Raw genomic sequence first — 54,404 nt, 5'->3', positions numbered from 1 at the left:
TACCGGCGGGTCCCGTCGCGGCCGCCGCCGCTCCGGCCGATCCGCTGGTCGTGAACGAGATCACGCCGGAGGTCCTCCGCGACGCCGTCGCCCCCGTGACGATCTCGGGCACCGTCGCCGGCACACCGGGTTCCTACGTGAAGGTCATGGTGCGCTACTCGCCGAACCGGCCGCTCGCCTCGCGGAACGAGATGGCGGCCTACCTGTCCGAGCAGGGATACGCCCCCTCCAACTACAACACCAAGGTCCAGGCCACGCCGCTCGACCAGGCGGGCAAGCTGCCCTTCCGGTTCACCGTGACGCCCCAGGACCTGAGGATGTCCCAGGCGGGCGTCTATCCCTTCGCGGTCGAGGTGACCGACGCGGCGACCGGTCAGCGGATCGCGATCGAGCGCACCTTCCTGACGTACGCCCCGAAGGGCGAGCAGATCCCCAAGGTGAAGCTGGCGCTCGCCCTCCCCCTGGTGGACCGGCCGCACCGCGCCGACGACGCGACGTTCATGGACGACGACCTGTCCCCGTCGCTCGCGTCCGGCCGCCTGGCGGCGCTGCTCCAGACCGCCCAGGACACCGGGGACAAGGTCACCTGGTTCGTCGACCCCGCCCTGCTCGACGACGTCCGCGTCCTGTCCGCCGGCGCGCGGAGCGTGCGCGGCGTGCGCAAGGAGGCCGACCCGGCCGCGGGCCAGTGGCTGAACGGCCTGCGCGGCGCGCTGACCGGCAAGCCCGTCGTGGCCACGCCGTACGCCGATCCGGACATGACCGCGCTGGTCCACTTCGGCCTCGACAAGCAGGCCGCGGCGTCGGTGCAGCGCGGGGCCGCGCTCGCGAGCGAGGTGCTCGGCCGGGAGATCCACGGCAGCACGGCCTGGCCGGCCGGCGGCCGGATCGACCGGGACACCCTGGACGAACTGGCGATCTCGGGCGTGACGTCCGTGCTGCTGTCCGGGGACTCGCTGCCGGTCAGGGCCCCGGCGCCGGACGACCCGGCGGCGTTCACGTCCACTCCGGTCACCCCCGACGGCGCGGCCACGCTCTACTCCGTGGCGGACAAGCCGCTGACCGCGCTGCTCGCCGACCCCACGCTCAGCGCCGTCCTCGGCGGGAACGTCTCGGCCCCCGGCGCGGCGATGCTGGCCCGGCAGCGGTTCCTCGCCGAGACCGCGATGATCGCCTTCGAGCGCGCGAACGCGCAGCCGGGCCTGCCGGACCGGTCGGCCCAACCAAACCAGTCAACACAGGGCGGGCCGGGCGGATCGACCGGATCGGCGAAGACGTCGTCGCCCACCGTGATCGCGGTGCCCGGCTCGCATCTGTGGACGCCCGACCCCGCGTTCGTCTCCGGCCTCCTCCAGGCCGCCTCGGCCGCCCCCTGGCTGCGCATGACCTCACTCGACTCGGTGACGCCGGGGCGGGGCGAGGCGCCGCGGGACGACCTGGCCTACACCGAGCGCGACCGCCAGTCGGAGCTGAGCCGCTCCCATCTCGCGACCGTACGGAAGCTGGAGCGCAAGGCGGAGGCCGCCGCCACCGTCACGGTGGAGCACACCGACCTCTTCCACGCCGCGATACTCCGGCTGGCCTCGGCGTCCTTCCGGGGTGACGCCAAGCGGGCCGCCTCCTTCGCGCAGCGGGTGAAGGAGACGATCGACCAGCGCATCACCGGCGTGTCCGTGCTCGACAGCCCGCGCTCGGTGGCGGGGAGCAACGGCCAGGTGCCGGTCAGCGTGGCCAACAACCTGGACGAGGACATCGAGATCAGGATCCGGGTCACCTCGGGGAACAAGTCCCGCCTCGCGATCGACGCGCCCGACGGGACCTACCGGACCCAGCCGACCAGGGTCCTCGCCGGCCGGAGCCAGCTCGTCAACGTGCCGGTGATCGTACGCGGCGGGGGCGGCGAGGCGAGCATCTCGGTGCAGCTCCTCACCGACGGCGACGTGGCGTACGGCAACGCCGTGCGGGTCGTCGTGCGCGCGACGGGCTACACCGGCATCGCCGTCGTCATCGTCGGGGCGGCCCTGGTCATCATGCTCGCCGCCGTGGTGATGCGCGTCCTGCGCCGCAGGTCGAGGAGGGCGTTCCCGTTCGACGGCACCACCGCCGGCGGGGGCCCGCCGGAGGACCGGCCGGACGCCGTCCCGGCCGAGCGGACGCAGTCACCGTAGGCGGACCCCTGGTCCGGCCCACCCCGAGTGAGGCGGCCGTGCGAGCGCGGCCGTCGTGACCCGAAGGACATCCATGAGCAGGATGCTGCGAGCCAGCGCGATCATGGCGGCCGGGACGATGGTCTCGCGGCTCACCGGCTTCGTCCGGACGGCGATGCTCGCCGCGGCCATCGGCACCTTCGCCCTCGGCGACGCCTACAACGCGGCCTACATGATTCCCTACATCCTGCTCGACCTGTTGCTCCAGGGCGTGTTGAGCAGCGTGGTCGTGCCGGTGATCGTCCGGGCGCAGCACCGTGACCCGGACGGGGGCCAGGCGTTCGAGCAGCGGCTGATGACGCTGGCGGTGGTGGTGCTGACGGCCGTCGCGCTGCTCGGCGTGCTGCTGGCCAAGCCGATCATGGAGCTCTACACCGCCTCGAACTGGACCGAGGACAAGGTGGAGGTCGCCGCCACGCTGGCCAGGTTCATGCTGCCGCAGATCGCGTTCTTCGGGGTCGGCTCGCTGGCGGGGGCGATCCTCAACACGCGGGACAGGTTCGCCGCCCCGATGTGGGCGCCGGTGCTGAACAACATCGTGGTCATGGGCGTCCTGGCCGCCTACTACGCCGTCGGGTCGTCCGACATCGAGAAGGTGAGCGAGCGCGACCTCACGCTCCTCGGCCTCGGCACCACCGCGGGCATCGTGGCCCAGGCGATCGTGCTGGTGATCGCGTTGCACCGGGCCGGGTTCCGGTTCCGGCCCCGCTTCGGGCTGCGCGGCACCGGGCTCGGAGAGGCGGCCAGGGCCGCCGTGTGGACGTTCGGCTACACCGGCATCACCCAGATCGGGTTCTGGGTCACCACCAAGCTCGCCACCGGTGCGGGCGACCGGGCGCCGGGCGCCGGCAACAGCGCCTGGGCGTACGCGTTCCAGCTCTTCCAGCTCCCGTACGGGATCATCGCGGTGTCGGTGATCACCGCGATGCTGCCGCGGATGAGCCGGTCCGTCGCCGAGGGCAGGCTGGACGAGGTGCGCACGGAGTTCGCCTCGGCGGTGCGGCTGGTCTCGTCCGTCATCGTCCCGGCGAGCCTGCTGCTGATGGTGCTCGGCCCGGCGGTCACCACGCTGATCTTCTCGTGGGGCCACATGACGACGGCGAACGCGATCTACATCGGCCACGTCCTCCAGGTGTTCGGCCTGGCCCTGGTGCCGTTCTCGGTCTTCCAGCTCCTGCTGCGGGTCTTCTACAGCTTCGGCGACACCCGCACGCCCGCGATCATGGCGGCGGTGAACGTGGCCATCAACGCGACGCTCAGCCTGGTCGCGTACTTCACGCTGCCCGACCGATACGTCGTCATCGGCATGGCCTTCGCCTACCTGGCCACGTACGTCGTGCTCTGCGGCGTCGCGTGGGTGCTGGCGAGCCGGAAGATCGGCGGCCTCTCCGGCCGGGAGGTCACCGCCGGCCTGGGCCGGATGTACGCGGCGGCGATCCCGGCCGCCGCGCTCGCGCTGGCGGTGCTGTGGCTGGCCCGGGAGCTCACCGCGATCACGCCGGTGAGCTCGGCCGTCGTGCTCGCCGTCGGCGGCGGGGCCGGACTGATGCTCTACATGCTGGCCGCGCACCGGCTGCGGGTTCCCGAGGTCCGTTCCATCATTGGACTCGTGGCGGGCAGGGTAGGACGGTAGGAGTTCTCACGACCAAGCGGCAACTCGAAGGTAACCCAGAAGTCCGGTTCGGACGTCTTCAATCGGGAAGGCGGGCACAAGCGGCACGGCACTAGCATGGTGCGCCAGGGAGTGTTGATGAAGCGGCGTCCGTTGCGAGCGGGAATCCGGTGGGATTCGGCGCGGCAGGGCATCACTTTTGATACACCTTCCAGCGAAACGTCCCGCGGATCTTGCCCTACCGGAGACATCCGGCCCGGCGGTGCTCCGTCCGGTGCCGCGGCAGGCACGAGATCCCGGGGGCGCGACCTGGAGTCAGGATCGGCGAGCGGAAGCGGGAAGGCGTGGGCGGAACCACCCGGCATCGGCTGATGCATGCCGACAGGCCGCGGAGCGGGGCGGCCGCATGAGCATGTCCACGGTCGAACCGGGGACCCGGCTGGCGGACCGGTTCCGCCTGGAGGACCGGGTCCACGAGTCCGCGGGCGCGACCCTGTGGAAGGCGCTGGACGAGATCCTCGCCCGGCCGGTCGCCGTCCACACGTTCGCGCCGGACTTCCCGCGGGTCACCGAGGTCGTCACGGCCGCCCGGGTGGCGAGCCGGCTGACCGACCCGCGTCTCACCCAGGTCTTCGACGCGGCCGACGAGGACGGCACGGCGTACGTCGTGAGCGAGTGGGTCAGCGGTGATTCGCTGCTCGACCTGCTGGAGAGCGGGCCGGTCGACCCCGAGCGTGGCGCCGCCCTGGTGGCCGAGGCCGCCGAGGCGCTGGCGCACGCCCACGCGGCGGGCCTCACCCATCTCCATCTCACCCCCGGCCGCCTGGTCTGGACGAGCGGCGGGACGGTCAAGCTCCTCGGGCTCGCCGTCGACGCCGCGATCCTCGACCTCCGCAGCGAGGAACCCGCCCGCGAGGACGCCGAGGGGCTGGGCCGCCTGCTGTACGCCGCGCTGACCGGACACTGGCCGGGCGAGTCCGACTGCGGCCTGCCCTCCGCGCCCCTCGACGACGGCAAGGTCTGCACGCCCCGGCAGGTCACCGCCGGTGTGCCGGGTTATCTCGACGCCATCACCTGCCGGGCCCTGCTGCAGGAGCCGAGGCGGGGCCAGCCTCCGCTGACGACCCCGGCCGAGGTGGCCGAGGCCCTCGCCGAGGTGCCGCGTCCGACGCCGGTCCCGGTCAACACCGCCCCGCCCGCGCTGAACCTGCGCTCCGAGGCGCCCGACGGCATGGGCATGGGCGTGACCACGATGCCGCCGCAGAGGCCGATGCAGCATCAGCATCAGCATCAGCATCCGCAGCCGCCGCGTCCGCAGACCGGCGCGGCGAGCAGGATCCTGCTGACCGTCATCGTGCTGCTCGTGATGGCGGCCGTCGGGGTCGGCGCCTGGACGGTGGGCAAGAACCTCGGCAACACCCCGCGGGTCACGCAGCCGGACGTCGCCGAGTCGCCTTCCCCCACGGCCAAGCCGGTCGCCGTCAAGCCGGTGAGCGCGACCGGGTTCGACCCCCTGGGCGACGGCGCGGAGAAGCCGGAGATCGCCGGCCTCGCCGTCGACGGCAAGCCGTCCACCGAGTGGCACACCGACAGCTACCTCGGCGCGGACCTGGGCGGGCTCAAGGACGGGGTCGGGCTCATCCTCGACATGGGCAAGCCGGTCCCGATCGCCGACGTGGCCGTCTCCCTGGGCGACTCCGCCGGCGCGACCGTGCAGCTCAAGGTGGGCGACGCGGCGGATCTCGGCTCGCTCAAGACCGTCGCGGAGGCGAAGGGCGCCTCGGGCACGGTCACGCTCACCCCGAGCAAGGCCACCACGGGTCAGTACGTTTTGATCTGGTTCACCCGGCTTCCGCCCTATCTCGGGAAGTATCGTGGCACCATCTACGAAGTAACGGTGCACTCCCCCGGATCGGCATAGCAGGGACCTGTGAACTCCCCACCAGACACACCCCCGACGGCTGAGCACGCGCGGCACGCCGTGTCCGACGCTGTGTCCGACGCCGATCTGCTGACCCGCCATCTCGGCGGCGATCCCCACGCGTTCAGCGAGATCGTCCGGCGGCACCGCGACCGGATGTGGGCGGTCGCCCTGCGTACGCTGGGCGATCCCGACGAGGCCGCCGACGCGGTGCAGGACGCGTTCGTCTCGGCGTACCGCAAGGCGGACAGCTTCCGCGGCGAGGCGGCGGTCACGACGTGGCTGCACCGCATCGTGGTGAACGCCTGCCTCGACCGGATGCGCCGCAAGTCGGTGCGGCCCGTCGCCGACGACGAGCTCATCGAGGCCGCCGAGCGGGAGGCTCCGGCAACCGACCAGTCGAGCGAGCGGGAGGTCTCCCTGGAGGTGACGGCGGCCCTAAAGCTGCTGCCGCCCGACCAGCGGGCCGCGCTCGTGCTCGTCGACATGATGGGCTACGCGGTGGACGACGCCGCCGCGGTCCTGGGCGTTCCGCCCGGCACGGTGAAAAGCCGCTGCGCGCGGGGCCGCGCCAAACTGGCCCCGATTCTTTCTCACCTACGGAACCGATCAGACCTCACTCGCGTCTCATCCGGGAAGGGAGCAGAACTTCGTGACGGGTGACACGCACTACGACCTGGAGATTCTCGCCGAACTTGCGGAGGGTCTCCTCGACGAAACCACGGCACGGCGGGTCCGCGAGCACCTCGCGGTCTGCGACCCCTGCGGGGAGAGCCTCGCCGACCTGGCCGCGGTCCGCGAGGTCCTGGCGGCCGTGCCGGTGCCGGCGATGCCTCTGGGCGTCGCCAAGCGCATCGACCAGGCGCTGGCCGCCGAGGCCCCGGACTGGGACCGCGTCATGCGCGACTCCCCCTGGGAGAACGCGCCGTGGGAGACCGTCGAGACTCCGGTCGAATCCATCGTCCCTGCCGGGGCGCCGCGGCCGGAGCTCGTACCCGAGCCTGCGCCGGAGCCCGAGCTCGCGCCGGTCGCCGCGGCGACCGGGCCGCTGGGCGTCGTGTCCGGCGACGGGACGATCACACCGGCCGGGCGCCGGACGCGTACGGGGGGCCGTAGGCCCGCCAGACGGCGCGCGTGGGCGATGCCCGCGGTGGCCGCCGCGGCGGCGGCGGTCGTCGTGGCCGGGGGCGGGGTCGCCGCCACCGGCCTGCTCTGGTCCGGCGGCGGCACGCAGGCGCAGTCCGCGCTGAGCCAGGGTGACGCGAGCCAGAGCCCGGAGAAGACCCGCGCGCAGGCGCTGACCTACTCGACGTACGCCAGCGGCCACAACTACACCAGCCGGGAGCTGCGCGGGCCGCTGCTGGGCTACTTCGGCGTCGGCCCCGGCGTGGACGGCGCGTCCTCGAGCGACGAGGGTCTCGACAGCTGCGTCAAGCAGTTCTCCACCGAGCTCGACCGCACGCCGATCGGGGTCGACAAGGCCCTGTACAACGGCAACGAGGCCACGATCATGGCGTTCTGGGAGGACAAGAACATCAACGCCGTACGCGTGGTCGTCGTGGACTCCGAGTGCCGCCGCCTGCGGCCGGAGGGCCTGGCCAGCTGGAGGTGACCCGGCGCCGCTCCGGGCCTCACCCGGCGGCGCACGGCGTACGGCGCGAGCCGTACCATCGGCAGTGACGAAGCCCCCCGCGACCTCCGGGGGGCTTCGCGTATGAAGGGCTCCCTGTGCTTCGCGTGCCGGGGGTCGGCCGCGGGAATCGCCGGGGCCTAGGATCTGTTGACGCGACTGCACATCACACCGGGATCGGAAGGCGAGTCCGTTGAGCGACGTCCGTAACGTGATCATCATCGGATCGGGCCCCGCCGGCTACACGGCTGCCGTGTATGCCGCGCGGGCGGACCTGCGGCCGCTCGTCTTCGAGGGCTCGGTCACCGCGGGTGGTGCGTTGATGAACACCACCGACGTGGAGAACTTCCCCGGGTTCCCGGACGGGATCATGGGTCCTGACCTGATGGACAACTTCCGCAAGCAGGCCGAGCGCTTCGGCGCCGAACTGGTGGCGGACGACGTCGTGGAGGTCGACCTGAAGGCCGACCCCAAGGTCGTCAAGACGTACACCGACACCTACCTGGCCAAGTCCGTGATCATCGCCACCGGCTCGCGCTACCGCGAGCTCGGCCTGGAGAACGAGAAGCGGCTGTCCGGCCGGGGTGTGTCGTGGTGCGCGACCTGTGACGGGTTCTTCTTCCGCGACCAGGAGATCGTGGTCGTCGGCGGCGGTGACACGGCGATGGAGGAGGCCATCTTCCTGACCCGGTTCGCCCGTACCGTCACCGTGATCCACCGTAGGGACACGCTGCGCGCCAGCAAGATCATGCAGGACCGTGCGTTCGCCAACGACAAGATCCGCTTCGTCTGGGACAGCGAGGTCGTCGATGTGCTCGGCGAGGACCGGATCTCCGGCGTGCGCGTGCGCAACCTCAAGAGCGGTGAGGAGACCGACCTGCCGGTCGGGGGGCTGTTCATCGCCATCGGCCACGAGCCGCGTACGGAACTGCTGAAGGGCCAGATCGATCTCGACGACGAGGGGTACGTCCTCGTGGAGTCGCCGACGACCCGGACCAACATCGACGGTGTGTTCGCGGCGGGCGACGTCGTCGACCACATCTACCGCCAGGCGATCACGGCCTCCGGGACCGGATGCTCCGCGGCGCTCGACGCCGAGCGCTGGCTGACGCTGAACGCCTGAGACCGTTTCCGGGCGGCCGCGGGAGGTTCCGGGTGACCGCGGGAATGCGGTGACCGTTCCCGCGGTTGCACCCACCACACCAGACACAAGGGGAGAGTTACCTTGGGCGCCATCAAGAGCGTGACGGACGCGAGCTTCGAGGCCGAGGTCCTCAAGAGCGACAAGCCGGTTCTCGTCGACTTCTGGGCCGAGTGGTGCGGTCCGTGCCGCCAGGTCGGGCCCATCCTCGAGGAGATCGCCGCCGAGAACGCGGACAGGCTGACCATCGTCAAGCTGAACATCGACGAGAACCCGGCCACGCCGCGCGACTACGGCGTGCTGCAGATCCCGACGATGAACGTCTACAAGGGCGGCGAGGTCGTCAAGCAGATCATCGGCGCCAAGCCGAAGGCCATGCTGCTGCGCGAGCTGGAGGGCGTCCTCTGACGCGCCCCGGGCGAAGCCTGGCAGGAGCCCCCCGCGCCTTGCGCTGGGGGCTCCGTCTTGTCCTGGGTCATTTGGGATGCCCGGTCCGGGCCTGAGATCGTCTCAGACGGGCCGCAGCGCCCGCTCCGGGGACATCGAGCCGAGTAGGCGCTCCAGGGCCACCTCGACGTCCTCACGCCACGAGACGGCGGTCTTGAGCTCCAGACGGAGCCGGGGGAAGCGCAGGTGCGGGCGGACGGTCTTGAACCCGACCGAGAGCAGATAGTCCGCCGGGAGCAGGCAGCCGGGCTGCTCCCACTTGAGGTCGCCGAAGGCCTCTATCGCGCGTACGCCGCGGCGGGTCAGGTCCTTCGCGACGCCCTGCACGAGCATCCGGCCGAGTCCGCCGCCGGAGAACTCCGGCACGATGTGCGCGGTCATCAGCAGCACCGCGTCGGAGCTGACCGGAGAGGTCGGGAACGCCACCGATCGGGGGACGTACAGCGGCGGCGCGTAGAGCACGAAGCCGGCCGCCACGCCGTCGACGTAGGCGATCTTGCCGCAGCTCCCCCATTCGAGGAGGGTCGCGGAGATCCACGCCTCCTTCTCCAGGCCCGGGTCGCCCGCCTCCACCGCGCGCTCCCCGCTGACGGGGTCGAGCTCCCAGAACACGCATCGCCGGCACCGGCGCGGCAGGTCATCGAGGTTGTCGAGGGTGACATTGACCAGCCGACGCGACACGTGATGCCCCAATCCCCGCTAGCGGTCCCGCCAGAAAAGCGCGCGAATACGGCGTCTACTGCACGCATCGTAACTCAGCGGCAGGGCGGGAGCGCGTACGCCACAAGAGCCACAGCTGACCGTTTACTTCCGTCCTCAGGGTGAAACCAGTGAGGCAGGAATGCAGGAAAAGAGGTCTGTGATGGTCAATACCCTGTTGTGAGCAGCGTGGCGCGTTACCGTACTCTGGATTTCTCGGCTATGTGATCGGAGGTGGACCGTGACGCATGAGCTTGATCACGGTCGGACGAACGCGGCTCACGGGTCGCGCATTGACGCCTACGTCGACAGGTACGCCGCCCGCGCCGCCGGGATGGTCGCCTCCGAGATCCGAGCTCTCTTCGCCGTCGCCTCGAGGCCCGAGGTGGTCTCGCTCGGCAGCGGCATGCCCTACATCACGGCCCTTCCCCTCGACGTGGTGGGCGATCTCGTCGCCGATCTGGTCGCCACCCGCGGTTCCGTCGCCCTGCAGTACGGCGGCGGCCAGGGCGACCCCGCCCTGCGGGAGCAGATCTGCGAGGTCATGCGCCTCGAGGGCATCGAAGCCGGTGCCGACGACATCATGGTCACCGTCGGCTCCCAGCAGGCGCTCGACCTCATCACCCGCATCTTCATCGACCCCGGTGACGTCGTGCTCGCCGAAGGGCCGTCCTACGCCGGGGCCCTCGGCACGTTCGCGGCCTACCAGGCGAAGGTCGTCCACATCGCGATGGACGACCAGGGCCTGATTCCCGAGGCGCTCGCGCAGACCATCTACGCCCTCCAGGCGGCGGGCAACCGGATCAAGTTCCTCTACACGATCCCGACCTTCCAGAACCCGGCCGGCGTGACGCTCAACGAGGTGCGCCGCCGCCAGGTGCTGGAGATCTGCCGCCGGGCCGGCGTGCTCGTCGTCGAGGACAACCCGTACGGCCTGCTCGGGTTCGACGGAGAGCCGATGCGGGCGTTGCGGGCCGACGATCCCGATGGTGTCGTCTACCTCGGCTCGTTCTCCAAGACCCTGGCCCCGGGCTTCCGCGTCGGCTGGGCCGTCGCCCCTCACGCGATCCGCGACAAGCTGGTCCTCGCCATGGAGTCGGCGGTGTTGTCGCACTCGACGTTCACCCAGCTCGCCGTGGGACAGTACCTCACGACCCAGCCGTGGCGGGAGCAGATCAAGACGTTCCGGGAGCTGTACCGGGAGCGGCGTGACGCGATGCTGAGCGCACTTGAGGTGTTCATGCCGCCCGGCTGCACGTGGACCCGCCCGGCCGGCGGCTTCTTCGTCTGGATGACGCTGCCCGAGGGGCTCAATTCGAAGGCTCTCCTCCCCCGGGCCATCGCCGAACGGGTCGCCTTCGTGCCCGGCACCGGGTTCTACTCCGACGGCGGCGGCACGCGGAACATGCGGCTGTCCTTCTGCTACCCGGAGCCGGACCGCATCAAGGAAGGCGTACGCCGCCTCGCCGGCGTCATCGAGCAGGAGCTCAGGATGCGGGACACGTTCGGCACCGGTTCCATCCCGCGGCAGGGGGGCGTGGACACCCCCGGCCCGGACCTCGCCTAGGAAGCGCCCGGCCTGTCTCGCTCAGGCGCGGTACGGCCCGCGCCTGAACCGGCGTAGCCTCTCCTACTGGGACGTCGTCGCCTTCGGCCCCTCCCGTCGTGGTCGGGCCCGGGCGGCGACCGCCAGGAGGGCACTAGCCTGTTCAGGCTGGCCGTACCGACTCCTCGACGCGAGAAAGGCCCTCTTCGTGAGCGAGCGAACGATGACCGCAGGATCACCCCCCGCACATCCGCGGAGGGAAACGCGCCCCGGGCCGGGCAACGCCGATCACCGGCGGATCGGGGGTCGTGCCTCCGAGAGCCGCGCGGCGTCTCCCGGCCTGCGTGCGCGTGCGTTGCGGGATGACCTGATCCAGACTGGCGGCGTGTTCGCCCGCATCGGTGGTGAGGCGGCATGAGCGATCTGGGTCACGTGCTCGTCCTCGCCGGAGGGCTCTCCTACGAGCGTGAGGTCTCCCTGCGCTCCGGCCGCCGGGTGGCGGAGGTGCTGCGGGCGGCCGGTGTGGACGTGGAGACGCGCGACACCGACGCCACCCTCGTGCCCGCCGTGTTGTCGGACCCGCCGGACGCGGTGTTCGTCACCCTGCACGGCGGCGCCGGGGAGGACGGGGCCATCCGGTCCGTCCTGGAACTGCTCGACGTGCCCTATGTCGGCGCGACGCCGGACGCCTGCCGGGTCGCCTTCGACAAGCCCACGGCCAAGGCGGTCGTCCGATCCTGGGGGCTCAACACCCCTGACTCGGTGGCTCTGCCCAAGGAGACGTTCCACGACCTCGGCGCGACCGCGGTGCTCGCCCGCATCGTCGACCGCCTCGGACTGCCTCTGTTCGTGAAACCCTCACGTGGAGGATCCGCGCTCGGCGCGTCGATCGTCCGCAGCGCCGAGGAGTTGCCCGCCGCGATGGTCGGCTGCTTCGCCTACGGGGACACCGCGTTGATCGAGCAGTACGTGCAGGGCGTGGAGGTCGCCGTCTCCGTGGTGGATCTCGGCGACGGCCCGGTCGCCCTGCCTCCGGTGGAGATCGTGCCCGACCGCGGCGTCTACGACTACGCCGCCCGCTACACGGCCGGCCAGACGGAGTTCTTCGCGCCTGCCCGGCTCTCCCCCGAGGCCACCGAGGCGTGCGCGGGGATGGCCGTGGCCGCGCACGCGGCGCTGGGTCTGCGTGACGTCTCCCGCACCGACATCATCGTCGACGCCACCGGCAAACCGTACTTCCTTGAGGTGAACGTCGCCCCCGGCATGACGGAGACCTCCCTGCTGCCGATGGCCGCCGAAGCGGCCCATCGGGACCTGGGAACCCTGTGCAAGGGGCTCCTGGAGCTTGCCGCGGCTCGCCGCTGAGTCGTGTTTCACGTGAAACACACGACAGAGCGTCCGCCCCATGCGTGTCTACAGGCACGCATGGGGCGGCCGAGGCGATGGGGTCAGCCGAACCAGCCGTCGTAAGCGCTACCCAAGCTGTCGTGGGGCGGATCCGGAAGCACCTGGAAGAACTTCCACGCGTAACCGTACGGATCGACGACCTCGGCGTACCGTTCCCCCCACGGGGCGTCTACGGGGTCGGTGGCGATCTCACAACCGGCCGATCGGCAGTAGTCCACGACCGCTCCCACGTCGTCCACCGCGACGCCGATGACCACGCCCAAGCCTCGTGGACCGGCCAGGGTGCCTCGTTCACGCTCGCTGTCGGGAAACGGCATGCCCGTCAGGGCATCGACGAGCACCTGGAGATCGCCGCGCCGCAGGATCGCCATGATTGTCCGGCCGTCGGGGCTGGACAGCGTCCCGGTCTGCTCGAATCCCAGCCCTTCGTATAACGCGGCCGCCGCACTCACGTCCTCGACTCGAAGCCCTACCCGGAAGGGAGCCTCACCGGTCATCCCGCCTCCACGGTTCGTCGTCGCCCGCCCCTGAGCACATCGAGGGCGGTTCGCGCGTCGGCAGTGGCGCTGTTTCACGTGAAACAGCGGCTACTCGGTGGCTATTCGGGGGCGATGCCCGCGCCCCGCATCGCGTTGGCGGCCTCGGGGGCCATCGTGTCGATGATGCGCTCCAGATCGTCGATGGTGGAGAACTCGACCACGATGCGGCCCTTCCGGCTGCCGAGATCGACCTTCACCTTAGTCTCGAAGTGGTCGGAGAGCCGGTCGGCCAGATCCCGCAGAGCCGGAGCCGTCGGCTTCTTCTCCCGCGGCTTGCGGGGAGCCGGGCCCGCGGTCGCCTCCCCCAGCGCCACGATCTCCTCGACGGTCCGGACCGACAGCCCTTCCGCCACGATCCGGCTCGCCAGGCGCTCCTGGGCGGCCGGGTCGCTGAGCGTCAGCAGTGCACGCGCGTGCCCGGCGCTGATGACCCCCGCCGCCAGCCTGCGCTGCACCTCCGGCGGGAGGTTCAGCAGTCGCAGGGTGTTGCTGATGTGCGAGCGGGACCTCCCCACCTTCCTGGCGAGCACCTCATGAGTGGCGCCAAAGTCGTCCAGAAGTTGCTGGTAGGCCGCCGCCTCCTCCAGCGCGTTCAGTTGCTCGCGCTGGAGGTTCTCGATGAGCGCCTCACGGAGCATCTCGTCGTCCTGCGTGCTGCGGACGATCGCGGGGATGTGGTCGAGGCCGGCGAGCTGGGACGCGCGCCACCTCCGCTCCCCCATGATGAGCTCGAAGCGGCCGTCCGGCACCGCCCGTACGACGACCGGCTGCAGCAGGCCGACCTCCTTGATGGAGGCGGACAGTTCGTCGAGACGGTCCTCGTCGAACACCTCTCGCGGCTGGCGGGGGTTGGGAGAAATCGACCCGACCTCGATCTCCTGGAAGTACGCGCCCTCCACCGGCCGCAGGCCCGTTTCGCCGACACCTGTCATCCCACCGTTTGTCATGCCGGCACCCGAAGTGGGTGACGGCAGACCGGCAGTGGACGGCACGCTCGCCACAGGCGACGGATCGACGATCGGTCCCGTGGGGATCAGTGCCCCAAGACCCTTGCCAAGTCCCCGACGCTGCTGGCTCACCGCTGCTCCTTCATACCCACACCCGCAAAGAAGGCGGTGCCCAGCGACTCGGGGTCACTGGGCACCGGCACGCACACACCAGGAGAGAGTACCGCTGCGACGCCTCCGCACGAGTCCTCAGACATGGAGCTGTGCACAACCCGCGATCGGGCCGCCGCCCATGCCCCGGAAAGAGACCGCCGGCCGCCGGATGTCCTCTCAACCCGGACTCTCCGACCTCGGCTGTCAGGCGTCGGCGAGGGCCGCCGCACGATAGGCGATCTCCTTGGCGGCTCCCATGTACGCGAGCGCGCCGCTGGATCCCGGGTCGTACGTCATGACCGACTGGCCATAGCTGGGCGCCTCGGAGACGCGGACGCTCCTGGGGATGACCGCGTCGAGCACCGTGTCGCCGAAGTGGGACCGCACCTCTTCCGCCACCTGAGACGCCAGGCGCGTACGGCCGTCGTACATGGTGAGGAGGATGGTCGAGACCGCGAGCGTCTGGTTCAGGTGCGCACGCACCAGTTCGACGTTCTGCATGAGCTGGGTGAGACCCTCCAGGGCGTAGTACTCGCACTGGATGGGGATCAGCACCTCCTGCGCCGCCGTCATGGCGTTCACCGTCAGCAGGCCCAGCGACGGCGGGCAGTCGATGAGGATGTAGTCGAACTCCATGGCGTCGAAGGCCGCCAGCGCCCTCCGCAGCCGGGTCTCACGGCCGACCATGGGGACAAGCTCAATCTCCGCACCCGCGAGGTCGAGGGTGGCGGGGGCGCAGTAGAGATTCGGCATGTCGGGAACGGGGTTCACGATCTGCGACAGCGGCATGTCGTCCACCAGGACCTGGTAAACCGACGGCATCCCCGACCGGTGCTCGGTCGCGAGCGCGGTCGACGCGTTTCCCTGCGGGTCCAGGTCCATCACGAGAACGCGCTGATCGTGCATGGACAGTGCCGCCGCCAGGTTGACGGCCGTGGTGGTCTTGCCCACGCCACCCTTCTGGTTGGCCACCGTCATCACCCGGCAGCGAGGAGGCCGGGGCCAGCTCCCCTCGTCACGCGTCGAGTAACCGACGGAAGGCGCAGCCGCCTGCGGGGGCGCGGCTGTTTCACGTGAAACCACAGAACTCAGTGCCTCTCGTACCAGCGGCGAATCGCCAGGGCTAAGGGGGCTCGGGGATACGGTCGTCGTCCTTTCGACCGGCGAAGCAGGGAGACGAGGCCAGCCAACCCCGGAGGACCGGCCTGCTGTCGCGATCTCCCAGCGTAGGGGGAGCCGGGTCTCCGGCCAACCCAGTCCCGCTTTCACATCGCCTGATCCGGCGTCCGCCACGCGGCTCACCTCTTCCGTCGCCTCCGCGTGTCCGCTCGCGGGGGTCGTCCTGCGACGACGCGAACAAGGGTCGCGGGCGGCTCGACCCTACCGTGCCCCACTGTCACGAGTTCGACGTGCCTCACTCCGTACGACTGGAGGTGGGGACGGGCGGCCTCCAGTTCCTCCTGCGCCCGCTCCCCCTTCATCGCCAGAAGTTCGCCGCCTTCCCGTAGCAGCGGCATCGACCATGAGAGCAGACGGTCGAGCGGCGCCACCGCCCGTGCGGTCGCGACATCGAAGACCCTCTTGTGTGCGATTTCCTCTGCGCGTCCGCGCAACACCTCCACGTTGTCGAGCTTGAGCGCCTCGACACACTCGGAGAGGAAGACCGTGCGGCGGAGCAGTGGTTCCAGCAACGTCACGGTCACGTCGGGCCGGACGATCGCGAGCACCAGGCCGGGCAGGCCGGCGCCGGAGCCGATGTCGACGACGGTCGAGTCCGGCGGAACCGCCTCCTCGACCACGGCGCAGTTGAGCAGATGGCGGTCCCAGATCCGGGGCACCTCTCTCGGCCCCAGCAGCCCTCGCACCACTCCGGGACCGGCGAGTAACTCGGCGAAGACCCGGGCCCTCTCAAGCGCCTCACCGGTGAAGATCTCACGCGCCACCGGGGGCGCCTCGGGCAGGTCGTTGCTCTCCGTCATCACTCACTCATCCAGGAACGCTCTGGGGCCAAGGGTAGTCGTCATTCCCCGGCCGGGGATGGTCAGCCGCGGATACATGCGGCGGGGTCCGCCCGCCCCGGCCGTGCAGGGCGGCGAGTCACTTCATCCGCGGCGTGGCAGGACGCCGGGACGGGAAAAGCCGCCGGCCCCGAAGATCGGGACCGACGGCTTCCCACGTCGGAGCTTGCGACCCGTACGTCCCGGATCCGTACGAACTCGAAACCGTGCGGACGTGGAACCGCGCGGGACCGGAGTCGTGCGGAGTCGGAACCGGGAGGAACGATCAGGCGGGCAGAACCACCACGAAACGGCGGGGCTCCTCACCCTCCGACTCGCTGCGCAGGCCCGCCGCCGCGACGGCGTCGTGCACGATCTTCCGCTCGAAGGGCGTCATCGGGGTGAGCGCCTTCGGCTCGCCCGTACGCTTGACGTCCTCGGCCGCCGAGGAGCCCACCTTCGTCAGCTCGGCGCGGCGCCGTTCCCGGTAACCGCCCACGTCGAGCATCAGCCGGGAACGCTCCCCCGTCTGGCGGTGCACGGCGAGACGCGTCAGCTCCTGCAGCGCCTCCAGCACCTCTCCGCCGGAGCCCACGAGATCGTCGCCCTTGATCCCGACGATCGACACCATGGCGCGGTCCCCCTCCACGTCCATGTCGATGTCGCCGTCCAGGTCGGCGATGTCGAGCAGGCCCTCCAGGTAGTCGGCCGCGATCTCGCCCTCCTGTTCCAGGGCGTCGACGTCGGGAGCGGGCTTGAGGGTCTCCCCAGCTTCGGTCACGTCCGGACTCTCCTTCTCCTACGGCTTCTTGCTGCCGGTGCGCTTGCTGCGGGGCTGGCGCGTCGGCTGCTGGCGGACGATCTTGGGGGCGGGCTCGGGCTCGGCCTCGGGAGCCGCGGTGGTCTTGGGCTTACCTATCAGCCTCGTGAAGACGCCGTTCGACGGCTCGGGGGTGGTGATGTTGCCCTTCTCATCCACGACCGGCATGGGGTGGCGGCTGTAGAACCAGTGCTGCTGGCCGAGCGTCCACAGGTTCGTGGTCACCCAGTAAAGGATCAGACCGAGCTGGAAGTTCAGGCTGAAGATGGCGAACAGCGGCGAGATGTACATGAGGATCTTCTGCTGCTGCGCCATGGGGTTGTCCGGCATCTGCGCCATCGAGCGCGTGACGCTCTGCCGGACGGTGAGGAAGGTGGTGCACGAGCTGACCGCGACGAAGCAGCCGAGCACGATCTTCGTCAGCACCGGTTCGGCGCCGAGGCCCCTGATGACCTCCGCGCTGTCGAAGAACTTCGCCGCCAGCGGCGCGCCGATGACGTGCGCGGCACGCGCGCTGTTCACCAGTTCCTTTGTCATGCCGAAGGCGGGGCGGTCCTCGGCGATGGCCCGCAGCACGGTGAACATCGAGATGAAGATCGGGAACTGTGCGACGATCGGGAGGCAGCCGCCAAGAGGGTTGGTGCCGGCCTCCTGGTACAGCTTCATGACCTCCTGGTTCATGCGCTGCTTGTCGTTCTTGTACTTCTTGCGCAGCTCCTGCACCTTGGGCGCGAGTTCCTGCATCTTCCGCGACGAGCGCATCTGCTTCATGAAGAGCGGGAAGATCAGCAGACGCATCAGCACGGTCAGGGTGATGATGGTCAGCGCCCAGTTGAGACCGCTACTGGCGGGGATGAAGGTGCTGTAACCGCCGTGGATCCAGGTGATCACCTGGGCCACAGCCGTATACAGCCAATTCAGGAATGGCAGCTCCACCGAGCTAGCTCCCTTGCGTTTCGTCGTGAGACCGGACTCGGCGTGGGGGCACCGGGTCGAAACCTCCAGGATGGAACGGATGGCACCGTCCAATACGCCTGACGGTCAGCCATACCCCGCGCGCCGCTCCGTGAACGGCGACGGCCTCGAGACCATAGGCACTACAGGACGGCTCGAACCGGCACCTCGGCCCCAGCAGCGGGCTGATGAATGCGCGGTAGAACCGGATGAGCGCGAGCAGCAGGCGGGCGACCAGCCCGCCTCCGAGCCGGTCGGCCTCCCCGGGCGACTCGGCCGGGGTCGGATGCTGCGCTGTCATGACCGTCCATCCGTCGGGGTCCGGGCATCGGACCCGCGCCGCCGGAGTAAACGACTCAGCGCGACGTCGAGTTCGGCGGCCAGGTGCTCGCTGCGCGCGGACGCGGCCGGTGGATTGGCGCGTACCACCAAGAGGCTACCTCTCGGCAGCATCGGCAGGCGGCTCCGCATGAGGTGTCTCAACCTGCGCCTGACCTGGTTCCGCACCACGGCGCCACCGACCGCCTTGCTCACGACGAAGCCGACCAGCGGTGGCTCGTCGGCGTCGCGCAGATTCAGATGTGCGACCAGGGTGGGACGCCCGGCGCGTCGCCCACGGCGGATCGCGTCGGCGAACTCGTCACCCCGACGCATGCGGGACGCGGACGGCAGCACCGGGCCTTCCTCGACGTACGGCCGCCCGCTCCGCCGGCGCCGCGAGGGGCGCCGGGCACGAGCGGGCGGCGACTGGTCGTCAGACCGTCAGCTCGGCGCGGCCCTTGCGGCGGCGCGCGGCCAGGATGGCGCGGCCGGCCCGGGTGCGCATGCGCAGCCGGAAGCCGTGGGTCTTCGCGCGGCGACGGTTGTTCGGCTGGTAAGTACGCTTGCTCACGAGTGGGCTCCAGGCTTCAGGTACGCCCGCGGGCTGCGGACGCGGCACAATCCAATGTCACGCGGCTTGTCATATGCGCGGGCATGCGAAATAGCCGTCGCGTGATTAGCCGACCGGGACACGTTACGGGGCCACCCTACGTCAGGTCAAACCGACACCCGTGCCGCCAACCGAGTACGGCGGGCGACCATGGCCCACTAGGCTGTGGACAACGCCTTGAACGCGGATGTGCACACCGCTACTGTCGGCCGTCCGGCCCTTCCCCTCATCAGCGTGGATGTGCCCGGGAAGAATACGCGGCCTGTGCACAGCGTGTGGATCACGTGTGGATCAGGCATTCGGAAGAGGGCCGGTGCCGTGAGGCGTACCGGACGGGAACACGGCACGGATCGCGGCGGCGGACGGGGCCGCGCAAAGGGAGGAGGGGCCGAGCCATGGAAGGCGTCGATCTCAACGCTGTATGGGCTCGGGCGCTCAGCACCCTCCTCGACGAGGGCGTCTCCGGACAGCAGCGTGCGTTCCTCCAGATGACACAGCCCTCCGGCCTCATCAACGACACCATCCTCCTGGCCGCCCCGAACGACTTCGCGAAAGAGGTCATCGAGGTGCGGCTGCGCCCGCTGATCGTGCACGCGCTGTCGCAGGAGCTCGGCAGGCCGGTGCGGATCGCGGTGATGGTGGATCCCGGCGCGGGACTTCAGGCCGCTCCGGACCCCGTCGGCCAGGGGCCGGCCGACCGTCATCCACAGCAGTCGTCCACAGATTATCCACAGCCCCACCACCAGGCTCCGCGCTACCCCTTAGGTGAGGACGGGCCGTCCCGGCGCGAGCCCGAGCCGCACGCTCCGCCGAGTATCCACAGCCCCGCACACGGTCCGGCGTACGGTCCCACCCACGGACGCCCGCAGGGGTCGCAGCAGGTCCACGGCGGGCCGCGGTATCCACAGGACCAGCAGTATCCACAGCCCGCCCAGCAGGTCTCCCCGCCGGACCGCCCGCAGCGGCCGGGCGGCTACTCGCCCGAGCCGCCTCCCGCCCCCAAGCCGGAGCCCGTGCCGGCGCAGAACCGCTGGGACGCGCGGGGCGGCCGCCCGAGCGGGGAGTCGGCCCGGCTCAACGCCAAGTACACGTTCGAGACCTTCGTCATCGGCGCGAGCAACCGCTTCGCCCACGCCGCCGCGGTCGCCGTCGCCGAGGCTCCCGCCAAGGCGTACAACCCGCTGTTCATCTACGGCGACTCCGGGCTGGGGAAGACGCACCTGCTGCACGCGATCGGCCACTACGCGCAGAGCCTCTACGACGGCGCCCGGGTGCGGTACGTGAGCTCCGAGGAGTTCACCAACGACTTCATCAACTCCATCCGCGACCACAAGGCGGACGGGTTCCGGGCCCGCTATCGCGCGGTCGACATCCTCCTTGTGGACGACATCCAGTTCCTGGAGGGCAAGGAGCAGACGCAGGAGGAGTTCTTCCACACCTTCAACACCCTCCACAACGCCAGCAAGCAGATCGTCATCTCCAGCGACCGCGCCCCCAAGCAGCTCGTCACGCTGGAGGACCGCCTCCGCAACCGCTTCGAGTGGGGCCTGATCACCGACGTCCAGCCGCCGGAGCTGGAGACCCGCATCGCGATCCTGCGGAAGAAGGCGATCCAGGAGGGCCTGGCCGCGCCGCCCGACGTCCTCGAGTACATCGCCAGCCGCATCGCCACCAACATCCGCGAGCTGGAGGGGGCGCTCATCCGGGTCACCGCGTTCGCCAGCCTCAACCGCCAGTCCGTGGACCTCCAGCTCGCCGAGATCGTCCTCAAGGACCTGATCAGCGAGGACGCGAGCCCGGAGATCACCATCTCCCTCATCATGTCCACAACGGCGGAGTACTTCGGCGTCTCGCTTGACGACCTGTGCGGAAGCTCCCGGTCGCGGGCACTGGTCACCGCCCGGCAGATCGCGATGTACCTGGCCCGCGAGCTGACCGACCTGTCGCTGCCGAAGATCGGCCAGCAGTTCGGCGGCCGGGACCACACCACCGTCATGCACGCGGAGCGTAAGATCCGCTCGCTCATGGCCGAGCGGCATTCGATGTACAACCAGGTCAACGAGCTGACCACCCGGATCAAGCAGCGCGCACGCAACTCTTAGTGCACAGGCTGTGGATAACTCTGTGGATCAGGGATGCCGCCTCATCGCGGCCCGAATCGCGTTACCCCCACCCTCTCCGGCCCGCCGGCAGGCCGCCCCCACTTGGGGACAACTCTGGGGAAATGTTGGGGACAGCTTGGGGAATACCTGTGGGCAGCCTGGGGACGCCCTGTGCGTACTCGTCACAGGCACATCAGCTGTCCCTTTTACCCCGTGGACAACCGGTGGAAACCTGGTGGATTACTCGTGGACAGAGGGGCCCGAACCTGGGGACGGGCTGTGGGGACAGCGCGGTCACCCACAGTCCACAGGGGGTCCGTCCACCTTTCCCCCACAGCACCGGTGGATGAAGCATCTCCGCTGAGCTGCGAAAATGCTCCTCATCCACATATCCACACTCCCTAATACGAGGACCTGTATCTCTCTCTAAGGAACTCAAGAACCATAGAAGGGGTTCTGGAGGCACACAGGTGCGGGAGAGTGAAGACCTGACGATGCAGCGACACCCAGGAGGCTGATCCACGTGATGTTCCGGATCGATCGCGATGTGCTCGCCGAGGCCGTGGCGTGGACGGCACGGAGCCTTCCGGCCCGTCCCTCGGTGCCGGTGCTCGCCGGCATGCGGCTTGAGGTGACCGAAGACCAGCGGCTGAAGCTCTCCGGCTTCGACTACGAGGTCTCCGCCGAGGTGACCCTCGACCTGCAGACCGGGGAGGCGGGCGTGGTGCTCGTCTCGGGCAAGCTGCTCGCCGAGATCACCCGCGCCCTTCCCGCACAGCCGGTCGAACTGGTTGTGGACGGGGCGAAGGCCGTGGTCACCTGTGGCAGCGCGCGGTTCACCCTGCTGACCATGCCTGTGGAGGACTATCCCTCCCTGCCCGCGATGCCGCCCGCCGCCGGACGGGTCGGCAGCGACGTGTTCGCCTCCGCCGTCGGCCAGGTGGCCGTGGCCGCGGGCAAGGACGACACGCTCCCGATGCTGACCGGCGTCCGGATGGAGATCGACGGCGACACGGTGACCCTCGCCGCCACCGACCGCTACCGGCTCGCCGTACGCGAACTGAAGTGGCAGCCGGAGCAGCCCGGCTTCCAGGCCGTGGCGATGATTCCCGGCCGTACGCTCGCCGACACGGCCAAGGCGCTCGGCGGCAGCGGTGCGGAGGTGGAGATCGCGCTCAGCTCCGCCGGCGGCACCGGCGAGGGCATGATCGGGTTCTCCAGCTCCGGGCGGCGGACGACGACCCGGCTGCTCGACCCCGAGTTCCCCAAGTACCGCTCGCTGCTGCCCACCGAGTTCTCCGCCCGCGCCGATCTGTCCACAGGTTCGTTCGTCGAGGCCGTCAAGCGCGTCGCGCTCGTCGCCGAGCGGAACACCCCCGTACGGCTGGCCTTCCGCGGCGGAGAGGTCGTCCTGGAGGCCGGCAGCGGCGACGAGGCCCAGGCGGTGGAGGCGCTCCCGGTCGACTTCGACGGCGACGAGATCAACATCGCGTTCAACCACCAGTTCCTGCTGGAGGGACTCGGGGCGATCGACTCCGACATCGCCCGGCTGCAGTTCACCACGCCGACCAAGCCGGCCATCCTCACCGCGGGCAAGCCTGTGGACGAAGGCGCCAACGAGGACTACCGCTACCTCATCATGCCCATCCGCCTGTCCAGCTGATCTCACCGTGACGCCCCGGGCGTACGCTTTGGCCGTGGCATGGAGACCCGTTGCACGGGTACGCGTGCCTCGGTGGACGACGCGGACGTCAAGGGGTGGCTCAGATGCAGATCGGCATGATCGGGCTCGGCAGGATGGGCGGCAACATGGCCGAGCGGCTGCGGCGCGGCGGCCATGAGGTCGTCGGCTACGACCGCGATCCCTCCGTCAGTGACGTCGGCAGCCTGAAGGACCTCGTGGAGAGGCTTCAGGCGCCGCGCGCGGTCTGGGTGATGGTCCCCGCCGGAGCGCCGACCCGTGCCACCGTCGAGCAACTGCGCGACCTGCTGTCGGAGGGCGACGTCGTGATCGACGGCGGCAACTCCCACTACCTGGACGACCAGCGGCACGCGGCGGATCTCGGCACCCGCGGCATCGGCTTCGTCGACGTGGGCGTCAGCGGCGGCGTGTGGGGCCTGCAGAACGGCTATGCCCTGATGGCCGGCGGCGAGGACGAGCATGTCGGGCGGCTCATGCCCGTCTTCGACACCCTCAAGCCCGAGGGCGAGGACGGTTTCGTGCACGCGGGCAGCGTCGGCGCGGGCCACTTCGCGAAGATGGTCCACAACGGCATCGAGTACGGCATGATGCAGGCCTTCGCCGAGGGCTGGGAACTGCTGGAGGCCAGCGACGTCGTCACCAACGTCCCCGAGACGTTCGCGAGCTGGCGGCACGGCACGGTCATCCAGTCCTGGCTGCTCGACCTGCTGGTGCGGGCCCTGAAGGACGACCCCGACCTCGCCGAGCTGAAGGGCTACGCGGAGGACTCCGGCGAGGGCCGGTGGACCGTGCAGGCCGCCGTCGACCACGCCGTGCCCCTGCCGGCCATCACGGCCGCGCTGTACGCCAGGTTCGCCTCGCGCCAGGCAGACTCCCCGGCGATGAAGATGGTGGCGGCGCTGCGCAACCAGTTCGGCGGCCACGCGGTCGCGTCGGCCGAGGGCCAGACCGGCAAGGGCGCCGACTCCCCCGGCGCCGACGTGGCTCCGCCCCCCGAAGCCGACCGGTGAGCACCCCGGGCGGCTAGCCTTGCGGGCGTGCACGTGGCGAGCCTGTCCCTCACCGACTTCCGGTCCTACCCGGAGGTCGAGCTGACGCTCGAACCGGGCGCGACGGCCTTCGTGGGGCCGAACGGGCAGGGCAAGACCAACCTCGTCGAGGCGCTCGGCTATGTCGCGACCCATTCGAGCCACCGGGTGGCGACCGACGCGCCGCTCGTACGGCACGGCGCCCAGCGGGCGGTCGTGCGGGCCGTGATCGTCAGGGACGACCGCCGCGCCCTCGTCGAGGTGGAGATCAACCCGGGCCGGGCCAACCGCGCCCGGGTGAACCGCTCACCGGTCCCGCGGCCGCGCGACGCGCTCGGCCTGCTGCGCACCGTCCTGTTCGCCCCCGAGGACCTCGCGCTCGTCAAGGGCGACCCGTCCGAGCGCCGCCGGTTCATGGACGAGCTGCTCGTCGCCCGCGCCCCCAGGTTCGCGGCCGTACGCGCCGACTACGAGCGCGTGCTCAAGCAGCGCAACACCCTCCTGCGTACGGCCGCGGCGAGCCGGGCGGGGCGGCGGCGCGCCCCCCGCAGGCAGGACGACGACGCGGCGTTCGCCGCCGCCGGCGCCGGGGACGTGCTGAGCACCTTGGAGATCTGGGACACCCACCTGGTGCGCTTCGGCGCCGAACTGCTGGCGGCCCGGCTGCACCTGGTGGATCTGCTGCGCCCACTCGCCGCCAAGGCGTACGCCACCCTCGCGCCGTCATCCGGGCTCGCCGACCTGGAGTACCGGGCGTCGGGGTTATCCACAGATATCCCCACCCTGGGGACAAACCGGGAACTTCTCGCCGAATGTATCCGGGCGGGTCTCGCCGAGGCCCGTCAGGCCGAGCTCGAACGCGGCGTGACCCTCGTCGGCCCACACCGCGACGACCTGCTGCTGCGGCTGGGCGAGCTGCCCGCCCGCGGTTACGCCAGCCACGGCGAGTCGTGGTCGTTCGCGCTCGCGCTGCGCCTCGCGGCCTACGACCTGCTGAGAACCGACGGCGGCGACCCCGTGCTGATCCTCGACGACGTCTTCGCCGAGCTGGACGGGCAGCGGCGCAGGCGGCTCACCGAGATCGTCGCCCCGGCCGAGCAGGTGCTCATCACGGCCGCGGTGCCGGACGACGTGCCGCCCGAGCTGACCGGCGCCAGGTTCGACGTGACCGAAGGGAGCGTGACCCGTGTCCGATGAGATATCCACAGGCGGTGGACAATCCCCGAAGGGCTCGGCCGCGCGGGGCGCCGCGCTGGCGCGGGAGAAGCTGGCCCAGGCCAAGTCCGACGCGCTGAAGCGGGGGCAGCTGCCGCGCAGCGAGCCCCGCCGCCGATCCGGCTCGGGCGCTGCGCGGCGTGACGCCGGCGACCCGCTGCCGTTCGGCCGGGCGATCCGCGACCTGCTCGCCGCCCGGGGCTGGGAGCAGCCGGTCGCGGTCGGCGGGGTGTTCGGCCGCTGGCCGGAGATCGTCGGGCCCGATCTCGCCGCCCACACCCGGCCGGAGAGCTTCGAGGACGGCGAGGTGCTGGTCGCCGCCGACTCGACCGCCTGGGCGACCCAGGTGCGCCTGCTCGCCTCCACGCTGGTCAAGCGGCTGAACGAGGAGCTCGGAGACGGCACGGTGACCAGGGTGAAGGTGCGCGGCCCGGGCGCGGGGCCGCGGCCGGAGGGCGGCCTGCGGGTGCGCGGCAGCCGGGGTCCGGGCGACACCTACGGGTGAGCGGGCCCGTCTGCTGGGCAGAGGGAGGTCTCCGGAAGCCCGAACCGGCCCAAAATCGCGCCTGAGGCCATGACCCCCGTCCCCAGTAGGGGACGGTCGGAAACATGATCATCAAGCGACAGGGCATCACAGCCCCCGTGAATGCCACCGGTTGTCGGTCGGACCGGTAGAATGTAGGAGGACTCAAGGACACGTCCGGTTTGCGTCACCCCCGGTCCAGCGGGCCGGTTTTCCCTGGGCGGGCGCATCGGGGCACTCACGACGGTGACGGGCACGGCAGGGGCAGCCGATCCACGGTGTAGCCAGCCGCGTGTCCGCGGCAGGAGGATTTCGCACTTGTCCTACGACGCTAGCTCTATCACCGTTCTCGAAGGGCTGGAAGCGGTCCGCAAGCGGCCCGGCATGTACATCGGTTCGACCGGTGAGCGCGGGTTGCACCACCTGGTCCAGGAGATCGTCGACAACGCCGTCGACGAGGCGCTGGCCGGCTACAACGACCTGATCGAGGTCACCCTGCTCGCCGACGGCGGCGTGCGCGTGATGGACCACGGGCGCGGCATCCCCGTGGGCATCGTCGCCGCCGAGGGCAGGCCCGCCGTCGAGGTCGTCTTCACCGTGCTGCACGCCGGCGGCAAGTTCGACAGCAAGTCGTACGCCGTCTCGGGCGGCCTGCACGGCGTCGGCGCGTCGGTCGTCAACGCCCTGTCGACCCGCCTGGAGGTCGAGGTCCGCACCGACGGCCACGTGTGGCGCCAGAAGTACCTGACGGCCAAGCCGACCGGGCCGCTGCAGAAGGGCGAGCCCACCGAGGACCACGGCACGACGATCAGCTTCTGGCCGGACGCGGAGATCTTCGAGACCGTCGCCTGGAACTTCGAGACGCTGGCGCGCCGCTTCCAGGAGATGGCCTTCCTCAACAAGGGCCTCACGATCAGGCTCACCGACGAGCGGCCCGACCACATCATCGAGGGCGAGTCCAAGGTCGTCACGTACCACTACGAGGGCGGCCTGTCCGACTTCGTCACCCATCTGAACTCGAAGAAGGACCCGATCCACAACTCGGTCATCGACTTCGAGGAGCACGGTGACGGCATCTCGGTCGAGATCGCGATGCAGTGGAACGCCTCCTACAGCGAGTCGGTCTACACCTTCGCCAACACGATCAACACCGCCGAGGGCGGCACCCACGAGGAGGGCTTCCGCGCCGCGCTGACGACCATCGTCAACCGGTACGCGCGCGAGCAGAAGTTCCTCAAGGAGGGCAAGGACGACAACCTCAGCGGCGACGACGTCCGCGAGGGGCTCGCCGCGATCATCTCGGTGAAGCTGGCCGACCCGCAGTTCGAGGGCCAGACCAAGACCAAGCTGGGCAACACCGAGGCGAAGTCGTTCGTCCAGAAGGCCTGCAACGACCACCTGCGCGACTGGTTCGAGCGCAACCCGGGCGAGGCCAAGGAGATCATCAACAAGTCGCTGCAGGCCTCCCGGGCCCGTATCGCGGCCCGCCAGGCGCGCGACCTCACCCGCCGCAAGTCGCTGCTGGAGAGCGGCAGCGGGCTCCCCGGCAAGCTGGCCGACTGCCAGTGGTCGGAGCCGGAGAAGTGCGAGCTGTTCATCGTCGAGGGCGACTCGGCCGGCGGCTCGGCCAAGGGCGGGCGCGACCCCAAGTTCCAGGCGATCCTCCCGCTGCGCGGCAAGATCCTGAACGTCGAGAAGGCCCGGATCGACAAGGTTCTCAAGAACAACGAGGTCCAGGCGCTGATCACCGCCCTCGGCACCGGCGTGCACGACGAGTTCGACATCTCGAAGCTGCGCTACCACAAGCTGATCCTCATGGCGGACGCCGACGTGGACGGCCAGCACATCACCACGCTGCTGCTGACGCTGCTGTTCCGCTTCATGCGGCCGCTGATCGAGGCGGGCCACGTCTACCTGTCCCAGCCTCCGCTGTACAAGATCAAGTGGGACCGCAAGGGCGAGGACGCGTCGTACGCGTACTCCGACCGGGAGCGGGACTCGATCATCGAGGACGGCGTCGGCCGCGGCCGGCGCGACCCCCGGCTCCACGACGGCGTGCAGCGGTTCAAGGGTCTGGGCGAGATGAACGCCTCCCAGCTGTGGGAGACCACGATGAACCCCGACACCCGCGTACTCCGCCAGGTCACCCTCGACGACGCCGCCCAGGCTGACGACATGTTCAGCGTGCTCATGGGCGAGGACGTCGAGGCCCGCAGGAACTTCATCATCACCAATGCCCGTGACGTCCGCTTCCTCGACGTCTGAGCGGCGCGGATAACCAGAAGGACTTTTCGTGACGGAAGTGAACACGCCGCCTGGGCCCCCCGCCGATCGCATCGAGCCGGTCGACATCCAGGCCGAGATGCAGCGCAGCTACATGGACTACGCGATGTCCGTCATCGTGTCCCGCGCGCTGCCGGACGTCCGCGACGGCCTCAAGCCCGTGCACCGCCGCGTGCTGTACGCGATGTTCGACGGCGGCTACCGGCCCGACCGCGGCTACTTCAAGTGCTCCCGGGTCGTCGGCGACGTCATGGGCTCCTACCACCCCCACGGCGACACGTCGATCTACGACACCGTCGTACGGCTCGCGCAGCCGTGGTCGCTGCGCTACCCGCTCGTCGACGGGCAGGGCAACTTCGGCTCGCCGGGCAACGACCCGGCCGCCGCGATGCGGTACACCGAGTGCCGCCTCGCGCCGATCGCCATGGAGATGCTCCGGGACATCGACAAGGAGACCGTCGACTTCCAGCCCAACTACGACGGGCGGTCGCAGGAGCCGGTCGTCCTTCCGTCGCGGTTCCCGAACCTGCTGGTCAACGGGTCGGCCGGCATCGCGGTCGGCATGGCGACCAACATCCCGCCGCACAACCTCCGGGAGGTCGGCAGCGCCGTCATGTGGGCGCTCGACAACCCCGAGGCGTCCGACGAGGAACTGCTCGACGGGGTGCTCGCGCGGGTCAAGGGCCCCGACTTCCCCACCGGCGCGCTGATCGTCGGCCGCCGTGGCATCGAGGACGCCTACCGCACGGGCCGCGGCTCGATCATCATGCGGGCCGTCGTCGAGGTCGAGGAGGACCCCAAGGGACGGCAGTGCCTGGTGGTCACGGCCCTGCCGTACCAGGTGAACCCGGACAACCTGGCGCTCACGATCGCCGAGCTGGTCCGCGACGGCAAGGTCACCGGCATCGCGGACGTCCGCGACGAGACCTCCTCGCGCACCGGACAGCGGCTGGTGATCGTGCTCAAGCGCGACGCGGTCGCCAAGGTTGTGCTGAACAACCTCTACAAGCACACCCAGCTCCAGACCACGTTCGGCGCGAACATGATCGCGCTGGTCGACGGGGTGCCGCGGACGCTGCGGCTCGACCAGTTCGTCCGGCACTACATCACGCACCAGGTCGAGGTCGTCGTCCGGCGGACCCGGTTCCTGCTGCGCAAGGCAGAGGAGCGGGCGCACATCCTGCGCGGCCTGCTCAAGGCCCTCGACCGGCTGGACGACGTCATCGCCCTGATCCGGCGGTCGCCGTCGGCGGCCGAGGCGCAGGGCGGCCTGATGACCCTGCTGGACATCGACCAGGTGCAGGCGCAGGCCATCCTGGACATGCAGCTGCGCAAGCTGGCGGCGCTCGAGCGGCAGCAGATCCAGGACGAGTACGACGGCCTGATGGCGCAGATCGCCGACTACCAGGACATCCTGGCCTCCGAGGTCCGGCAGCGCCGGATCGTGTCGGACGAGCTCGGCGAGATCGTCGCCAAGTACGGCGACGAGCGGAAGACCGAGATCATCGCGTACGAGGGCGACATGTCCATCGAGGACCTGATCGCCGAGGAGGACGTGGTCGTCACGATCACGCGCGGTGGGTACGCCAAGCGGACGAGCACCGACCTCTACCGGGCGCAGAAGCGCGGCGGCAAGGGGGTCAGGGGCGCCCAGCTCCGCCAGGACGACATCGTGGAGCACTTCTTCGTGACCACGACCCACCACTGGCTGCTGGCGTTCACGAACAAGGGCCGGGTCTACCGGTTCAAGGCGTACGAACTGCCGGACTCGGGGCGGGACGCGCGCGGCCAGCACCTGGCCAACCTGCTCGCCATGCAGCCCGACGAGCACGTGATGGAGATCCTCGACCTGCGGGACTACAACGTCGCGCCGTACCTGGTGCTGGCGACCCGCAGCGGCCTGGTGAAGAAGACGCGCCTTTCCGAATACGATTCGCCGCGTTCCGGTGGCCTGATCGCGATCAACCTGCGCGAGGATGACGAGGTGATCGCCGCCCGTCTCGTGTCCGAGGGTGACGATCTGCTGCTCGTGTCCAAGAACGCGCAGTCGATCAGGTTCACCGCCTCGGACGACGCGCTGCGCCCGATGGGCCGCGCGACCAGCGGCGTGATCGGCATGCGGTTCATCGACGGCGACGAACTTCTCGCGATGAACGTCATGGGCGACGGCGACGACGTGTTGATCGCGACCGAGGGTGGGTATGCGAAGCGGACACCCGCCGACCAGTACCCGGTGCAGGGCCGGGGCGGCAAGGGCGTCCTGACGGCGAAGATCGTCAGTGCTCGTGGCAAGCTGGTCGGTGCCGTCATGGTGCGTCCCGAGGACGAGGTCTTCGCGATCACCTCTGCCGGTGGGGTGATCCGTACCAGCGCAGGCCAGATCAAGCAGTCGGGCCGCCAGACCATGGGCGTCCGCCTGATGAATCTGGCCGAGGGTGACAGCGTCGTCGCCCTCGCTCGCAACGCCGAGGCGCTGGTGACCGAAGAGAGCGCCGAGTCGTCGGTGACCGAGGAGAACGGGGCAGGAGACGAGGCATGAGCGAGAGCGGTGGGGCACCGACCCCCGGCAGCGCCAGGCAGAAACCGGCGGGCGCCCGTCCGGCGGCGTCGTCCTCCAACGGCGTTACCGCGCGGGCACAGGATGGCGGTAGCGTCCCCAGGGTGGGTTCCGAAGGAGATGACGTGACCGCCGCCGACAAGGCGAAGGCCGAAGACACCATGCGCATCCGGACCACGGGCGCCGACCAGCCGTGGAAGCGGCAGGCGACCGCGGCCGGCGCGGCCGAGAACGGCAGGCCCGAGAACGGCAGGCCGGGCAGCGGCGGACCCGACGGCGGCGCCACCGCGCAGTATCCCCGGCCCGCCGGGGTGGCCGCGGCCGCTCCCGTTGTTGACGGTGCCCGGGCGCCTGTGGACAACGGCGCCAAGATGGGCGGCGGGGCCAAGATGGATGGCGGGTCCGTGCGCGGGCTCACCTTCGGCCCCGACGGCGGGGACCGCCCCGAGGCCGCCAAGGGCAAGGACAAGAAGCCCGGAGCCGGCCTCCGCCCGCCGCGCAAGGCCCACCTGGTCCTGCGCCGGGTCGAGCCGTGGTCGGCGATGAAGTTCAGCTTCGTCGTCTCGCTGGTCTGCTTCGTCGTGCTGTTCGTGGCCGTCGCGATCCTGTACGGCGTGCTCTCGGCGCTCGGCGTGTTCTCCTCGATCACCGACACCGTCATGCAGCTCACCACGAGCGGCGGCGTTGCGGGCAAGGGTGTCGGCACCATAGACATTCGTGGCTGGTTCGAGCCGGTCCGCATCCTCGGGTACGCGGCCCTGCTCGGCGCGCTGAACGTCGTCCTCATCACCGCGCTGTCCACCCTCGGCGCCGTGATCTACAACATCTCCGCGGACCTCGTCGGGGGCGTCGAGGTCACCTTCAGCGAAGCCGAGTGATCCACTCGTACGGCGGGCCGCCCCGAGCGGCCGGCCGTACGAGGTGGACACCGCGCTTCGCGGCACGACCACCGGGCCGGACACGGTAAGCTTTTCCTCGTCCGGAAGCGGATTCGCCACCGGAAACCGGATGCGGTAACGTTCGTTGCGCATCGCGGGGCTATAGCTCAGACGGTTAGAGCGCTTCCCTGATAAGGAAGAGGTCCCAGGTTCAAGTCCTGGTAGCCCCACCACGAATCACCAGCTCAGAGGCCAGTCCCCAAGATCCGGGACCTAGCCTTTTGATCGTTTGTTAGTCATTCGTTAGTAGGACCTGCCCCGACCAGGTGACAGAGATCGGTCCAGGTCGACAGCATGTGGTCTGGCAGAAGAAGCCTTTCGGCGACCGAGTGAACTCGTCCTCCGCGGCTGCTGAGCTGGTGATGAATAAGAGGTACGTCCGCCATCTGTTAGCACTGCAGATGACGCAGGTGTCATCAGAGCGGCGGACGGTTGCCTGGAACGTGCGCGGCCGTGCCGCGGGCGAGCTCGGAGCGATGGCGCTCACTTCCAAAGCCACGACAGGTGATCAAATTCAGCAGACTGCCAAGGTCGAGGTCGCTGGGAAGGACAGGGCGCTCAACGCCGAAGAGGGTCTCTCCGCGACCTCGAAGACGACTTTCCCGACGACACCCGCGGCTGGATCCTCGCGGAGAACACCATCCTCAAGCAACGGGTCCTCCATCTCACCGCCGAGAACCGCATCCTCAACGAGCGGCTCCATGGCCGCTCGCTCCAACGCCCGGTTCGCCGACCAGCGCATCGCTGAACTCGAAGTGAGTGACTCCTTGGATCCAGAGCTTAAGCAGCTCCAGCAGGGGCTCCTCAGTTCCTTGGACGTGTTCGAGTTGCCTCGTCAGGCCGCAAAGCGACTTCGGATGGGAGTTGGCCTCGATCTCGAGTCGGTGCGATCGGCACTGAGTGAACACCTCCTGGGCTGCCTTACCGATCTCCAAGATTCCCTCGCTTTCATGGAGGAGAACTTCACCAGTGACGACGTGATCTCAGGTGATGCGATCCGGCGCTTGCAGCTCGACGACGGAGACGTGGAAGCGTTCTTCAAGCCCGAGGTAATGCGCAGCCGGTCCGTCCCCTACTCCATGGACGACGTCACGTCATGGATCGCGAGAGCCACTGCGTTGGAGAACATAGCCGACAGGCACGCGCTCTTCACCGAGTTCGCGGCCATCGAGGATTGCTTCGAGAACATTGAAAGGGGGGCCCGGCAAGCGGTCTGGAGCATTGACGAGCAGGCGAACTTGCGCTGAGCGACCTGCCCCACTCCACTGCGGCCAGGCTAAAGACTACGACTTCAGCGCCTTCAGGCCGATCATGCCCGCCGCCATCGCGAACGTGAACTACATGTGTGGCACATGAACACCCAGGTCACATGGACGAGGCATTCAGCAAAGTCGGCGTCGAGGCGGAGCGAGTGCCTAGAGGAGTCCCTTGCCCTTCAGCTAATCCCCCCACTCGGCGACCACGTCCTCGGCGAGCTGCACGGCATCGTAGTCGGTGCCGTTGGAGGCGATCTCTCAGCGGTGCTCGGCCGTTGCCCGCGCGCTGGAGGTTGACGGCTTGGCCGCGGCGGGACTTCCCGGGAACTCGACCCGGGTCTCGAGGGGCGGCAGGAACACCGTGACGTGCTGCCGGGTGACTGCGGTGGAGAGGTCGCCGGTCCTGCTTCGGGTGAGCGTGAGGTGCTAGATGCCGTTGCACAAATCCAGGGCTGCGACGGGAGCAAATCGGGTCTACCGTCAGATCATGCTCATGGTGTGGGCGGCCTTGTGGGGCTGGGCGGGAGGGCTGTGCGTGGAGGCCCTGGAGCTGTACGCGCGGATCAAGCGAGCGCGCCGATGGTCCTGGAAACGGCCGATGCCGCAGGGTGCATCGGCGTACTGGACCTCGGTGGCGATCAGGTCGGGGGTGGGCGCGCTGATCGCGGCAGCGGCGGCGGCCAGCGGGCAGGTGAGCGGGGCATTCGCCGCGCTCGGGCTCGGCGTGGCCGCACCGCTGGTGGTGGAGAAGCTCACCAGACTCGTGCCGGCTCCCCAGAGCAATGGCACCGATCCTCAGAGTCTCATTCCGCACCCTGGCAACCGAGCTCAGGTGCCCCCCGGCAACCGCGCCCAGGAGGGAGCCCAGTTTGATGCGAGCTGAGCCCTCCTTCGTGAGTCGGCTGCTAGCCGCTCTGGCTCGCCGTGACGACGACATCGCCGCCCCGGCCGGGTGGACAGAGCCGGTTGACAGCGGCGGCTCATTCGGGCGGCGTCTGCTGGGCGCGCTGGCCCGCTGGGACGTCGAGCCCGAAGGCTTTCAGCCCCAAGGCACTGTAGCGGCCGGCGGGAACGTGCCCGCCGACAGCCCGCAGGACCGATCGAGCCCGCCCGAGACGGAGGACCGGCATCCCCTCGGGCGGGAGGAACGCCGAGTCCACCGAGAGTCGGTGACAACCGCCGAGGTGTATAGCGAGCCGTTGCTCACCCCGGCCCAATCCTCCACCCAGCCGGCCGCCGAGCCCGCCACGGTACGGCTGTTCGTTGCGGCGGACATCGAGGACTACAGCAGGTTTCGCGCTGACATGGACGCGTTGCGCGCCCAGCAGCGGCTGGTGGATCTTCTGGCTGCGGCCCGCCGCCGGGCCGGCATCGATGAGTCTCGCGTCGAGCTGCAGGAGCAGGGCGACGGCCAGTTCGCGGTCCTGCCGCCAGCCATCGATGAGGTCCAGGTCGTCCCTAACCTGATCCGCGCGTTGCGTCAGGAACTGCGCCAACTCAACGCTGGCCTTAGCGCCCGCGAGAGGCTACGGCTGCGAGTCGCCATAGGCCGAGGAAGCGTCCGGCGCGGCAGGAGCGGGTACACGGGCAGCTCCGTCCTCGCGGCGTACCGCATGCTCAACGTCCCGTCGGTGCGCGCGGCGCTGTCCGCCGAGGATGTGGCCATGCTCGGCATCACCCTGTCGCAGTCGGTCTACGAGGCCGTTGTCGCCGAAGGCGGCACCCAGCTGGATCCGGCCGACTTCCGGCAGGTCACCATAGGTTTTCCGGAGAAGGGGTTTGAGGAAACCGCCTGGATGTTGGTGCCACGGCCGCTTGCGATACCCCAGTGAGCAACTGGAGGCACATTGGCCAGATGCCAGTCACCGCTCCTGCCATGGAGTCGGCGGATCTGCGCCTCGGTGCTACCCGATAGTGCTCGCCGACCAGCCGCTGTCAGCCGCCCAAGGGGTGAACGAGCACAGTGCAGCGCGGTGCCGGTTTCAAGTGCGGCCGCCCATGTGCTTCACGCGGCCTCGAACAAAGCCGGGTTGACCAGAGCACGTGGCTGCACCCGGCCCTTCCCGTACCGGCCGCCTACCGCCAGCGGTGTAGCTGAGACCTTAGGTCGTACTCGCGGTGTCGTGTCGTGGTTAGCGTCCACGGGAGTGGTGTAGGAGTGATCTTCCGTAGTGGTAGGACGGGGGAGATCCATGTGACAAGAGACGGCCACTTCGTAATCCTTCGATTCGCTATAAACACGAAGGGGACGAAGTGGCCGTCAATTAAATTGTGCCCACTGCCGGGACTAATTCGACGAGACTCTCGCCGCCGCGAGCCCGGACCTGCTGCGCACCATGATTCGCGAGCTCGCGCAGCGGATGATGGATGCCGAGGTGGAGCCGCTGTGCGGGGCCGGGTACGGCGAGGTCAGCAGGGAGCGGGTCAACCGCCGCAACGGTTACCGGAGCCGGGAGTGGGACACCCGGGCCGGCACCGTCGAGCTGGCCATTCCCCGCCTGCGGTAGGGGTCGTACTTCCCGGACTTCCTGCTGCACAAGCGCCGCCGGGCCGAGCGGGCGCTGACCTCGGTAGTGGCCACCTCCTATCTGTTGGGCGTCTCGACGTGGCGGGCGGAGAAGCTGGCCGAGTCGATGGGCATCACCAAGCTGTTCAAGTCGTAGGTGTCGAAGATGGCCGCCGAGCTCGATGAGCTGGTGGTCTCCTTCTGGTCCCGGCCGCTGGACGGCGGTCCGTACACCTTCGTGCGGATCGAGACGCTCAAGCAGAAGGTGTGCGAGGGCGGCCGGACGATCAACGTGCTCTGCCTGATCGCCACCGGCGTCAACGCCGACGACAGTGGGAGATCCTCGGATTGGACGTCGTCTCCTCCGAGGACGGGGCTGGCTGGCGTCCTGCTGGTGACCTCCGACTGCCACGCCGGGCTGCGGGATGTGATCGCCGCCACCCCTGCCCGGTGCCGCCTCGCGGTGCGGTGCACTGACGAGGTCTGGGCGCCGGAAGGTCGGCAGACGTGGCGTTGATGGCGGCGGGCACTTCGATGAACGCGACCGTGAACGAGCGGAGAGCCCAGTGGGCGCATCCACACAGAGCGGAATGCGGCCGCGGCATCTTCACTGCATATCACCGTCAAGAAGTCTCAGTAGGTCTGGCGTAGACACGCGGTAGAGGTCGCCGATGCGGATGGTTCGGACGGGGAACTCATCCTTCTTGGCCAGCTCGTAGGCCTTGGTGCGGCCGATGCCGAGGATCCGGGCGGCGGTCATGAGGTCGAGCGTCGGCGGGAGGTCCTGCAGGTCCCGGAGGGTGATGTCCTTCATTCGATGCCTCCTGCCGCTGCCGATGCCTCGCGGATCCGCGCTACCGCGAGTTTGCAGTAGTCCGGGTTGAGTTCGATGCCGATGAACTGCCGGTCGAGTTGCCGGGCGGCAAGGGCCGTTGTTGCCGCTCCGGAAAAGGGGTCCAGGACGGTGCCGCCGGGGCGGCAGCCGGCGGCAATGGCGCGGAGCGGGATGTCGATGGGGAACGGGGCGAAGTGGGCGCCCCGGTAGGGCCTGGTGGAGATGGTCCAGACGTCGCCGGGGTTGCGGCCGCTCGGGTTGGCCGCATCGGTGGCGCGTTCGTTGGGGCGGCTGGCGGTGCCTTGCGATGTACCGGCTGACTCCGGGGTGCCGGTTGGTGGCCAGGTCGTCTGGATGGCGTTGGGCTTCGTCCCGCCGCGTCGTGTCCGGCGGGACAGTGATCGGTCGCCGGTGTACTGCTCGCGGATGGCGTCGAGGTCGAACCAGTAGAAGCGCTGCTTGACGAGCAGGAAGATCAGCTCGTAGCGGGTGGAGAGCCGGTCCAGGGCCGACTGCGGCATGGCGTTGGGCTTGGACCAGACGATCGCGTTGCGCAGGATCCAACCGTCGCGCTGGAGGGCGAAGGCGACCCGCCAGGGCATGCCGAGCAGGTTCTTGGGCGGCACGACGCGACGGGAACGAGGGCGCACGACCGGCTGCCGCTGGTTGTAGCTGTCGCCGCGGGCGTAGCCGTCGGAGTTGGCGGCGTACATGTCGCCGAGGTTGAGCCAGCAGGTGCCGTCGTTGGCCAGCACCCGCCGGGCCTCCACGAAGGTGGCGCGGAGGTTTTCCACGTAGTCGTCGGGCGTGGGCTCCTGGCCGTACTGGCCGGGGCCGTAGTCCCGAAGCCCGTAGTAGGGCGGGCTGGTCACCAGGCAGTCCACGGAGCGGTCGGGCATCTCGGAGAGCACGTCGCGTGCGTCGCCGAGGTGCAGGGTGGCGTGGTCGTCTCGCCAGTACGGGACCCTCATCACGCCTCCCCCTGCACGGAAAGAGCCCTCATGTGAGGACCGGCCGTGGCCAGCTGGTGAGGGACCTGTCGCCAGGTCGTGCTCGTTACCTTCATTTCTGTTCCGGGGCGGAACTCAGATACGCGCTTCGAGTGCAGCAGCGGCCTCCGGCACCGCTTCGGCGTGAGCCGTTAGCCCTGGTGAAAGCACCTGCGTGCCTCTGGCGTCGCTTTGGCGGACGCCCGCCGACATACCGCAACACCAGACGCCAGAGGCGTGCCGAAGGTGCTGGGGGATGGGCGCCGGAGCCGTGCCAGAGGCGACTCCTACAACCGGGTTCGACGAAGCGAAATCCCTCTCGCCGTGGAGAACCCGATGCCTACGAACCCATCCGACTTGGCCGGCCCGGACCGGTCCCCCTTGGACATCGCCGAGCGCGCCTTCCGAATGCTCGCCTGCGCGCCCAGCAGCCTCGCCGTCGACGGCAGACAGGTCGGGCACGGCCTCCCCCGCCGGCGAATGCTGCTGATCGAGCTGCGGGACGTGCTGATCCACCCCTCCTGCTCGAACGCCGCCCGCGACGCGGTCTGGCGGTTGCTGGTGACGCGGGCCCGGCAGGACGGGCCGCAGTGGATGGTGAGTGCCGTCGGGGTTGCCGTACCGGCACTGCGCGGCATCAGCGGCAGGATCTGCCGCGGCTACGTTGCCGGAGACGCGGAAGACATCGACACCGAGGTCCTGACCGCGTTCATCGAGGCGATCCGTACGGTGAACCTCGGCACCCCGAACGTCTTCCCCCGCATGTGTGCGGTGGCCAGGCGCGCCGGCGAACGTGCGCGGGAGAACGCGGAGGCCGGAGTCGCCCGGCGCTTTCCGCTCCAGGAATCCGCACCCCCTGCCGTCCCCTGGGGACACCCGGACCTCGTCCTCCTAGACGCCGTCGCCAAGGGCGTCATCAGCGAGGTCGACGCCGAACTGATCGGCATGACCCGCCTGGAGAAGCGCACCCTCGCCGACGCCGCCCGGCAGCTCGGCCTGACCACCGAGGCCGCCAAGAAGCGCCGCCAGCGCTGCGAGCCGATCCTCGTCGACGCCGTCCTGAGCGGCGAAGTCGAGGCAGCCACGTCCCTGACGATCTCCTCCGCCGCTCCTAGAGAGGTGGAGAAGGACGTCCCCATGACTTCCGCGCGGAGCCGGAGCTCGGATACGCAACCCGAGACCACCACGAGGAAAGGAGGCCGGGGCAGCCTCACCGGCTCCGCGCGGATCCCTCACCTGCCGGCGCCGCGGAAACCGCGGCGGCACATCGTCCGCGTGCTGCTCGTCGTCGGCATCGCGGTGGCAATCGTTGCCGTCCTCGTTGCCGCGGCTGTGGCCGACGGCGGCAACGCGATTGCCACGATTCACGCCGCTGCTCCGCCGACCCGGCCGGACCAGCTCGAGAAGGTCTTCACTAACCTGCGGAACTGGATCGTCGGGCTGCTCGCCACGCTGGCGACGCTCATGTTCACCATCGGCGGCCTGCGCTACCTGGTCGCCGGCGGGGACCCCGGGGAGGTCCAGAAAGCCAAGGTCGCTTTCAAGGCCGCCGCTCTCGGTTACGCCCTGGCCGTGCTGGCGCCGTTGTTCGTCAACGTGCTCAAGCACGTCGTCGGCGGGTGACGGCGATGCCCATCGAGATTCTTATCCACATCCTGTGGACAAATCCCTCGCCCGCCCCGACGCCTGAACTGCCGCCCCTCCCGAGCGGCACCACCGGGATCAGCTTCGGCATCGGCGACTGGATCACCAACCAGATCAACGCCTGGTTCGCCGACCTCGTCGGATCCGCGATCAAGCCGCTGCTGGACGCCCTGGCCGCCACCCTCCTGGCCACGCCGAGCATCGACGGCCAGACACGGATCGAGGATCTGTGGCACGTGACCCTGGTCATCGCGAACGGATCCTTCATCCTGTTCGCCACCGTCGGCGGGATCCTGGCCATGAGCTACGAGACCGTCCAGACCAGGTACGCGATCAAAGAGATCCTGCCCCGACTCGTCGTGGCCTTCCTGGGCGCCAACGCCAGCTTCCTGCTGGCAAGCAAGGCCATCGATCTCGGCAACGCGATCGCCCAAGCGCTGCTCGGTCAGGGCTTCGACGCGCGCAGGGCGGCCAACGCGATCCGCCTGCTGGTCCTGCTGCCCGACGCATCGCCGATTTTCTACATCCTGCTCGCCCTGGTGGCCGTGGTGCTGCTCGTGGTGTTGCTCATCACGTTCGTGCTGCGGGTGGCCCTCACGACCCTGCTGGTCGTCGCGGCCCCGCTGGCCCTCGCGTGTCACGCCCTGCCGCAGACCGACGGCCTGGCACGGCTGTGGTGGCGGGTCTTCACCGGGCTGCTGCTCATCCAGATCTGTCAGTCCCTCACGCTCGTCACGGCCGTACGGGTCTTCTTCAACCAGGACGGCCGCGAGGTCATGGGGCTGACCGGCCGGGGCCCGCTCTACAACCTGCTCCTCGCCCTCGTCCTGCTGATCATCCTGGTACGCATCCCCACCTGGGTCTCACGCGCCATGTTCCTGCCCGCCGGCCGCGGGCTCGGCCTGGTCCGCATCGTCAAGTACGCCGTGGCCTACAAGCTCACCAGCCCGCTCCTCAACGTCCTGCACCTCCGGAAGGGCGCCAAGGCCGGCACGGCACGTCGCGCGGCGACCACGGCAATAGCCACGAGGGCCCTGCCCGCCCTGGTGGCAGGCCCTGCCGGTACGGTTGCCGCGTCCACTGCCACTGCGGCAACCGCCGCTGCCGCAGCCCGCGGAGGTGCCGGACCGGCCAAGCATGCCCCGGTCTTCGCCCGGCGCCCGGTCAACCCAGCCAACTGGCAGCCGTCAGTCGTCAAACACGCTCCCAGCGCCCCACCGGTCCAGGGCAAGTACCGTCCGACGCCCGCGCCCTCACGCCCGGTTCCGCCGTCCACTCCCGTCTTCGGCTACCCGCGCGACAACTACTACGCCGCCGGGCCCGCCGGGCTCAACCAGATGTACCGGCTGCGGAACGCGGGAACCAGCTCACCGCCTCCCCCACGCCAGACGGTCGTCCGGCCAGCGGCACCCAGACGACCGGTGCAGCCGATCGTGCCCCCGGACGCTCCCGTCCCGGGCTCCGTGGACTGGCCCGAGAACCCCGGACGACGTAAGCCACCACCTCGTCGCCGTACGCGCGGGCAGCGAGGAGGTGAGGGACGATGAGCTGGAGCGAAGTCGTCCGCATCCCCGCCGACGTGGAACAGCCCGACCGGATCGTCTGGGGGCTCACCGCTCGGCAGGCGGCGATCCTCGCCGTCACCGGTGCGGCTCTCTACCTCAGCTACACGATGCTCGGTGAGCGGCTCCCTCTCGCCGTCTTCGCGGCGATCGCCCTGCCGATGGCGGTGCTGGGAATCCTGCTGGCCGTCGCCACCCACGACGGCGGCAGCCTCGACCGGTTCCTCCTCGCCGCTCTCCGGTATCACCGGTCGGCGAAGCACCTGGTGCCAGCGCCCGGCGTGGCCGCACCGCCGCCCGCCTGGATCGCGGCCAGTCGCGGCCCCGTCCCGGCACCGCTCAGACTGCCGGCGCGCGGAGTGACGGAAGACGGCCTGATCGACCTCGGGCCGGACGGAATCGTCGCGGTCGCCGAGGTCTCCACGGTCAGCTTCGCACTACGGACCCCGGACGAGCAGGACGGGCTGGTCGCCGCCTTCGGACGCTGGCTGAACTCGCTGTCCGAGCGAGTGCAGATCCTGGTCCGCGCCGAGCGCGTCGACCTCGCCACGACGATCGGCGCTCTCGAGGAGCGCATCCCCCTGCTCCCTGACCCGGCGCTGGCTCATGCCGCCCGCGAGCACGCCATGTTCCTGACGGACCTGGCCACCCGTCACGAGCTGTTGAGGCGACAGGTCCTGCTGGTGATCCGTGAACCCGCCGTCGGCGCCAACGGCACGACCGCGGCCGCGGCTCGCGCCTATCGCCGCCTGGCCGAGGCGGCCCGGCTTCTGGGTGCGTGCGGGCTCGCCGTACGGCCGCTGGACGCCGCAGCCGTCGGCGCGCTGCTGGCCTCCTGCTTCGACCCGATGGCCCCGCCCCTGCTCGCGGACCTGCTCGCCCACCCCGACCAACTGATCAGCAGGGGAGACCGCCGATGAAGCTCCGCCTCCGCCGTACGCCTGCTCCGCCCTCGCGCCTCGGACCGGAATCGATCCAGGTCCGGCCTCGCTGCCTGCACCTGGCTGACGGCTTCTGCGCCACGTTCGTCGTCACGGGATTCCCCCGCGAGGTCGCCCCCGGATGGCTGGAGCCGCTGCTGGCATACCCCGGCCGGCTCGACGTCTCCGTGCACATCGACCCGCTGCCCTCCCTGGTCGCTGCCGACCGGCTCCGAAAGCAACTCGCCCGCCTGGAATCAGGGCTTCGCTCCGACCAGGAGCACGGACGGCTCATAGATCCGGGCACGGAGGCCGCGGCTGAGGACGCCCAGGAACTGGCGTCGAGGATCGCGCGCGGCCAGGCCAAGCTCTTCCGCACCGCCATCTACCTGACCGTCCACGCCGGAAGCGAGCAGGAGCTCGATGACGCATGCGCCCAGGTTCGTGCGCTGGCCGCCTCGCTCCTTCTGGACGCCCGGCTGGCCACCTTCCGGCAGATGCAGGGCTGGATCAGCAGCCTGCCGTTCGCGTACGACAACGTGGGCATGCGCCGGACGTTCGACACGCCGGCCCTGGCCGCGGCGTTCCCCTTCACGAGCCCGGACCTCACCGCGGAGCTCGGTCCTACGGCCGTGCTGTACGGCGCCAACACCGCCAGCTCGTCCCTGGTCGCCTGGGACCGATTCGCCCAGGACAACCACAACTCCGTGATCCTCGCCCGGTCCGGAGCGGGTAAGTCGTACCTCGCCAAGCTGGAGGCCCTGCGCTCCCTCTACATGGGCGTCGAAGTCGCGGTCATCGATCCCGAGGACGAGTACGCCCGGCTGTGCTCCGCCGTCGGCGGCGCGTACATCCATCTCGGCGCACCCAAGGTGCGGCTGAACCCCTTCGACCTGCCACCCAGGAGCCAGCGGGACAGCGACCCGCTCGCCCGGCGCGCGCTGTTCCTGCACACCCTGATCAGCCTCATGCTCGGCGAGCCGCTGGACAAGGGGAGCAAGGCGGCGCTCGACCGCGCCATCATCGCCGCCTACCGCAGGGCCGGGATCACCTTCGAGCCCCGCACCTGGAACCGCCGCCCGCCACTCCTGGGAGATCTGGTAACCGCACTTACCGATGACGCCGACCCCAAAGCGAAGGACCTGGCCGCCGGGCTCGCGCCGTACGTCACGGGAAGCCATCGCCAGCTTTTCGACGGCCCGACCACCACCCGGCCCGACTCCCACCTGATCGTCTTCTCCCTTCGCGATCTGCCAGAGGAGCTGAAGGCGGTCGGGACGCTGCTGACGCTGGACGCCGTCTGGCGTCGCGTCTCCGATCCCCACGACCGGCGGCCTCGTCTCGTCGTGGTCGACGAAGCCTGGCTCCTGATGCGGGACCCCGAAGGTGCCCGGTTCCTCCTGCGCATGGCCAAGGCCGCCCGCAAGCACTGGGCCGGGCTCTCGGTAGTCACCCAGGACGCCGGCGACCTCCTCAGCTCGGAGATCGGCCAGGCGATCATCGCCAACTCCACCACCCAGATCCTGCTCAAGCAGGCACCTCAGGCGATCGACAAGGTCGTCGCCGCCTTCCAGCTCTCCGAGGGAGAGCGCCAGCTCCTGCTGTCTGCCGAACGCGGGACCGGCCTGCTCACCGCTGGTGCCGGTGCTCAGCGCGTGCCCCTGCAAGTGATCGCCAGCCAGCGCGAGCACGACCTCGTGACCTCATCGCCCCAGGAACTGTCCCGCACCGACTACGACGAGGAGAACTACCTGTGATCGAGGACCTCATCACCGACCCGTCCGCCCTCCTGAGCACGGCGTATGCCTGGCTGGAGACGCACGTGTGGCACGTCATCGCCTTCCTGGTCGGCCTGGACGTCGGGCAGCTTCTGGTCGGGCAGGCCCTGGTGCGTCTCCGCCACCGGCCCTGGTCCCGCGGCTCCCGCTGCGTCGAGATCCTCGCGCCGCCCGTCGCCGACATGCCGGGCGCCGAGGCCCTGTGGGGCAACCTCATCGGCCTGCTCCGCCCGGCCTGGAAGCGTGTGCTGTTCGGGCAACCACACCTGGCTTTCGAGTACGTCTTCGGAGTCGGCGGCGTGACCATCAGGCTCTGGGTGCCGGGGGTCATCCCCCAGCACCTGGTGGAGCACGCCATCGAGGCCGCCTGGCCGTCCGCGCGTACCGAAGTGCGGGAAGCGGCGCCGCCTGTGCCCCTCACCGGCCTGTCGTACGGCGGACAGCTAAAGATCGCCCGCACCGAGCGGCTCCCCATCCGGCACGACCACAACACCGACCCGATCCGGGCACTCGTCGGCGCGGCCGTCGGCATGCCCTCGTGGCAGCGCGCCGCGGTGCAGATCCTCGCCCGGCCGGCGACCGGCCGCCGCCTCACCAGCACGTTCAACGGCGGACCGGCCGGGCTGGTGCGGGCCGTTCTCGACCTGCTGACTCCCGGACCAGCGCACCAGCAGCTGCATCCCCAGCATCTTCGCCAGTACCTGAAGGCTCGGGCGGCCCAGCTGGAGGAGTCGGCAGAGGCTCGCGCCATCAGGGACAAGGCACTCCAGCCGCGTTACGTCGTCGCGGTCCGCTACGCCGTACAAGCCGATCTGCCGACCAGCGGCGACGAGCCGGCGCGGAAAGCGGCGCGGGCAGCCAGACGGAACGCCATCCGAGGGCGAGCACACGCGATCGCTTCGGCGTTCGCCCTGTTCTCCGGGCACAACCGGCTCGAACGGCAACACCTGCCCCTGGCGGCCGCGCAGCTCGCGGGACGGCGCCTCGGCAGGGGATTCCTGCTCTCCCTGCCCGAGCTCGCGGGACTCGCCCACCTTCCGCTCGACGTCGCGGTGCCGGGGCTCCAACGGGCCGGCGCCAACAGCGTTCCGCCCTCACCGCAGATCGCGTACGGCGGGGAGCACGCGAAGGTGCTCGGCCGCTCCAACACCGGGCACGAACGGCCGGTCGCCCTGCGCGTCGCCGATTCCTTCCATCACGTGCACGTCCTCGGCCCGAACGGCACCGGGAAGTCGACGCTGCTCGCCCAGATGATCCTCTCCGACATCGAGGCCGGACGTGGAACCGCGGTGATCGAGGCGAAAGGCGACCTGATCAACGATCTGCTGGGACTGATCCCCGAATCCGCCGCCGACAAGGTCGTTCTGATCGACCCCGACGACCGGCACGCTCGCCCGTCGCTCAACGTCCTCGGCGGTGCCGAGCTGGACCGGGGCGTGGACAACCTCGTCGGCATCTTCCACAAGATCTACGCCGACTATTGGGGGCCTCGCACCGACGACATCCTGCGGGGTTGCTCTCTGACCCTGGCCGCGCACGGTGGCACCCTGGCCGACGTTCCCACACTGCTCATCGACGCCGAATTCCGGCGCCGTCTCGTGGCCGGCGTGCGTGACCCGCTCCTTCTCGGCTTCTGGCAGTGGTACGAGAGCCTGTCCGACTCCGCCCGGGCCCACGTCACCAGCCCGATCATGAACAAGCTGCGGGCCTTCCTGCTCCGGCCGTTCGTTCGCGATGTCCTCGGCTCCGCCCGATCGACCTTCGACGTCGGCGACGTGCTGGACGGCGGAATCCTGCTCGTGCGGCTTCCCAAGGGAGTGCTCGGCGACGACAGCGCCCGGCTCCTCGGTTCCATGGTGCTCGCGCAGATCTGGCAGGCCGCGTCGCACCGAGCCAAGCTCGGCAAGCAGCGTTCGCCGGCCGCGCTCTACGTCGACGAGGCGCACAACTTCCTCACGCTGCCGCACGCGCTCAGCGACATGCTCGCAGAGGCCCGGGCATACCGGCTTTCGCTGGTGATCGCCCATCAGCACCTGGCCCAGCTGCCGCGGGAGCTCCGCCAGGCCATCTCCTCCGACGCGCGCAACAAGATCTACTTCTCGTTGTCCCCGGAGGACGCCCGGGAGGTCGAGCACCACTTCACTCCCTACCTGCGTGCGCACGACCTCGCCAACCTCGGGGCCTATGAGGCCGCCGCCCGCCTCATGTCGCGGTCCTCCGAGGCGCCCCCCTTCACGCTGCGCACCCGGCCGCTGCCCGAACCCTCACGCGAGGTCGAGCGCGTCATCAGGGCCGCGGCTGCCAAGGCCCACGGGCGCACCTCGACCACATCGCCCACGGTCCGCCGGGACGACCCCCGGCTCCAGCACTGAAGGAGAAGCAGATGTCTGTCACCCGATTCACTCCGGCGGTTCTGGCCCAGCTCGCTGCCCGGCTCACGTCCCGGGACCGCGAGTTGCTGCGGATGGTCAGGAGCCAGCGCGTCCTGACTTCGACACAGATCGCCCAGATCGCCTTCGACACGGACGACGCCGCACGGAAGCGCCTGCTCGCCCTGAACCACATGGGCGTGCTCGACCGCTTCCGGCCCAACCTGCCGCCGGGCATGGGCACGGCGCCGTACCACTACGTCCTCGGCCCCGCCGGGGCAGCCGTGCTCGCTTCGGAGGACGGCGTGGATCCGAGCAGCTCGGGCTACCGCCGAGAGCGCGTGCTGTCCATCGCCTACAGCCAGCGTCTCGCGCACACCGTCGGGACCAACGGCTTCGGAGCCGAACTGCGGGCCTTCGCGCGGCGCTACGAGGACGCTGAACTGCTCGACTGGTGGCCTGAGGACCGTTGCACCTCCCTCTGGGGCGACACCGTCCGGCCCGACGCGTACGGCCGATGGCGGCAGGGCGAGTACACCGTCGACTTCTTCCTCGAGTACGACACCGGCAGCGAACCGCTGGACCGCGTCGTACGCAAGCTCGACGGATATGCGGCCCTGAGCAAGGCCACTCGGGTCATCACCCCCGTCCTCTTCTGGGTCCAGGGAGAGCGGCGCGAGGTGAATCTCCGGCGCAAGCTCGTGCAGCACCCGGCGAACACCTACGTGCCGATCGCAACCGGCAACCCGTCCGTGCTCGTCGGGCCCGTGAACGACGGTCCCGCGGGAGAGAAGTGGCTGCCCTCGGACGCTGAGGGGCCTCGCCTCCGTCTGGCGGGCCTGGCACTGCACTGGCCCGGCTTGGGACCGCGTAAGGCCGCCCCGCCGCCGGACAACCCGCCGCAGGAGGACGACGAATGATCGTCGAGACCGGGCTGGGGGCCAAGGCCGTGATCGCTGGAGGAGGCATCGTGTCAGGTATCGCCTTGATCGCCGGAATGGCCGGCGGCGCCAAAGTCGCGGCTACCTCCGGCGTTACGACAGCGTTCTGCTCGCAGGTCCAGCCGAGCACCACGCCGGTAGCGGCCGACCTGACCAGGGAGCAGGCGACGAACGCACGCACCATCCTGGACACGGCGAACTCCATGAAGCTCCCCCGCCGCGCCGCGGTTATCGGCATTGCGGCGGCTCTGCAGGAGTCGGGCCTGAAGAACGACGTGGTTGGGGACCACGGGACGTCCTTCGGCCTCTTCCAGCAGCGCCCCGTCAGCGGGTGGGGGACCAAGGGCCAGGTGACCGTCCCCCGCAACGCGGCACAGGCGTTCTTCTCACGGCTGGCCAAGGTGCCCAACTGGTCGTCGCTGCCGCTCACCGAGGCGGCCGCGATCGTTCAACGGCCTCGGGAGGATCTGCGCGGCGAGTACGCGAAGCAGGAGCCTCTCGCCGAGAAGATCGTGGCCCAGTTGGAGCAGCGGCAGGTCTTCACCAGCAGCACTCGGCAGCTTGGCCTGTCACCGCGAGAACTGGAGGACATCCGGATCAGCGTCCAAGCCGCCGCCTCGCTCGGGGCTCCGCGCGAGGCAATCGTGGCCGATCTTGCCTCCCACCTCGGGCAAGGCGACCGAGACCGCACGGAATCGGAGAGGAGGGCTGAGGAAATCGTCAGTGCGGTTCAGCTGGAGCTGTGCGGCCAGCTGGGTGACCTCTCTGCTGGCATCGACCTCGGAGCCGGCGAAGGGGCAATAGCCGCACAAGCCGCACTCGGTATGCGCGGAGTTCCGTACTCCTGGGGCGGAGGAGGCCCGAACGGGCCGAGCTACGGCATCGGTCGCGGTGCCGGCACCTCGGGGTTCGACTGCTCGGGGCTCGCCGAGTACGCCTGGAGCAAGGCGGGCGTTCGAATCGGCGGTCATACCTCGGTCCAGTGGACCTCGGGCCTTCGCGTACCGCGGTCCCAGATCAGGCCTGGTGACCTGGTCTTCTTCGCGACGAATCCGGCGGATCCATCGACTATCCACCACGTGGGGATCGCGTTGGACGGCATTCGGATGGTCCACGCGCCGTCCACCGGCAGCACCGTCCGGGTGGATACCTGGGCGGGAGACCCGTACCGGGAACGGGAGTTCGCCGGAGCGGTCCGCCCTCGCTGACGCCTCTACCTATCTCGACCTGGGCTGACAGCCCCTCGCAGGTGCCCGCTCGCGGCATCGGTGATCAGCCCGCATCACCACCACGTCACTGCTGAGCCGTCCCCACCACGGCCCAGCAGCGGTCGCCCATTCCCTAAAACACCAGTTCGGAGGTTACTCATGTCCAAAATCATCACGCTCGTCGCCGCCCTGCTCGCCGTCGTCACGGTCGCGTCCCCTGCCGTCGCCGACGGCCCCGGCTGGAGCGACGGCGACAACCGGTACGGCTACGTCGAGGTGAGCGCCGACCGCAAGCACATCACCGTCTGCGACAACTACGCCGACAGCACGTCCGTCTACGCCGAGTACGCCACCACGTACCTGCTCAAGCACACCGTGAAGGACGAGAAGGGCGGGGACCTCGAATGCGGCGAGGACAGTGTCTTCTTCGGGACGATCACCGTCTTTAAGATCTGCTTCCGGTTCAACCACGTCAGCCGCTACTGCAAGAACTCCGTCTGGATCAAGCGATAGCTCAGGCAGCCGCTGCAGGTCGGTCCTGCTAGCTGAGCTGTTGACAGCGGACGAGGAAGAGATGGACCGGCGAGGGGAGCTGCTCCTGAGAGCCGCTCTGAATGGCGACCTCGCCGGTCCGGTGGTTGAAAACCCTCAGAGGAATCCTCGCCCGCCATCGTACGTCCGCGATCTATCCGCTACGGCTCGGAAGAACGACTCTCACCGTGTGCACCCCACCGAAGGACTCCGCACGTCCTCTACCCATCGATCTCGTCGACGGGCCCACCGGCCTGCTCTACCTGATTCCGCACGCGCCGCTCACCCTCGATGACTGCGAAGCGTTGTCCGCGATGCTCGCCGCCCGGGTGGCGACGAAGCGCCCTCCCACGCCAGAGAGTGGAAGAGCGCCAGGTTTGGGCTGCCGCTCGCCGCAGTCCGACGTAGGCTCATGAGCGACCGCTCTCACCGTTTTCTTGGTCGATTGCAGTGAGACAGGTCGGGGCCGGTCCCTCTGGGGCCGGCCCTCTTCGCTGCCACTCGCACCGGGAAGACATCTCCTCCGTCAGCACCACACTGCGAGCGATGATCTCATCATTCTTCTGGCAAACAGGAAAAGTTGCGCCATTATGGGGCCGTGCGGAAGGTGATCAGCTACCGGGACGCGGTCAAGCTGCTCGGTGGCGACGGTCCGATCGCCAAGGCGCTTGAGGCGATCTTCCTGGGGACAGTAGGCGTTGCCACAGCGGGAGGATCTGATCTCGCACTGGGCCTGATAGACGCGAAACTAGAGATCATCCGGTTGAGTCGTGAACTCCTAGGGACAGCACGAGACCAGCTCAACGGACTCGGTCGACACAGCAGGACGCAGCGGCTTGAAGCCGCTCACTCGGTGATTGTCATCGTTGCCTTCTTCGAAGCCCTCGAAGAACTGGACCTTCCGTTTGCTGTCGAGGACCTGGAATTGGCCAGGCATGAGGTTATCTCCATTAGTGAGATGTCCGATCGAAGGGGCGCTATGACCAATGCTGTCCTCAGATCGGAGGTTTACGTACCCGAGGTCCATCGAACTTTCGAGTCGACCTGTAACGTTCTTGAGCAGAAGGTTTACTCGCAGATCACGAAGGCGCTGATCAAGTTTGTAGATGGGCTCGCGATTTGGGAGCGCTTGGACAGGACTCGGCAGGACCGCGCCATGCGGGCGATGACCGACCTGCCGAGGGCTGCGACTATGCACTATCGCGAGCTGTACCGCAGATTGGCATTAGATTTTCCCGAATTCGCCCTTTGGGTGGATCTGGGGCAGCAGGAGGCTACGCGCGTTCTGGTAAAGCGTGGCCTGGCAGATCTGGAGGGCAAGCTTCTCGCCCTCCTTCCGGGTCGTGCGGCGGCTCACCAGGTTGAGAGCATCGTGAGGGCAAATCAGGCGCCCCTCGACGAGCCGATTTATGAAGGTGCTGATCTTCCGGATGGGCTCAGACTTCCGAGACTCGCCGCCGCTTACGTGGACCCGCTCTGCCGAGTGGCGGTGCCGGCTACGGCATCGGACCTCAGCGCCGAGTCCTGGTGGAAGAACGCGCCCCTGTGGGCTGATCTGCCAGCCTTCCTGGCGAGTCACTTGACTTCGCCGCAGGCGACCTATGCGCCACTGGTCGTCCTGGGTCAGCCTGGCGCGGGAAAGTCCGTTCTGACGAAGATCCTTGCTGCCAGGCTTCCCGCCGGGCAGTTCCTGCCGATTCGGGTACCGCTTCGCCACGTCCCAGCGGATGCATCCGTGCAGGAGCAGATAGAGCACGCGATTCACGCGAGGACCCATGAGCGCGTTTACTGGGCGGATCTCGCGCGCTCCGCCAGTGACGATGGTGTGCTTCCGGTGGTGCTTCTCGACGGCTTGGACGAGTTGCTGCAGGCCACAGGAACCCATCGAGCGGACTACCTTTACCAGGTTGCCCGCTTTCAGCGAGAGGAGTTAGCCCAGAACCGCGCCTTGGCGGTTGTGATCACTACCCGCACCGCCGTCGCGGACCGTTGCCGTCTGCCGGAGGGCGTGCTTGCCCTTCGCCTGGAGCCGTTCAACGGCGAGCAGATCGGACGGTGGCTTGATGAATGGAACGCCGTTAACGAGATGTACTTCACCCGTCGAGGACTTCGGCCGATGGCGACCGAAAGCGCCATCGCCCAGCAGGAACTCGCGGTACAGCCGCTACTGCTGTTTATGTTGGCGCTCTACGATGCCGACTCGAACGCCCTTCAGAAAGAGGGCGGGATACTGGCTCGTGCAGAGCTTTACCAGCGGCTACTGACCCGCTTTGCGTCCCGGGAGGTGGCGAAGCGTCGGTCCAACCACTCGGATCGAGCATTTGCCGAGGCCGTCGACCAGGAGCTTCTCCGCCTGGCTATTGTGGCATTTGCGATGCTCAATCGAGGGCGGCAGTGGGTGACAGCCGAGGAGTTGGACCGAGACTTGGCGGCCCTGTTCCCGGAACGCTCAAGAATGGATACTGGGTTTGCCGCAAGTCTTACTCACGCGGAGGAGGTGATCGGACGCTTCTTCTTTGTCCATCAGGCGCAGGCCGAGCAGGACAACAAGGTCCTGAAAACGTACGAATTCCTTCACGCTACCTTCGGAGAATATCTCGTTGCCTTCCTTCTCCACCGTGTACTCGAGCAGCTCCGGACTCAGGCAGGCACAGCTGCGGGGCCGTTGGGGGGCGGTCGGCTTCAAGATGGGCTGCTTTATGCGCTGACGTCATTCACCGTCCTCAGCGCTCGCCGCCCAGTGCTGGACTTCGTGCGCGAGTTGACCTCTGGTAAGGATGGGTATCGCGAGCTGCTGCTTAGACTCTTCCGTGGGAGAGATCATCGCACCGATGAGAACCACGAACGTTATGAGCCCCAGACTCAGACGTCGGTCCGCCGGGACGCCTACTATGGGGTCAATCTGGTTCTGTTGTGCGCTGCGGTCTCTGAGAGCGTCGCTGGACGCGAGCTCTTCGGCTTGGAGAACGGCTCGGACCCAGTCCCAGACTGGCGGGCGTTGGCCTTGCTCTGGAAATCATCGCTGCTGATTGAGGAATGGCGAGACCTGACCAGGAACCTGGTGGTAAGGCGCAGCCAGGGCTACAGGCATCGTGATATGACCTTGTATTTGGCCGGTCCGGAGACCTGGATAATGAACGCCAATGAGCCACTGGCTCCGCCCGCGATGGAGGAGGTATCAGCGGTCAACTTGGGCGTGGAGGCGAACTTCCTGTGCATGGTAGCGCTTGACATCCTTATGCACGGTGCTCAAGGGCTCGAACCAGCGGCCTTCATCGAAGCGGATAGTTCGGTAATGAGCTTGGTCAGCGGATTATGGACAGGTAGGAACGTCGACGCCTACAGTTATGATCTGGCAGGCAAGGCCACAGCTCATCTCCCTGACAAGTCGCATCACCTTTCAAGGACGCTTCAACTACTCAGGACTGACATCGTCAGGATGCCGCTCGACTCGGCGATGTTGCTGCTCAGCTCCCTGAGAGGGCTCACGTCTAAGCCTGATGAGGACGATCTCTTCATCTGCTGCATGCTCGAAGTCGTCGCCCGTCATCCGAAAATCGTGAGCTATCTTTCCTCCCTGCTTTTAGCGGGAGCGAGCGTGTCGAAGGTGCGATGGACCGTTGGACTCCTTGAACTCGGTCTCGGGGATCTCCATCCGCTGTCACAGCCGACGGTGGAACACCTTCTGATGATCGAACGGACCGATCCGCTGCTCTTCCGCCGGGCTCAACGCGTCATTCAGATGGAAGGAGATAGGTACGGCCTGCGGTGGCCTGAGGGGATCGGCAGTGACAGTGACTTACCTCCAGACATGCGACCCTGTGGTTGAGGGGATCACGCCGCATGAACTCAGTGCCAGACCGGAGATGATGCACCGCATCGTGCCACCTCTGCTACGGCAACTGCTGATGCCCGAAATAAGCAGGCCGTTGCACACGATATGCCGCCAGCACAGGCGTAAGCAGATCCAAAGCCTGACTTATCTATGCGGGTGATGCTGGTATGGCGAGCCGTTACGCTGACGAGTCAGGATGACCCGCCTCGTCATTCAGGTAAGCCTGTAGCAAGTTGAAGCCCGGCATGGTGTCGTGTGGGCGGACACCGACGGTGAACACTTCTGGGTCGTCGAAGATGGGTTCCCCGCTGGGGCGTCGGGCGTAGGGCACACGGCCGTAGTCGACGCCGTCGTTCTTGTCGCAGCTCATCCAGGTGATGGCTTCTTGCTCGCCTTCACGAAGAGGATGGTTCGACACCGCGCGCATGGCCACCGTGCTCGGGGGGATGAACACCCACACCTGCGGTACGGCGAGCACCCACCGCGTTGCGCCGATCTCGTGGGCCTTGGCGGCGGCTCGCGTCTCGAAGGCTGCGGCCGTCGCCTCGTCGCGCAGGTAGTCATAGTCGCTGAGCACAAGCCGGCGATCCCCGTCCAGGACGACGATGGCGGGGCAGTCGCGGGCGACGATGCTTTTCTCCAACCGAGAGACGACGTCGTCGAGCAGAGCCGCTGTCTTGTCGTTCATCTCGCACCCCCGGGCAGTCGCCATCTCTGATCCTGCCCGATGAGGTCTCGCTCGGATGCGCAATGTCTCGTACACGGCCCGCACGCGAGTTGGCGGGCCGTACGAGGTGGGCGGTCAGGCGGAGGGGGACAGGACGGGGCGCCCGAGCACCTTCTCCAGCAGCCGGGTGGTCTCACGGTCGAGGTCGTCGACTCCACCGGTGACCGTTCGAAGCGCATTGCGCTCCGCACGGCAGGCGCCGCGGACGGTCTGCTCGTGGTGCACGTAGGTGTTGACGGCCTGCACGACACCCCAGCCCGAGCCGGCCCAGGGCGAGACCCGGTCGTCGTGGCGCCACATCCGGTTGAAGACTTGGCGCTTGTTCTCGGCGAGGCTCCGGGAACGTCCCCGCTCATCGGGCATGGGCGCGAACTCGTCCAGGAAGGCGGCCCACTGGCGATCGCTCACGCTCGTCTCGCACAGCCGCTTGACCTGCTCGGCGAAGTCGTCGGCGACCTGGTAGACGATGTTAAGCGCGTCCCGTGCTTCGTTGAGGCGCAGCTTGGAGTGTTTCGAATGCTTGATCTTCAGCTGCTGGCCGTGCTCGGCGAGGCCGGCGGCCATCGTGTTGTCGCACACCACGTTCGTGACGACTCTCTTGAAGGTGGTCGCCAGAGAGCCGTCGAATGAGGTCGCCCCGATGAGGTGTGGCCGGAACTCGACGCCTTCAGGGGTGGTGATGTTCTCGGGTACCTCCACCGAGACCCAGGCGACCGCTCCCCCCTTGAGCAGCCCGGCAGATCCGATGGACAGGTCATCGTCCAGAAGCCGGGAAATGGTGTTCACCAGCCATTCGACGTACGGGTGCGGCTCGTAGGCGTCGGAGAAGATGCCCATAACGTGGCCGGTGTCGCTGCGGACGATGGCCTGACGCTCGGGGACGGTGGACAAGCCGCCGGTGACGGGGTCTTCGACGTAGATCGGCCGGGACAGGGCCTCCCAGCTGAACAGGCGGCGTCTGACGTCGTCGACGGGAACCGGCCCGGGGTAGTGGTTGGCTTCCTCGTCCTGCATGCTGGCGCGGTAGTGCCAGGCGGTCCCGCGTGCGGCGGTGTAGCCGATCAGGGTGTTGGCGTTCAGCCACTCCAGCGTCTCCTTGGACATGCTCTTTCTCCGTTCGGTGTGTATGAGAAGGGCGGCAGCAGTGGTACGCCGGTCAGCTCGCGCGGTGGCGTACGGCGTCAGCGATGCGTTCGGTGAGCTCGCGGTCGGCGGCGGCGATCTGGATCGTGGCGGTGACGTCGCCGTGGATGGTGAAGGTGCCGGAGGCAGTGCCCAGCCGCCACGAAATGACGGTTGCGCGCTCGTTGTCGATCAACCTCGCGCCCGGCAGCAACGTAATGAGGGTTTCGGCGAGTTGGGCCCGAGTGCCGTCCTGCGTGGCTCTGGCGGCCAGGCGTCCGTGACAAGCGGCCAGGTCGGTCCGGTAGCCGGGCAGGAGGCGCCGATCGATCTTCTTGGCGATGAAGACGGCACCTCGGGCCGCGGTCACGGTGATCTCGTGTCGCCTCTGGTCGGGCAGCACGCTCCTGCTTCCGTCGGGGTAGACGCCGAGCACGCGGATGCGGCCCTGCCGGTTCCACAGCGGCTGGACGACGAGCCGGGCGCCACCGGGACCTACCAGGTAAGCGGGGTGCCCCGCCCGCACGAGCGGTGTGAAGCCGTCGAGATGTTCCGCGACTTCGATCACCAATTCCTCGATCTCCCAAGCGTTCATAGGCACGCTCCTTTCAAGGCGTTGGATTAGCTCAAGGTGGATGTCTCGCCCCGGGAAAAGGGCGTGGAGTATCGACGGGCGGGGATACCGCCGCTAGCCGGTTTCGGCTTACAAATAAATACGGATGGCGGCGAGGTCCGAACGTCCGCCATCACGGCCGCTATCCGCTTTGACCTGCGCTGACGGCGCGTGTGTGACGGGTTTGGTGGCCGATTTGTTTCAGGGCATCGCCCGTCGAGCCGGAATGCTCACGGCTGCTCTTTGTTGCGTAGGTGTTCTTGCTCGGT

Annotated in this window: 44 protein-coding genes, 1 tRNA gene and 1 pseudogene; 31 read left to right on the top strand and 15 right to left on the bottom strand. The window is 68.8% G+C overall.

The window, feature by feature from the left end:
• The 7 genes from Mam01_RS17930 to trxA all read left to right on the top strand — a co-directional run.
• Positions 1 to 2,168 (top strand): hypothetical protein (locus Mam01_RS17930; protein WP_204286458.1); only part of this gene is annotated, 2,168 nt, incomplete at its 5' end.
• 73 nt (positions 2,169 to 2,241) lie between these two features.
• Positions 2,242 to 3,840 carry a murein biosynthesis integral membrane protein MurJ gene (murJ, locus tag Mam01_RS17925; RefSeq protein WP_204286457.1) on the top strand — a complete coding sequence of 533 codons (1,599 nt, stop codon included), beginning with the start codon at positions 2,242 to 2,244 and terminating at the stop codon, positions 3,838 to 3,840.
• Positions 3,841 to 4,225: 385 nt separating this feature from the next.
• Positions 4,226 to 5,740, top strand: a complete 1,515-nt coding sequence (locus tag Mam01_RS17920) for a protein kinase family protein (protein ID WP_204286456.1) — start codon at positions 4,226 to 4,228, stop codon at positions 5,738 to 5,740.
• Positions 5,741 to 5,749: 9 nt separating this feature from the next.
• Positions 5,750 to 6,403 carry an RNA polymerase sigma factor SigM gene (gene sigM / locus Mam01_RS17915; RefSeq protein ID WP_150933522.1) on the top strand — a complete coding sequence of 218 codons (654 nt, stop codon included), beginning with the start codon at positions 5,750 to 5,752 and terminating at the stop codon, positions 6,401 to 6,403.
• Entirely contained in the window at positions 6,393 to 7,352 is a 960-nt protein-coding gene (locus Mam01_RS17910; RefSeq protein WP_204286455.1) for an RsmA family anti-sigma factor, read from the top strand. Before sigM ends, Mam01_RS17910 begins: the two co-directional genes overlap by 11 nt.
• A 211-nt stretch (positions 7,353 to 7,563) precedes the next feature.
• Positions 7,564 to 8,493 (top strand): thioredoxin-disulfide reductase, encoded by a 930-nt coding sequence (gene trxB / locus Mam01_RS17905; protein WP_150933524.1) that lies wholly within the window; start codon positions 7,564 to 7,566, stop codon positions 8,491 to 8,493.
• Between the two features lie 102 nt (positions 8,494 to 8,595).
• Complete coding sequence (gene trxA, locus Mam01_RS17900; RefSeq protein ID WP_275409027.1) at positions 8,596 to 8,919, top strand: thioredoxin; 324 nt, start codon at positions 8,596 to 8,598, stop codon at positions 8,917 to 8,919.
• A 102-nt stretch (positions 8,920 to 9,021) separates the two neighbouring features.
• Here the strand turns inward: trxA and Mam01_RS17895 are convergent, their stop codons facing one another.
• The gene (locus tag Mam01_RS17895) at positions 9,022 to 9,639 is read right to left on the bottom strand and encodes a GNAT family N-acetyltransferase (RefSeq protein ID WP_111700089.1); all 618 of its coding nucleotides are present in this window, start codon (positions 9,637 to 9,639) and stop codon (positions 9,022 to 9,024) included.
• Between the two features lie 352 nt (positions 9,640 to 9,991).
• Between Mam01_RS17895 and Mam01_RS17890 the strand changes: the two genes are divergently transcribed.
• Positions 9,992 to 11,224 carry an aminotransferase-like domain-containing protein gene (locus Mam01_RS17890; protein ID WP_150933920.1) on the top strand — a complete coding sequence of 411 codons (1,233 nt, stop codon included), beginning with the start codon at positions 9,992 to 9,994 and terminating at the stop codon, positions 11,222 to 11,224.
• Between the two features lie 393 nt (positions 11,225 to 11,617).
• The gene (locus tag Mam01_RS17885; RefSeq protein ID WP_204286454.1) at positions 11,618 to 12,568 is read left to right on the top strand and encodes a D-alanine--D-alanine ligase family protein; all 951 of its coding nucleotides are present in this window, start codon (positions 11,618 to 11,620) and stop codon (positions 12,566 to 12,568) included.
• Between the two features lie 83 nt (positions 12,569 to 12,651).
• Here the strand turns inward: Mam01_RS17885 and Mam01_RS17880 are convergent, their stop codons facing one another.
• The 9 genes from Mam01_RS17880 to rpmH all read right to left on the bottom strand — a co-directional run bounded on the left by Mam01_RS17880 (position 12,652) and on the right by rpmH (position 18,912).
• Complete coding sequence (locus Mam01_RS17880) at positions 12,652 to 13,107, bottom strand: VOC family protein (RefSeq protein WP_204286453.1); 456 nt, start codon at positions 13,105 to 13,107, stop codon at positions 12,652 to 12,654.
• 101 nt (positions 13,108 to 13,208) lie between these two features.
• Entirely contained in the window at positions 13,209 to 14,228 is a 1,020-nt protein-coding gene (locus Mam01_RS17875; protein WP_204286452.1) for a ParB/RepB/Spo0J family partition protein, read from the bottom strand.
• A gap of 225 nt (positions 14,229 to 14,453) precedes the next feature.
• A complete protein-coding gene (locus Mam01_RS17870) occupies positions 14,454 to 15,227 on the bottom strand; it encodes a ParA family protein (protein ID WP_150933529.1) in 774 nt (257 codons plus the stop codon).
• Positions 15,228 to 15,547: 320 nt separating this feature from the next.
• Positions 15,548 to 16,228, bottom strand: coding sequence for a 16S rRNA (guanine(527)-N(7))-methyltransferase RsmG (gene rsmG, locus Mam01_RS17865; RefSeq protein ID WP_204286451.1), 681 nt, complete (start codon positions 16,226 to 16,228; stop codon positions 15,548 to 15,550).
• Positions 16,229 to 16,532: 304 nt separating this feature from the next.
• The gene (locus Mam01_RS17860) at positions 16,533 to 17,027 is read right to left on the bottom strand and encodes a Jag family protein (RefSeq protein WP_204286450.1); all 495 of its coding nucleotides are present in this window, start codon (positions 17,025 to 17,027) and stop codon (positions 16,533 to 16,535) included.
• Positions 17,028 to 17,045: 18 nt separating this feature from the next.
• Complete coding sequence (yidC, locus tag Mam01_RS17855) at positions 17,046 to 18,002, bottom strand: membrane protein insertase YidC (RefSeq protein ID WP_204286449.1); 957 nt, start codon at positions 18,000 to 18,002, stop codon at positions 17,046 to 17,048.
• Positions 18,003 to 18,006: 4 nt separating this feature from the next.
• Entirely contained in the window at positions 18,007 to 18,321 is a 315-nt protein-coding gene (gene yidD, locus Mam01_RS17850; protein WP_204286448.1) for a membrane protein insertion efficiency factor YidD, read from the bottom strand.
• Positions 18,318 to 18,695 (bottom strand): ribonuclease P protein component, encoded by a 378-nt coding sequence (rnpA, locus tag Mam01_RS17845; RefSeq protein ID WP_204286447.1) that lies wholly within the window; start codon positions 18,693 to 18,695, stop codon positions 18,318 to 18,320. The genes yidD and rnpA overlap by 4 nt, the downstream gene beginning before the upstream one ends.
• Positions 18,696 to 18,774: 79 nt before the next feature.
• Complete coding sequence (gene rpmH, locus Mam01_RS17840; protein ID WP_015772801.1) at positions 18,775 to 18,912, bottom strand: 50S ribosomal protein L34; 138 nt, start codon at positions 18,910 to 18,912, stop codon at positions 18,775 to 18,777.
• Positions 18,913 to 19,346: 434 nt separating this feature from the next.
• Here rpmH and dnaA point away from each other — a divergent pair, with 434 nt between their 5' ends.
• From dnaA to Mam01_RS36745, 13 genes and pseudogenes are all read left to right on the top strand, one after another.
• A complete protein-coding gene (dnaA, locus tag Mam01_RS17835) occupies positions 19,347 to 21,053 on the top strand; it encodes a chromosomal replication initiator protein DnaA (protein ID WP_204286446.1) in 1,707 nt (568 codons plus the stop codon).
• 523 nt (positions 21,054 to 21,576) lie between these two features.
• Positions 21,577 to 22,716 carry a DNA polymerase III subunit beta gene (gene dnaN, locus Mam01_RS17830; protein WP_204286445.1) on the top strand — a complete coding sequence of 380 codons (1,140 nt, stop codon included), beginning with the start codon at positions 21,577 to 21,579 and terminating at the stop codon, positions 22,714 to 22,716.
• A gap of 95 nt (positions 22,717 to 22,811) precedes the next feature.
• Positions 22,812 to 23,765, top strand: a complete 954-nt coding sequence (gnd, locus tag Mam01_RS17825) for a phosphogluconate dehydrogenase (NAD(+)-dependent, decarboxylating) (RefSeq protein WP_345530726.1) — start codon at positions 22,812 to 22,814, stop codon at positions 23,763 to 23,765.
• Between the two features lie 27 nt (positions 23,766 to 23,792).
• On the top strand, positions 23,793 to 24,980 hold the full coding sequence (gene recF / locus Mam01_RS17820) for a DNA replication/repair protein RecF (protein ID WP_204286444.1): 1,188 nt from the start codon (positions 23,793 to 23,795) through the stop codon (positions 24,978 to 24,980).
• Positions 24,970 to 25,503 carry a DciA family protein gene (locus tag Mam01_RS17815; protein WP_307820060.1) on the top strand — a complete coding sequence of 178 codons (534 nt, stop codon included), beginning with the start codon at positions 24,970 to 24,972 and terminating at the stop codon, positions 25,501 to 25,503. Before recF ends, Mam01_RS17815 begins: the two co-directional genes overlap by 11 nt.
• A gap of 336 nt (positions 25,504 to 25,839) precedes the next feature.
• On the top strand, positions 25,840 to 27,786 hold the full coding sequence (gyrB, locus tag Mam01_RS17810; RefSeq protein ID WP_150933539.1) for a DNA topoisomerase (ATP-hydrolyzing) subunit B: 1,947 nt from the start codon (positions 25,840 to 25,842) through the stop codon (positions 27,784 to 27,786).
• A gap of 28 nt (positions 27,787 to 27,814) precedes the next feature.
• Complete coding sequence (gene gyrA, locus Mam01_RS17805) at positions 27,815 to 30,343, top strand: DNA gyrase subunit A (RefSeq protein WP_204286443.1); 2,529 nt, start codon at positions 27,815 to 27,817, stop codon at positions 30,341 to 30,343.
• A 143-nt stretch (positions 30,344 to 30,486) separates the two neighbouring features.
• Positions 30,487 to 31,239 carry a DUF3566 domain-containing protein gene (locus Mam01_RS36750; RefSeq protein ID WP_239101403.1) on the top strand — a complete coding sequence of 251 codons (753 nt, stop codon included), beginning with the start codon at positions 30,487 to 30,489 and terminating at the stop codon, positions 31,237 to 31,239.
• A 156-nt stretch (positions 31,240 to 31,395) separates the two neighbouring features.
• A tRNA-Ile gene (locus Mam01_RS17795) sits at positions 31,396 to 31,472 on the top strand.
• Between the two features lie 123 nt (positions 31,473 to 31,595).
• Positions 31,596 to 32,546 carry a hypothetical protein gene (locus Mam01_RS17790; protein ID WP_204286442.1) on the top strand — a complete coding sequence of 317 codons (951 nt, stop codon included), beginning with the start codon at positions 31,596 to 31,598 and terminating at the stop codon, positions 32,544 to 32,546.
• A 496-nt stretch (positions 32,547 to 33,042) separates the two neighbouring features.
• Complete coding sequence (locus Mam01_RS17785) at positions 33,043 to 33,438, top strand: hypothetical protein (RefSeq protein WP_204286441.1); 396 nt, start codon at positions 33,043 to 33,045, stop codon at positions 33,436 to 33,438.
• Positions 33,428 to 34,387, top strand: a complete 960-nt coding sequence (locus Mam01_RS17780) for a hypothetical protein (protein ID WP_204286440.1) — start codon at positions 33,428 to 33,430, stop codon at positions 34,385 to 34,387. The genes Mam01_RS17785 and Mam01_RS17780 overlap by 11 nt, the downstream gene beginning before the upstream one ends.
• A gap of 462 nt (positions 34,388 to 34,849) precedes the next feature.
• Positions 34,850 to 35,528, top strand: a pseudogene (locus Mam01_RS36745) (transposase); the annotation flags it as partial.
• 140 nt (positions 35,529 to 35,668) lie between these two features.
• Here Mam01_RS36745 and Mam01_RS17760 read toward each other — a convergent pair.
• Together Mam01_RS17760 and Mam01_RS17755 are read right to left on the bottom strand one after the other, a co-directional pair.
• The gene (locus Mam01_RS17760) at positions 35,669 to 35,875 is read right to left on the bottom strand and encodes a helix-turn-helix domain-containing protein (RefSeq protein ID WP_204286437.1); all 207 of its coding nucleotides are present in this window, start codon (positions 35,873 to 35,875) and stop codon (positions 35,669 to 35,671) included.
• Positions 35,872 to 36,867 (bottom strand): DNA-methyltransferase, encoded by a 996-nt coding sequence (locus Mam01_RS17755; RefSeq protein ID WP_204286436.1) that lies wholly within the window; start codon positions 36,865 to 36,867, stop codon positions 35,872 to 35,874. Before Mam01_RS17755 ends, Mam01_RS17760 begins: the two co-directional genes overlap by 4 nt.
• Before the next feature lie 354 nt (positions 36,868 to 37,221).
• Here Mam01_RS17755 and Mam01_RS36740 point away from each other — a divergent pair, with 354 nt between their 5' ends.
• The 9 genes from Mam01_RS36740 to Mam01_RS17710 all read left to right on the top strand — a co-directional run bounded on the left by Mam01_RS36740 (position 37,222) and on the right by Mam01_RS17710 (position 51,667).
• A complete protein-coding gene (locus Mam01_RS36740) occupies positions 37,222 to 38,508 on the top strand; it encodes a pilin (RefSeq protein WP_239101402.1) in 1,287 nt (428 codons plus the stop codon).
• Between the two features lie 5 nt (positions 38,509 to 38,513).
• On the top strand, positions 38,514 to 40,076 hold the full coding sequence (locus Mam01_RS17745; protein WP_204286435.1) for a TrbL/VirB6 family protein: 1,563 nt from the start codon (positions 38,514 to 38,516) through the stop codon (positions 40,074 to 40,076).
• A complete protein-coding gene (locus Mam01_RS17740; RefSeq protein WP_204286434.1) occupies positions 40,073 to 41,011 on the top strand; it encodes a PrgI family protein in 939 nt (312 codons plus the stop codon). Before Mam01_RS17745 ends, Mam01_RS17740 begins: the two co-directional genes overlap by 4 nt.
• On the top strand, positions 41,008 to 42,768 hold the full coding sequence (locus Mam01_RS17735) for a VirB4 family type IV secretion system protein (protein ID WP_204286433.1): 1,761 nt from the start codon (positions 41,008 to 41,010) through the stop codon (positions 42,766 to 42,768). The genes Mam01_RS17740 and Mam01_RS17735 overlap by 4 nt, the downstream gene beginning before the upstream one ends.
• On the top strand, positions 42,765 to 45,161 hold the full coding sequence (locus Mam01_RS17730; RefSeq protein ID WP_204286432.1) for a DUF8128 domain-containing protein: 2,397 nt from the start codon (positions 42,765 to 42,767) through the stop codon (positions 45,159 to 45,161). Before Mam01_RS17735 ends, Mam01_RS17730 begins: the two co-directional genes overlap by 4 nt.
• 11 nt (positions 45,162 to 45,172) lie before the next feature.
• Positions 45,173 to 46,078 (top strand): replication-relaxation family protein, encoded by a 906-nt coding sequence (locus tag Mam01_RS17725; RefSeq protein ID WP_204286431.1) that lies wholly within the window; start codon positions 45,173 to 45,175, stop codon positions 46,076 to 46,078.
• Entirely contained in the window at positions 46,075 to 47,307 is a 1,233-nt protein-coding gene (locus tag Mam01_RS17720) for a C40 family peptidase (RefSeq protein WP_239101401.1), read from the top strand. The genes Mam01_RS17725 and Mam01_RS17720 overlap by 4 nt, the downstream gene beginning before the upstream one ends.
• Positions 47,308 to 47,466: 159 nt before the next feature.
• Positions 47,467 to 47,820: a hypothetical protein gene (locus Mam01_RS17715; protein ID WP_204286430.1), complete on the top strand. Its 354-nt coding sequence runs from the start codon at positions 47,467 to 47,469 to the stop codon at positions 47,818 to 47,820.
• Positions 47,821 to 48,436: 616 nt separating this feature from the next.
• Complete coding sequence (locus tag Mam01_RS17710; RefSeq protein WP_204286429.1) at positions 48,437 to 51,667, top strand: NACHT domain-containing protein; 3,231 nt, start codon at positions 48,437 to 48,439, stop codon at positions 51,665 to 51,667.
• 184 nt (positions 51,668 to 51,851) lie between these two features.
• Here the strand turns inward: Mam01_RS17710 and Mam01_RS17705 are convergent, their stop codons facing one another.
• From Mam01_RS17705 to Mam01_RS17695, 3 genes are all read right to left on the bottom strand, one after another.
• Entirely contained in the window at positions 51,852 to 52,361 is a 510-nt protein-coding gene (locus tag Mam01_RS17705) for a hypothetical protein (RefSeq protein WP_204286428.1), read from the bottom strand.
• 114 nt (positions 52,362 to 52,475) lie between these two features.
• Positions 52,476 to 53,504 carry a DUF932 domain-containing protein gene (locus tag Mam01_RS17700; RefSeq protein ID WP_204286427.1) on the bottom strand — a complete coding sequence of 343 codons (1,029 nt, stop codon included), beginning with the start codon at positions 53,502 to 53,504 and terminating at the stop codon, positions 52,476 to 52,478.
• A gap of 52 nt (positions 53,505 to 53,556) precedes the next feature.
• Complete coding sequence (locus Mam01_RS17695) at positions 53,557 to 54,117, bottom strand: hypothetical protein (protein WP_204286426.1); 561 nt, start codon at positions 54,115 to 54,117, stop codon at positions 53,557 to 53,559.
• Positions 54,118 to 54,404: the final 287 nt, after the last annotated feature.

Origin of the sequence: Microbispora amethystogenes (assembly GCF_016863015.1) — a bacterium.
Taxonomy (GTDB): domain Bacteria; phylum Actinomycetota; class Actinomycetes; order Streptosporangiales; family Streptosporangiaceae; genus Microbispora; species Microbispora amethystogenes.
This window is presented reverse-complemented; position numbering and strand designations above follow the sequence as displayed.

Coding starts and splice junctions, on each gene's coding strand:
- Mam01_RS17755 (WP_204286436.1), bottom strand. CDS start 36,867: ATGAGGGTCCCGTACTGGCGAGACGACCACGCCACCCTGCACCTCGGC.
- Mam01_RS17760 (WP_204286437.1), bottom strand. CDS start 35,875: ATGAAGGACATCACCCTCCGGGACCTGCAGGACCTCCCGCCGACGCTC.
- Mam01_RS17735 (WP_204286433.1), top strand. CDS start 41,008: ATGAAGCTCCGCCTCCGCCGTACGCCTGCTCCGCCCTCGCGCCTCGGA.
- Mam01_RS17920 (WP_204286456.1), top strand. CDS start 4,226: ATGAGCATGTCCACGGTCGAACCGGGGACCCGGCTGGCGGACCGGTTC.
- Mam01_RS17785 (WP_204286441.1), top strand. CDS start 33,043: ATGCTCATGGTGTGGGCGGCCTTGTGGGGCTGGGCGGGAGGGCTGTGC.
- Mam01_RS17720 (WP_239101401.1), top strand. CDS start 46,075: ATGATCGTCGAGACCGGGCTGGGGGCCAAGGCCGTGATCGCTGGAGGA.
- Mam01_RS17695 (WP_204286426.1), bottom strand. CDS start 54,117: ATGAACGCTTGGGAGATCGAGGAATTGGTGATCGAAGTCGCGGAACAT.
- yidD (WP_204286448.1), bottom strand. CDS start 18,321: ATGACAGCGCAGCATCCGACCCCGGCCGAGTCGCCCGGGGAGGCCGAC.
- Mam01_RS36740 (WP_239101402.1), top strand. CDS start 37,222: ATGCCTACGAACCCATCCGACTTGGCCGGCCCGGACCGGTCCCCCTTG.
- Mam01_RS17715 (WP_204286430.1), top strand. CDS start 47,467: ATGTCCAAAATCATCACGCTCGTCGCCGCCCTGCTCGCCGTCGTCACG.
- Mam01_RS17780 (WP_204286440.1), top strand. CDS start 33,428: ATGCGAGCTGAGCCCTCCTTCGTGAGTCGGCTGCTAGCCGCTCTGGCT.
- Mam01_RS17885 (WP_204286454.1), top strand. CDS start 11,618: ATGAGCGATCTGGGTCACGTGCTCGTCCTCGCCGGAGGGCTCTCCTAC.
- Mam01_RS17700 (WP_204286427.1), bottom strand. CDS start 53,504: ATGTCCAAGGAGACGCTGGAGTGGCTGAACGCCAACACCCTGATCGGC.
- Mam01_RS17745 (WP_204286435.1), top strand. CDS start 38,514: ATGCCCATCGAGATTCTTATCCACATCCTGTGGACAAATCCCTCGCCC.
- Mam01_RS17880 (WP_204286453.1), bottom strand. CDS start 13,107: ATGACCGGTGAGGCTCCCTTCCGGGTAGGGCTTCGAGTCGAGGACGTG.
- Mam01_RS17740 (WP_204286434.1), top strand. CDS start 40,073: ATGAGCTGGAGCGAAGTCGTCCGCATCCCCGCCGACGTGGAACAGCCC.
- dnaA (WP_204286446.1), top strand. CDS start 19,347: ATGGAAGGCGTCGATCTCAACGCTGTATGGGCTCGGGCGCTCAGCACC.
- rsmG (WP_204286451.1), bottom strand. CDS start 16,228: ATGACGGAGAGCAACGACCTGCCCGAGGCGCCCCCGGTGGCGCGTGAG.
- Mam01_RS17870 (WP_150933529.1), bottom strand. CDS start 15,227: ATGACGGTGGCCAACCAGAAGGGTGGCGTGGGCAAGACCACCACGGCC.
- murJ (WP_204286457.1), top strand. CDS start 2,242: ATGAGCAGGATGCTGCGAGCCAGCGCGATCATGGCGGCCGGGACGATG.
- Mam01_RS17705 (WP_204286428.1), bottom strand. CDS start 52,361: ATGAACGACAAGACAGCGGCTCTGCTCGACGACGTCGTCTCTCGGTTG.
- Mam01_RS17890 (WP_150933920.1), top strand. CDS start 9,992: ATGGTCGCCTCCGAGATCCGAGCTCTCTTCGCCGTCGCCTCGAGGCCC.
- Mam01_RS17725 (WP_204286431.1), top strand. CDS start 45,173: ATGTCTGTCACCCGATTCACTCCGGCGGTTCTGGCCCAGCTCGCTGCC.